General features: G+C 66.7%; 50 protein-coding genes (2 of these 50 cut by a window edge). 22 read left to right on the forward strand and 28 right to left on the reverse strand.

Translation table 11 applies throughout. The features are described 5' to 3' along the window. On the forward strand, positions 1 to 225 hold the 3' end of the coding sequence (sucC, locus tag IEJ03_RS03400) for an ADP-forming succinate--CoA ligase subunit beta (RefSeq protein ID WP_192036313.1). Its footprint begins 942 nt before the window's first position; only the last 225 of its 1,167 coding nucleotides appear in the window; its start codon lies beyond the left edge, outside the window; it ends in the stop codon at positions 223 to 225. Continuing rightward, positions 225 to 1,097: a succinate--CoA ligase subunit alpha gene (sucD, locus tag IEJ03_RS03405; RefSeq protein ID WP_192036314.1), complete on the forward strand. Its 873-nt coding sequence runs from the start codon at positions 225 to 227 to the stop codon at positions 1,095 to 1,097. Before sucC ends, sucD begins: the two co-directional genes overlap by 1 nt. A gap of 87 nt (positions 1,098 to 1,184) precedes the next feature. Here sucD and siaD read toward each other — a convergent pair whose 3' ends face one another. From siaD to IEJ03_RS03430, 5 genes are all read right to left on the reverse strand, one after another. Then, positions 1,185 to 1,982: a biofilm regulation diguanylate cyclase SiaD gene (siaD, locus tag IEJ03_RS03410; RefSeq protein WP_192036315.1), complete on the reverse strand. Its 798-nt coding sequence runs from the start codon at positions 1,980 to 1,982 to the stop codon at positions 1,185 to 1,187. After that, on the reverse strand, positions 1,979 to 2,368 hold the full coding sequence (siaC, locus tag IEJ03_RS03415) for a biofilm regulation phosphoprotein SiaC (RefSeq protein ID WP_192036316.1): 390 nt from the start codon (positions 2,366 to 2,368) through the stop codon (positions 1,979 to 1,981). Before siaC ends, siaD begins: the two co-directional genes overlap by 4 nt. Positions 2,369 to 2,381: 13 nt before the next feature. Then, positions 2,382 to 2,915 carry a biofilm regulation protein kinase SiaB gene (gene siaB / locus IEJ03_RS03420; RefSeq protein WP_192036317.1) on the reverse strand — a complete coding sequence of 178 codons (534 nt, stop codon included), beginning with the start codon at positions 2,913 to 2,915 and terminating at the stop codon, positions 2,382 to 2,384. A gap of 12 nt (positions 2,916 to 2,927) precedes the next feature. Then, complete coding sequence (siaA, locus tag IEJ03_RS03425; RefSeq protein WP_192036318.1) at positions 2,928 to 4,973, reverse strand: biofilm regulation protein phosphatase SiaA; 2,046 nt, start codon at positions 4,971 to 4,973, stop codon at positions 2,928 to 2,930. A gap of 391 nt (positions 4,974 to 5,364) precedes the next feature. Continuing rightward, complete coding sequence (locus tag IEJ03_RS03430) at positions 5,365 to 7,305, reverse strand: exoribonuclease II (RefSeq protein ID WP_192036319.1); 1,941 nt, start codon at positions 7,303 to 7,305, stop codon at positions 5,365 to 5,367. Positions 7,306 to 7,498: 193 nt separating this feature from the next. Here IEJ03_RS03430 and IEJ03_RS03435 point away from each other — a divergent pair, with 193 nt between their 5' ends. The 7 genes from IEJ03_RS03435 (at position 7,499) to IEJ03_RS03465 (ending at position 15,647) form a co-directional block, all read left to right on the forward strand. After that, a complete protein-coding gene (locus IEJ03_RS03435) occupies positions 7,499 to 8,296 on the forward strand; it encodes an HAD family hydrolase (RefSeq protein ID WP_192036320.1) in 798 nt (265 codons plus the stop codon). Between the two features lie 262 nt (positions 8,297 to 8,558). Further along, a complete protein-coding gene (locus tag IEJ03_RS03440; RefSeq protein WP_192036321.1) occupies positions 8,559 to 9,293 on the forward strand; it encodes a response regulator in 735 nt (244 codons plus the stop codon). 242 nt (positions 9,294 to 9,535) lie between these two features. Next, the gene (locus IEJ03_RS03445) at positions 9,536 to 10,939 is read left to right on the forward strand and encodes an ATP-binding protein (protein WP_192037161.1); all 1,404 of its coding nucleotides are present in this window, start codon (positions 9,536 to 9,538) and stop codon (positions 10,937 to 10,939) included. 238 nt (positions 10,940 to 11,177) lie between these two features. After that, on the forward strand, positions 11,178 to 12,449 hold the full coding sequence (locus IEJ03_RS03450; protein WP_192036322.1) for an ABC transporter substrate-binding protein: 1,272 nt from the start codon (positions 11,178 to 11,180) through the stop codon (positions 12,447 to 12,449). Between the two features lie 88 nt (positions 12,450 to 12,537). Beyond that, a complete protein-coding gene (locus tag IEJ03_RS03455; protein ID WP_192036323.1) occupies positions 12,538 to 13,467 on the forward strand; it encodes a sugar ABC transporter permease in 930 nt (309 codons plus the stop codon). After that, the gene (locus tag IEJ03_RS03460) at positions 13,460 to 14,338 is read left to right on the forward strand and encodes a carbohydrate ABC transporter permease (protein ID WP_192036324.1); all 879 of its coding nucleotides are present in this window, start codon (positions 13,460 to 13,462) and stop codon (positions 14,336 to 14,338) included. Before IEJ03_RS03455 ends, IEJ03_RS03460 begins: the two co-directional genes overlap by 8 nt. A gap of 187 nt (positions 14,339 to 14,525) precedes the next feature. Then, entirely contained in the window at positions 14,526 to 15,647 is a 1,122-nt protein-coding gene (locus IEJ03_RS03465) for an ABC transporter ATP-binding protein (RefSeq protein WP_192036325.1), read from the forward strand. A 117-nt stretch (positions 15,648 to 15,764) separates the two neighbouring features. Here IEJ03_RS03465 and IEJ03_RS03470 read toward each other — a convergent pair whose 3' ends face one another. From IEJ03_RS03470 to IEJ03_RS03495, 6 genes are all read right to left on the reverse strand, one after another. Further along, positions 15,765 to 16,205 (reverse strand): universal stress protein, encoded by a 441-nt coding sequence (locus tag IEJ03_RS03470; protein WP_192036326.1) that lies wholly within the window; start codon positions 16,203 to 16,205, stop codon positions 15,765 to 15,767. Positions 16,206 to 16,293: 88 nt separating this feature from the next. Continuing rightward, positions 16,294 to 17,364: a TIGR01620 family protein gene (locus IEJ03_RS03475; RefSeq protein WP_192036327.1), complete on the reverse strand. Its 1,071-nt coding sequence runs from the start codon at positions 17,362 to 17,364 to the stop codon at positions 16,294 to 16,296. Then, positions 17,361 to 18,752, reverse strand: a complete 1,392-nt coding sequence (locus IEJ03_RS03480; RefSeq protein WP_192036328.1) for a YcjX family protein — start codon at positions 18,750 to 18,752, stop codon at positions 17,361 to 17,363. Before IEJ03_RS03480 ends, IEJ03_RS03475 begins: the two co-directional genes overlap by 4 nt. A gap of 27 nt (positions 18,753 to 18,779) precedes the next feature. After that, positions 18,780 to 19,958 carry an MFS transporter gene (locus IEJ03_RS03485; protein WP_192036329.1) on the reverse strand — a complete coding sequence of 393 codons (1,179 nt, stop codon included), beginning with the start codon at positions 19,956 to 19,958 and terminating at the stop codon, positions 18,780 to 18,782. Positions 19,959 to 20,091: 133 nt separating this feature from the next. Beyond that, the gene (locus IEJ03_RS03490) at positions 20,092 to 21,687 is read right to left on the reverse strand and encodes a solute:sodium symporter family transporter (RefSeq protein WP_192036330.1); all 1,596 of its coding nucleotides are present in this window, start codon (positions 21,685 to 21,687) and stop codon (positions 20,092 to 20,094) included. A 157-nt stretch (positions 21,688 to 21,844) separates the two neighbouring features. Beyond that, complete coding sequence (locus tag IEJ03_RS03495; protein WP_192036331.1) at positions 21,845 to 22,063, reverse strand: hypothetical protein; 219 nt, start codon at positions 22,061 to 22,063, stop codon at positions 21,845 to 21,847. 141 nt (positions 22,064 to 22,204) lie between these two features. On the opposite strand from IEJ03_RS03495, the gene IEJ03_RS03500 reads away from it, so the two are divergent. Both IEJ03_RS03500 and IEJ03_RS03505 read left to right on the forward strand, forming a co-directional pair. Then, positions 22,205 to 22,756: a DUF924 family protein gene (locus tag IEJ03_RS03500; protein WP_192036332.1), complete on the forward strand. Its 552-nt coding sequence runs from the start codon at positions 22,205 to 22,207 to the stop codon at positions 22,754 to 22,756. 92 nt (positions 22,757 to 22,848) lie between these two features. After that, positions 22,849 to 23,091: a GlsB/YeaQ/YmgE family stress response membrane protein gene (locus IEJ03_RS03505; RefSeq protein ID WP_112055470.1), complete on the forward strand. Its 243-nt coding sequence runs from the start codon at positions 22,849 to 22,851 to the stop codon at positions 23,089 to 23,091. Positions 23,092 to 23,214: 123 nt separating this feature from the next. Here the strand turns inward: IEJ03_RS03505 and gabT are convergent, their stop codons facing one another. Next, positions 23,215 to 24,513 (reverse strand): 4-aminobutyrate--2-oxoglutarate transaminase, encoded by a 1,299-nt coding sequence (gabT, locus tag IEJ03_RS03510; RefSeq protein ID WP_192036333.1) that lies wholly within the window; start codon positions 24,511 to 24,513, stop codon positions 23,215 to 23,217. Between the two features lie 29 nt (positions 24,514 to 24,542). Next, positions 24,543 to 25,982 carry an NAD-dependent succinate-semialdehyde dehydrogenase gene (locus IEJ03_RS03515; RefSeq protein ID WP_192036334.1) on the reverse strand — a complete coding sequence of 480 codons (1,440 nt, stop codon included), beginning with the start codon at positions 25,980 to 25,982 and terminating at the stop codon, positions 24,543 to 24,545. Between the two features lie 279 nt (positions 25,983 to 26,261). Between IEJ03_RS03515 and IEJ03_RS03520 the strand changes: the two genes are divergently transcribed. From IEJ03_RS03520 to IEJ03_RS03530, 3 genes are all read left to right on the forward strand, one after another. Next, positions 26,262 to 28,739 carry a DUF1266 domain-containing protein gene (locus tag IEJ03_RS03520; RefSeq protein WP_192036335.1) on the forward strand — a complete coding sequence of 826 codons (2,478 nt, stop codon included), beginning with the start codon at positions 26,262 to 26,264 and terminating at the stop codon, positions 28,737 to 28,739. A gap of 184 nt (positions 28,740 to 28,923) precedes the next feature. After that, positions 28,924 to 29,535, forward strand: coding sequence for an NlpC/P60 family protein (locus IEJ03_RS03525; protein ID WP_192036336.1), 612 nt, complete (start codon positions 28,924 to 28,926; stop codon positions 29,533 to 29,535). A gap of 48 nt (positions 29,536 to 29,583) precedes the next feature. Continuing rightward, on the forward strand, positions 29,584 to 30,765 hold the full coding sequence (locus tag IEJ03_RS03530; protein ID WP_192036337.1) for an MFS transporter: 1,182 nt from the start codon (positions 29,584 to 29,586) through the stop codon (positions 30,763 to 30,765). A gap of 4 nt (positions 30,766 to 30,769) precedes the next feature. Here the strand turns inward: IEJ03_RS03530 and msrA are convergent, their stop codons facing one another. Next, complete coding sequence (gene msrA / locus IEJ03_RS03535; protein ID WP_192036338.1) at positions 30,770 to 31,429, reverse strand: peptide-methionine (S)-S-oxide reductase MsrA; 660 nt, start codon at positions 31,427 to 31,429, stop codon at positions 30,770 to 30,772. A 271-nt stretch (positions 31,430 to 31,700) separates the two neighbouring features. On the opposite strand from msrA, the gene IEJ03_RS03540 reads away from it, so the two are divergent. From IEJ03_RS03540 to IEJ03_RS03550, 3 genes are read left to right on the forward strand one after another with little or no spacing between them, the layout of a single operon-like run. After that, positions 31,701 to 33,935 (forward strand): bifunctional TVP38/TMEM64 family protein/FAD-dependent oxidoreductase, encoded by a 2,235-nt coding sequence (locus IEJ03_RS03540; RefSeq protein ID WP_192036339.1) that lies wholly within the window; start codon positions 31,701 to 31,703, stop codon positions 33,933 to 33,935. Next, complete coding sequence (locus tag IEJ03_RS03545; RefSeq protein ID WP_192036340.1) at positions 33,928 to 34,554, forward strand: CDP-alcohol phosphatidyltransferase family protein; 627 nt, start codon at positions 33,928 to 33,930, stop codon at positions 34,552 to 34,554. The genes IEJ03_RS03540 and IEJ03_RS03545 overlap by 8 nt, the downstream gene beginning before the upstream one ends. Beyond that, positions 34,551 to 35,240 (forward strand): DUF3047 domain-containing protein, encoded by a 690-nt coding sequence (locus tag IEJ03_RS03550; protein WP_242458039.1) that lies wholly within the window; start codon positions 34,551 to 34,553, stop codon positions 35,238 to 35,240. The genes IEJ03_RS03545 and IEJ03_RS03550 overlap by 4 nt, the downstream gene beginning before the upstream one ends. A gap of 131 nt (positions 35,241 to 35,371) precedes the next feature. Here the strand turns inward: IEJ03_RS03550 and slyD are convergent, their stop codons facing one another. Then, the gene (gene slyD / locus IEJ03_RS03555; RefSeq protein WP_192036341.1) at positions 35,372 to 35,854 is read right to left on the reverse strand and encodes a peptidylprolyl isomerase; all 483 of its coding nucleotides are present in this window, start codon (positions 35,852 to 35,854) and stop codon (positions 35,372 to 35,374) included. Positions 35,855 to 36,071: 217 nt separating this feature from the next. Here slyD and IEJ03_RS03560 point away from each other — a divergent pair, with 217 nt between their 5' ends. Beyond that, the gene (locus tag IEJ03_RS03560; protein WP_192036342.1) at positions 36,072 to 36,356 is read left to right on the forward strand and encodes a hypothetical protein; all 285 of its coding nucleotides are present in this window, start codon (positions 36,072 to 36,074) and stop codon (positions 36,354 to 36,356) included. 189 nt (positions 36,357 to 36,545) lie between these two features. On the opposite strand, the gene IEJ03_RS03565 is transcribed toward IEJ03_RS03560, so the two are convergent. The 10 genes from IEJ03_RS03565 to IEJ03_RS03610 form a co-directional block, all read right to left on the reverse strand. Then, the gene (locus IEJ03_RS03565; RefSeq protein WP_192036343.1) at positions 36,546 to 37,028 is read right to left on the reverse strand and encodes a glycine zipper 2TM domain-containing protein; all 483 of its coding nucleotides are present in this window, start codon (positions 37,026 to 37,028) and stop codon (positions 36,546 to 36,548) included. Positions 37,029 to 37,304: 276 nt separating this feature from the next. Next, positions 37,305 to 37,523, reverse strand: a complete 219-nt coding sequence (locus IEJ03_RS03570; protein WP_192036344.1) for a hypothetical protein — start codon at positions 37,521 to 37,523, stop codon at positions 37,305 to 37,307. Positions 37,524 to 37,933: 410 nt separating this feature from the next. Next, positions 37,934 to 39,532: an isocitrate lyase gene (locus tag IEJ03_RS03575; protein ID WP_192036345.1), complete on the reverse strand. Its 1,599-nt coding sequence runs from the start codon at positions 39,530 to 39,532 to the stop codon at positions 37,934 to 37,936. Positions 39,533 to 39,871: 339 nt separating this feature from the next. Beyond that, complete coding sequence (locus tag IEJ03_RS03580; RefSeq protein ID WP_192036346.1) at positions 39,872 to 40,312, reverse strand: GNAT family N-acetyltransferase; 441 nt, start codon at positions 40,310 to 40,312, stop codon at positions 39,872 to 39,874. Next, positions 40,309 to 41,526, reverse strand: a complete 1,218-nt coding sequence (locus IEJ03_RS03585; protein ID WP_192036347.1) for a cupin domain-containing protein — start codon at positions 41,524 to 41,526, stop codon at positions 40,309 to 40,311. Before IEJ03_RS03585 ends, IEJ03_RS03580 begins: the two co-directional genes overlap by 4 nt. 98 nt (positions 41,527 to 41,624) lie before the next feature. After that, positions 41,625 to 42,992, reverse strand: coding sequence for an adenylosuccinate lyase (purB, locus tag IEJ03_RS03590; protein ID WP_192036348.1), 1,368 nt, complete (start codon positions 42,990 to 42,992; stop codon positions 41,625 to 41,627). Positions 42,993 to 43,074: 82 nt separating this feature from the next. Further along, positions 43,075 to 43,710: a high frequency lysogenization protein HflD gene (gene hflD / locus IEJ03_RS03595; protein WP_192036349.1), complete on the reverse strand. Its 636-nt coding sequence runs from the start codon at positions 43,708 to 43,710 to the stop codon at positions 43,075 to 43,077. Continuing rightward, the gene (gene mnmA / locus IEJ03_RS03600; RefSeq protein ID WP_192036350.1) at positions 43,707 to 44,861 is read right to left on the reverse strand and encodes a tRNA 2-thiouridine(34) synthase MnmA; all 1,155 of its coding nucleotides are present in this window, start codon (positions 44,859 to 44,861) and stop codon (positions 43,707 to 43,709) included. The genes hflD and mnmA overlap by 4 nt, the downstream gene beginning before the upstream one ends. 150 nt (positions 44,862 to 45,011) lie before the next feature. Further along, a complete protein-coding gene (locus tag IEJ03_RS03605) occupies positions 45,012 to 45,461 on the reverse strand; it encodes an NUDIX domain-containing protein (protein ID WP_192036351.1) in 450 nt (149 codons plus the stop codon). Further along, complete coding sequence (locus tag IEJ03_RS03610; protein ID WP_192036352.1) at positions 45,458 to 46,138, reverse strand: pseudouridine synthase; 681 nt, start codon at positions 46,136 to 46,138, stop codon at positions 45,458 to 45,460. Before IEJ03_RS03610 ends, IEJ03_RS03605 begins: the two co-directional genes overlap by 4 nt. Before the next feature lie 280 nt (positions 46,139 to 46,418). Here IEJ03_RS03610 and IEJ03_RS03615 point away from each other — a divergent pair, with 280 nt between their 5' ends. The 3 genes from IEJ03_RS03615 to clpA all read left to right on the forward strand — a co-directional run bounded on the left by IEJ03_RS03615 (position 46,419) and on the right by clpA (position 51,650). Then, complete coding sequence (locus IEJ03_RS03615; RefSeq protein ID WP_192036353.1) at positions 46,419 to 48,653, forward strand: NADP-dependent isocitrate dehydrogenase; 2,235 nt, start codon at positions 46,419 to 46,421, stop codon at positions 48,651 to 48,653. Positions 48,654 to 48,890: 237 nt separating this feature from the next. Continuing rightward, positions 48,891 to 49,211, forward strand: a complete 321-nt coding sequence (clpS, locus tag IEJ03_RS03620; protein ID WP_242458040.1) for an ATP-dependent Clp protease adapter ClpS — start codon at positions 48,891 to 48,893, stop codon at positions 49,209 to 49,211. Between the two features lie 156 nt (positions 49,212 to 49,367). Beyond that, on the forward strand, positions 49,368 to 51,650 hold the full coding sequence (gene clpA, locus IEJ03_RS03625; protein ID WP_192036355.1) for an ATP-dependent Clp protease ATP-binding subunit ClpA: 2,283 nt from the start codon (positions 49,368 to 49,370) through the stop codon (positions 51,648 to 51,650). Between the two features lie 166 nt (positions 51,651 to 51,816). On the opposite strand, the gene infA is transcribed toward clpA, so the two are convergent. The 3 genes from infA to aat all read right to left on the reverse strand — a co-directional run bounded on the left by infA (position 51,817) and on the right by aat (position 53,694). Then, entirely contained in the window at positions 51,817 to 52,035 is a 219-nt protein-coding gene (gene infA / locus IEJ03_RS03630; RefSeq protein WP_007111068.1) for a translation initiation factor IF-1, read from the reverse strand. A gap of 190 nt (positions 52,036 to 52,225) precedes the next feature. Beyond that, positions 52,226 to 52,966, reverse strand: coding sequence for an arginyltransferase (locus IEJ03_RS03635; RefSeq protein WP_192036356.1), 741 nt, complete (start codon positions 52,964 to 52,966; stop codon positions 52,226 to 52,228). A gap of 2 nt (positions 52,967 to 52,968) precedes the next feature. Further along, a complete protein-coding gene (gene aat, locus IEJ03_RS03640) occupies positions 52,969 to 53,694 on the reverse strand; it encodes a leucyl/phenylalanyl-tRNA--protein transferase (RefSeq protein ID WP_192036357.1) in 726 nt (241 codons plus the stop codon). A 218-nt stretch (positions 53,695 to 53,912) separates the two neighbouring features. On the opposite strand from aat, the gene IEJ03_RS15875 reads away from it, so the two are divergent. After that, on the forward strand, positions 53,913 to 55,995 hold the 5' portion of the coding sequence (locus tag IEJ03_RS15875) for a DNA translocase FtsK 4TM domain-containing protein (protein ID WP_242458041.1). It continues 1,256 nt past the right edge of the window; 2,083 of the gene's 3,339 nt are visible here — the first part of the coding sequence; it begins with the start codon at positions 53,913 to 53,915; its stop codon lies beyond the right edge, outside the window.

Raw genomic sequence — 55,995 nt, forward strand, 5'->3', positions numbered from 1 at the left:
CTGGTCAACATCTTCGGCGGCATCGTGCGTTGCGACATGATCGCCGAGGGCATCATCGGTGCCGTCGAGCAGGTCGGCGTGAACGTGCCGGTCGTGGTACGTCTGGAAGGCAACAACGCCGAGCTGGGTGCCGAGAAACTGGCGTCCAGCGGTCTGAACATCATCGCTGCTACCAGCCTGACTGACGCGGCACAGCAGGTCGTCAAGGCAGCGGAGGGCAAGTAATGAGTATCCTGATCGATAAGAACACCAAGGTCATCTGCCAGGGCTTCACCGGTGGCCAGGGGACATTCCACTCCGAACAGGCCATCGCCTACGGCACCCAGATGGTCGGCGGCGTGACCCCGGGCAAGGGCGGCCAGGAGCACCTGGGCCTGCCGGTGTTCAACACCGTCAAGGAAGCCGTCGCCGCGACCGGCGCCGAAGCGTCCGTGATCTACGTGCCGGCACCGTTCTGCAAGGATTCCATCCTTGAAGCCGCCAACGGTGGCATCAAGCTGATCGTCTGCATCACCGAAGGCATCCCGACACTCGACATGCTCGATGCCAAGGTCAAGTGCGACGAGCTGGGCGTGCGCCTGATCGGCCCGAACTGCCCGGGCGTCATCACCCCGGGCGAGTGCAAGATCGGCATCATGCCGGGCCACATCCACCAGCCGGGCAAGGTCGGTATCGTGTCGCGCTCCGGCACCCTGACCTACGAAGCCGTCAAGCAGACCACCGACCACGGCTTCGGCCAGTCCAGCTGCGTCGGCATCGGCGGTGACCCGATCCCGGGCTCCAACTTCATCGATATCCTCGAGATGTTCGAGAAGGACCCGCAGACCGAAGCGATCGTCATGATCGGCGAGATCGGCGGCACCGCCGAGGAAGAAGCCGCGGCCTACATCAAGGCCAACGTTTCCAAGCCGGTGGTCGCCTACATCGCGGGCGTCACTGCGCCTCCCGGCAAGCGGATGGGCCACGCCGGCGCCATCATCTCCGGCGGCAAGGGCACGGCCGACGAGAAGTTCGGCGCCCTGGAAGCGGCGGGCGTCAAGACCGTGCGCTCCCTGGCCGACATCGGCGATGCCCTGAAGCAGGTCACCGGCTGGTAAGCCAGCGACCCGCCTCATGGCACAAGGGCACCCCTCGGGGTGCCCTTTTTTGTGTCCGGACCGGTTGTGATGGCTGGAGTGGGCCTGCTAGCCGCTGGCCAGGCAGCAGCGATCGCGTCCGCGCCGCTTGGCCTCCAGCAGGGCCTGGTCGGCGCGGTGGATGGTCTCGCGGTACTCTTCCTGAGAACGATGTTCGGCAATGCCGATACTGACGGTGACGGCCATCGTTCGTCCCGTGGCGTCCTGGGTCAGGTCGAGCTCGCGCAGTTGGTGGCTCAGGCGTTCGACCAGGGTCTCGCCCCGATCCAGATCGGTATCCGGCAGCACCACCAGGAACTCCTCGCCTCCCCAGCGCCCGCAAAGGTCGCTGGTTCGCACCGCGGCCTGGAGTGCACGGGCGAGGGCCACCAGCACCCGATCTCCGGCGGTGTGGCCATAGCGGTCGTTGATGCGCTTGAAGTGATCGATATCGACCACGGCCACGCAGAAGGGCCGCGCGTCTTGCGCGCTTGCCTCGGTGATCCGGCCAAGCTGATGGTGCAGGCGCCGGCGGTTGGCCAGGCCGGTCAGGGGGTCATGACTCGAGGCGTCTTCCAGGGCCTGGTTACGCTCGTGCAGCAGGTCCTGGAAGCGGTCGGCGATGCGCGACAGCTTGCGCTGACGCCGCTGCTGCCGCTCCAGTTGGAAGCGCGTGGAATGGAGATCCTTCCGGGCACTCTCCTGAAAGCCGTCGGCGATGCTGATCAGCCGCTCCAAGCGGTCGCACTGGAGCAGGTGGTGGCGATAGAGCCGCTGCAGTGCCGAATGCAGCGGGTGCTCCCGGTGGATCTCTTCGCCGAGCAGGGCCGCGATCTCGTCCAGCAGTGCCTGGTCGCGTTGGCTCACGCCGGCTCTCCCAGCGGCCGGATGGCGAAGGGGAAGCTGCAGTCTTCCTTGAACTCCTCGGCCAGCTCGGCGATGCGGTCATTGCGGGGGTCGTACTGCCAGGTGACGGTCGTCTCGCGGCCCTTCTGGTGGGCGTCTTCGAGCAGGTCGAAGACATCCATCATCGCCTTGACCGAGCTGGTATTGAGATAGACGAGTTCCAGCGAGAGGTTGAGGGGAGCGGACGAGCGCTCAAGGAAGGCCTCGACCCAGTCGATGACCTGGCTGAATAGCTCAAAGGAGTTCTCCGGGTAGGAGTCGCCCTGCATGTAGAGGCGCCCGCGTTGCCAGTCGCTGTGGATCGCGGGAGTGGAGACGCTGCCGGGAAGGTTCAGATCATGGCTCATGGCGAGGGACCGTTCAGATGGTGGCTGTCAGGCTAAATAAACTGCGACCGGAGGGCAACGGCTGGAGCCGGGCCTCCAGTGGGCGGGACGACTTGCGTGCCATGTCGATCAGGCCAAGGCCCGCGCCGCTGGGTGCGGCCTCGTCCCGGGGGCGGCGCAACTGCGTCTTGTAGGCGCGCTTGAGTTCGGCGGCATCCAGCCCGGCCAGGTGCTCCACGGCCTCGACCAGGCGCCTGCCGTCGGCGTTCTCCACCAGGTTGCCGGCCGAGACCAGATAATGCTCCTGGTCGTCGCGGGCCACGGCGATGGTGGCGGTGGCCTCCGCCTCGTCGTAGCCATGGAGACGGGCGTAATGACGTATGTTCTGGGTCATCTCGATATAGACGGCGAAGACGTCCATGGCCGCCGGCGGCGCGGCGGCCTGGCTGTTCAGGTAGTTTCGCAGGGCATGCCCGATCTCCTCGATCAGGCTGCGCGAGATCGGGCCGTTGAAGCACAGCATGATGCGCTGTTGTAGATAATTGTCGCGCAGGCTCAGCAGATCCATGATGTCTCCGGGTCAGGTACTCGATGCAGGGCGGGACCGAGGCTGCCCTGTTCGGGAAGCCGTATCGAAACTAAAGCACAGCAGGGTGATGTCATCACGCTGGACATGCTCACCGCGATAGGCATCCAGCTCGGCTTCGAAGGCGAGAATCTGTGCATCAAGCGGGGCCTTGGCGTGACGTTGCAACATGGCCTCGAAGCGACGATTGCCGAAGCCGAAGCCATGCTCGCCTCCGGCCTGGTCGAGGAAGCCGTCAGAGCAGAGTGTATAGGTCCAGCCCCGATGCAGCGGCATGCGCTGGTTCTCGTAGGTCATGGCCCGTTTTTGGCCCAGGGCACGCTTGCCACCGGCGTGGACTCGCAAGCGCTCGCCATCGCTTTCATAGAGTGACATCTTGGCCCCGGCGAAGGTCAGTTGTTCGGCGCCATGCTCGACCCATACCAGGCCCACGTCCATGTTGGTGGCGATGGAAGAGGGCAAGGTTTCCCGATGCAGGGTGGCACGGTTCTGACGGTCGGTCTCGTTGAGAATGGCCGCCGGGTCATCCGCACCGACCTTAAGAATGGCATTGTCGATGATCGCCCGGGCCAGCATGGTCATCAGCGACCCCGGCACCCCATGACCGGCGCAGTCGATGACGCCCATCAGGTAGCCGTGATCGGTGGCGCGAAAGACATAGAAGTCGCCGCCCACCTGGTCACGAGGACGCCACAGCACCGCATGATGAGCGGCCAGCTGGGTCTCCATCTGTCGACGGGGCAGAATGGCGCGCTGGATGATGCTGGCATACTCCAGGGAGGCGTCGATCTGGCGTCGGGCGGCGGCCATCTCGGCGTTGGTGGCCTCGAGGTCGCGGGTGCGATGGTGAACTTTGTCTTCTAGCTCCTGAGTGTGGCGCTCCACCCGACGGGCCATGTGGGCGAAGGCGCGTGACAGCTCGCCTATTTCGTCGCCGCGCTCGGTGGGGAGATGATTGTTGTAGTCACCGTCGGCGATCGCCTGCGCCGAATGCTGGAGTCGGCGCAGGGGCGCCAGGATCAGGCGGTCGATGCCATAGGCGAAGCCGGCCATCAGGATGGCGAGGATCAGCGCCAGGGCGCCCAGCAGCGGCCAGAGCCAGCTGCCCTCGAAGAGGTGAGCGCTCTTCAGGTCCAGGGACGATACCATCAGCCACTTCAGCTCGGGGAGGTAGCCCACCGTGACCAGGCGCGGCTCGCCCTCCAGCAGGAGATCCAGGGAGCGTACCTCACCGGGGCGTTGGCGAGCCTCGCCCATCGCCGCCTCCAGCTGGGTGCGCTGCTCGGCCGTACCGAGCAGGGCCTGCAGGCGTGGAGTGCTGTCGTCGAGCTCGGTCTGGGCGCCGGAGCCCAGCGCCAGCCGGTCATAGTCGGGATGCGCCTGGATGGCGCCACGGGGATCGACGATCATCGGGGTCAGGCCGGGAGCGCTCTGACGCAGGAAGTCATCGAGGAAGCGGCTCAGGTCGAGTCCGCCGCCGGCCAGGCCGAGGGGGCGGCCATCCTCCAGGATCTTGACGTTGAACCAGACCTTAGCCAGATCCAGTTTGGTATCGACATTGACGTTGATGTTGTAGCCGATACCGCTGTCCATGGTCGCGAAGTACCAGGCGCTGTCCGGGTCCTCCGGGTCGAGCCGGTAGCGGGGCGAGCGGCTCTCGTGGGAGGCCTCATCGTTAAAGTAGTAGTGGCCTGTGGCATGATGGACGATGAAGTACGCTTGGCCGCTGAACTGGCGGCGAAACCCTTCCGCCTCACGGAAGAAGCGGTCGCGGCTGTCGGCGTCTTCGGGGGTGGCCAGCCACTCCCGGGTGACTACCGAGTCGGCGAAACGCTGCGACAGGGCGAGCTCTCGGGAGACCGGTGTCAGGATGCGCTGCATGTGCAGCAGGGTGTATTGCTCGGCGTAGCGGGTGCCGAAATGGTGGCGGACGTCGTCGATGGCTTGCCAGCCGATCAGCAAGGTCGGGATCAATGCGAGCAGAAAGGCAAATAACAGGCTCAGAGTGGACTGGCCGCGCAGCCCCCAGCGATGGGCCATGAACAGGTTCCCTTGCATCGGTTCCGGGGACTCGTTGAGAGGCCTGCTCGGCACCTTTTATTAGTATGCTCACGTAAGGTTGCCACAACCGATAGCAAACTACGACTGCCGGATAGGCCGACGGGGCCCCAGCGCGAGGGGGTGTGGCCGGCTGAGGTCGCCAGGTGGCGATGCCTGGCCTGCAGACAGGTGTGCACGCCACCACTGTCCGGGGCATGAAACATGGTGATGCCGGCGAGGTGCAGCGCCATCTCCTGTTGCCGGGGGCTCCGGCTCAAGAGTGGCGAGGCAATGCGATCGCTCGACGACTCGGGGGATAAGACGGAGGCGCAGACGAAAACGGCGACCCGGATGGGGTCGCCGTTTCGTTGCAGCGTGATGTAGCCTAAGGTCAGGCGGCTGGGCGGGCCACCAGCGAGCGAGTCTCCTCGCGAGCCTCGGTGAGGGCCACGCGAGTCATGTCGCCGAGCTTGAAGCGTTCTTCGCCCTCGATCTGGATGCGGCCTTCCTTGTCGTCGATCACCACCTTGTCACGCTCGCTGTGCATCAGCGGCGCCGGGATGAAGGCGGTCGCGCCGTTCTCGGTGAGGCGCACCCGCATGCCGCCGCGGTTGACGGCGATGATCTCGGCCTCGAACTCCTGCTGCTCCTTGGCCGCCTCGGTCAGGTAGCGTACATAGAGCCAGTCCTTGACGTCGCGCTCGGCCATGCGATTGAGGCGGCGACGCTCGGTGAGCTGCTCGGTCAGCGCCTGGCTGGCCTCGGCCGGGGCGCTCTCGCCCTTCAGCACCCGCTTGATCAGGCGATGGTTGACCATATCGCCGTACTTGCGGATCGGCGAGGTCCAGGTGGCGTAGGCGGCAAGGCCCAGGCCGAAGTGCGGGCCGGGCAGGGCAGACATGCTGGTGAAGCCCTGGAAGCGGCGCAGGCGCACGTCGAGCCAGGCATCGTCGCGGGCCTCGAGCTCGCGCTTGAGCTCGCGATAGCGCGGCAGCTCGAGCAGGGCCTCGCGTTCGACCTGGATATCCTGGGCGGCGAGGAACTCGTGGGCCGCATCGGCCTTCTCCGGCTCGAAGGCACGGTGCACGTTGAAGATGCCGTGACCCACCTTGTCCGCCAGCAGGTCGGCGCAGCAGGCGTTGGCCGCGATCATCGATTCCTCGATCATGCGGTTGGCGATGCGCCGTTCCTCGGTGCGGATGTTCAGCACGTTGCCGGCATCGTCCAGGTCGAAGACGTAGTCCGGGCGATCCTTGAACACCAGCGCGTTGGCGGCACGCCAGGCGCTGCGCGCCTCGGTCAGGTCGCGCAGGGCGGTGAGCTGCGGCGCGATGGCCTCATCCGGCGTCCAGTCGCCCTGACCCTCGATCCAGTCGGAGACCCGATCGTAGACCAGGCGTGACTTCGAGGTCATGGTCGCGGCGAAGAAGCGGTAGTCGCCCAGGTTGCCCTCGGCGTCGATGTCCAGCGCACAGGCCAGCACCGGGCGCTCCCGGCCTTCCCACAGCGAGCACAGGTCGTCGGCCAGCACTTCCGGCAGCATGGTGACGTTCTGGCCCGGCAGGTAGACGGTGAAGGCGCGGGTGCGCGCTTCCTGGTCGGCGGCATGGCGCTCGTCGACGTAGGCGGTGGGATCGGCGATCGCCACCGTCAGGCGCCAGCCGCCGTTGTCCAGGGTCTCGACGCGCAGGGCGTCGTCCATGTCGCGGGTCTTCTCGCCGTCGATGGTGAAGAAGGGCTCGGCGGTCAGGTCCTCGCGCTCGAGGCCCTCGTCGGCCATCGGCCAGTCGTCGCCGGCTTCCGGGGAGGCCTGCTCGAGGGCATGGCGGGCGAGCGTCACGCGCCAAGGCACCGCCGGGTTGTCGCTCTTGGCCACCAGCTCGTCGATCTGGGTGAAGAAGCCGCGGTCGCCCTCCTTCAGGGGGTGGCGCACCAGGCGGGCCACGACCCAGTCGCCATCGGCGATGCTGTCCTCGTCGAGGCTGCGCTTGATGCGCGCCTTGAGCACGTTCTTGACCGACGGGTGGTCGGGCACTACGGCCAGGCGGCCGTCACGCTTCTGGACCCGCGCCACGAAACGCTGCAGGCCGATCTCCAGCAGGGTATCCGGCTCGACCGAGGTCTTTTCGCCTTCCTCCTTGAGGACGGCCTGTACGCGGTCGCCGTGCAGCACCTGCTTCATGGCGGGGGGCGGCACGAAGTAGGAGTCGCCGTCGTCGGTTTCGAGGAAGCCAAAGCCCTTGTCGGTGGCCTTGATCACGCCCTCGACCCGGGGCGTGGTATCGCGGATCTGCTGCTTGAGCTGGGCAAGCATCGAGTTATTCTGAAGCATCGGACACTTTTGCATGGCGGGAAGAGTGGGGGCCACTATACGGATTTGGCCGCGCGGCGCCAATCGTGGCGCGGGGTTGTGGCGCGCTGTTCACGGCCAATCAAGGCCTTAGGCGCGACCTTGCGCCACGCTGGGCGCAGACAGCCATCGACTCCCTTGGGTATGCTGTCGACAGAGCCGCCAAGGAGTCCCCATGTCGCCACAGCTGATCGTCACCGACCTCGACCGTACCCTGCTCAACGCCAAGCATGATCTGGACGCGCACACCGTCGACACCTTCCAGGCCCTGGCCGAGCAGGGCCATCATCTGGCCATCGCCTCCGGACGCCACTACCGGGACATCCTGCCCCTGCGCGAGCGGCTCGGCGTGCAGGCACATATCATCAGCACCAACGGCGCCTACCTGCATGGCCCGGACGATGCCGTGCTGGCGACCCAGCATGTGCCACAGGCCCTGGCCCGGGAGCTGATCGCGCTCGAGCGCCCGGAGGGCATGCGCCTGAATCTCTATCGCGACGACGATTGGCTGATCGACGCCCCGGCGCCGGAGCTGCTCGCGCTGCATGCCCATACCGGCTTTGGCTACCGCGTGGCCGAGCCCGACGAGCTCGATGGCCTAGGCGTCGGCAAGGTGCTCTATATCGGCGAGCCCGCCGAGCTGGCCACCATCGAGGCGCAGGTGCGCGAGCGCCATGGCACGGCGCTGCACCTGACGTACTCCTTGCCCGGTTCGCTTGAGATCATGGCCGGTGGGGTCAACAAGGGCACCGCCCTGGCGCGACTGCTCGAGCGGCTGGGGCTGCCCGCCGAGGCCTGCCTGGCCTTCGGTGACAACCTCAATGACACCGAGATGCTGGACCTGGCCGGCCAGGCCTTCGTGATGGCCAACGCCCATCCCGAGCTGCCCGGGCGGGTGCCGCGAGCCACTCGCATCGGTCATCACGATGACGCCGCCGTCGCCAGGACGCTTCGCGAACGCCTGCTCGACTAGCAGCCCGGCGCGTCGGTCGCTCTGATGAACGATGGCTCTGATGATCGATGTCCCTGGCGATAGATGATCCCGATGATCGACCGGCTTGGGGGACGCGCTGGCCCTACCACCTTGGTCGCAATCATCTTGCCGGGCCATCATGGCATCCACCATGATCGCAGCAGACTGCCTTGAACTTCATCACGACCGGTCCGGGGGCGATACGCCCCCAGTCGGCGCCATGGATTCGGACTGCCATGCCTCTGCTGCGATACCTGCCGCAATGACCCATCCTCCCGCCACCCTGATCGTGGTCGACGACGACCCGGAAATCCGCGAGCTCTTGGCCGACTATCTCGGCCGCCACGGCTATCGCACCCTGGTGGCCGAAGATGCCGAGGCGCTGGAGGCACTGCTGGCCGGCGAGAGACCGGATCTGTTGATCGTCGATCTCATGCTGCCGGGCGACGATGGTTTTACGATCTGTCGCCGGGTGCGCCGCGACAGTGAGGTGCCGATCATCATGCTCACGGCAAGCGCCGACGAGACCGATCGCATCCTGGGTCTCGAGCTCGGCGCCGACGACTACATTGGCAAGCCCTTCAACCCCCGCGAGCTGCTGGCACGTATCAAGGCGGTGCTGCGCCGCACCCGCCGCCTGTCCGAGCAGGGCCCCGAATCGCACCCCGATCAGGCGCGGCTGGTGGCCTTCGGCGACTGGCGGCTCGATCGGGTGACCCGCGAGCTGATCGATGGCGACGGCGAGCGCAGCGCCCTGTCCGGCGCCGACTTCCAGCTGCTGCAGGTGTTCCTCGAACACCCCGAGCAGGTGCTGTCCCGGGAGGCGCTCTATGATCTGAGCCGCGGGCGGCCGGCACCGCCGCTGGACCGCTCCATCGACGTGCACGTCTGCCGGCTGCGCCAGCGGCTGGGCGAGGATGCCCAGCACTCCCAGCTGATCCGCACCGTGCGCGGCGCCGGCTATGTGCTGGCGACCCGGGTGGACGCGCTGACGTGAGCGAGGGGGCGGGCGCTAATCACGGCGAGGACTCGGGCGCTGACAGGAGCGCTTCATCTGGTGCTGATACCAGCGCGGCACCGGGCGCTGATAGGAGAAGCGAGGCATCGGGCGCTAACAAGAGCGCGGCACCGGGCGCTGATAAAAACCTCGACACGAACCCAGACACGCCCTGGCGGCGCCTGAGGCAGACCCTGGCCCGGGGGCTGCCGGGCAGCCTGCGCGGGCGCTTCGTGCTGATCATGCTGGTCGGGGTGCTCGGCGCGCAGCTTTCAAGCTACGCGCTCTGGACCCATCAGGCCCGGGACAGCCGCCTCGAACAGGTCGACGAGCTTTCCCGCAACGTCGCCTACAGTGTTGCCTCCACGGTGCGCTTCTTCCGTTCCTTGCCGGTCGATTATCGTCATATCGTGCTCGATCAGCTGCGCGACATGGGCGGCACACGCTTCTTCGTCAGCATCAACGACCACCGTATTCCCGTAAAGGACATCGGCCAGGGGCCCGCCCAGGCGGTGGTGATCGACAACTTCCACGAGATCCTCGCCTCCGAGCTCGGCGTCGACGACGCCCGGGTGGAATTCTCCTCGCCGGACACCCTGCGCCTGCTCAACAACGAGGTGCTGCTGCACGATCTGCCGCCCCGCTGGGGCGGGCATAGCCTGCTGCTCGATCCCATCGATCCGCCGATCCTCGTCGTGCAGCTACCGCTGGGGGCCCAGGGCTGGCTGTACGTGGCGACCCTGCTGCCGGTGCCGGAGCTGTTCGAGGAGGGCTGGCTGTCCGGCGAGCGGCTTTTCGCGGCGCTGATCGTGCTGCTGACGGTGATCGGGCTTTCGCTGCTCGGCATTCGTAGCGCCACCCGGCCGCTGGCTCGGCTGGCGAGGGCCGCTCGCCAGCTCGGCGATGACCTGGATAGCCCACCGCTTCGCGAGACGGGTCCCCGCGAGGTGGCGGGTACGGCGGTGGCCTTCAACCGCATGCAGCAGCGCATCCAGCACCAGGTCGAGGAGCGCGAGCGGCTCTTCACGGCGATTTCCCACGATTTAAAGACCCCCCTGACGCGCATGCGACTGCGCGCCGAGATGCTCGAGGACGAGCATCAGCGCGAGCGCTTCTGTGCCGCCCTCGACGAGCTGGATCTGCTGGTCAAGGGAGCCCTGGCGTCGGTCAGGGGGCTCGACCTGCACGAGGCCATCGAGCCGGTCGATGTCCGTGCGCTGCTCGATGGCCTCGCCGAGGAGATGGCCCTGCAGGGCGGCGAGGTGACGGTCAGCGGACGGGCCAGGCCGCTTGCCGCCAAGCCCCTGGCGTTCAAGCGCTGCCTGGCCAACCTCTTGGAGAATGCCGTCTTCTATGGAAAGCGCGCCGAGGTGCATCTCGAGGACAGTGCAGCGAGGCTCAGGATCACCCTGCGTGATCATGGCCCCGGCATTCCCGAGGGACAGCGCGAGCGCGTCTTCGCACCCTTCGTGCGCCTCGAGCCTTCGCGGAGCCGACACACCGGAGGTAGTGGCCTGGGGCTCGGCATCGCCCGGCACATCCTGCGTGCCCATGGCGGGGAGATGAGGCTTGCCAATCATCCCGGCGGTGGCCTGGTGGTGACGCTTGAAGTGTCACGCCACCCTGATCATGACGAATTGGCATGACGCCGAATAGGGCTGATGTGACGTCAAGCTGGGGGCAAGGAGGCGATCTTGGTGGTATATACCTTGGTACTATAAACAATAGTTTAATCAATGGTTTATATATTTCAGCCGTGTAAGAAACCCGCAACACTATCCAGCACTAGGTAACCCCCGGGCGGGTCGTAGATGGGGTAGCGTGTCATCAGCCGCGAGTGAATCGGCTCACGACAATCAATAACAATGGATGGAGACACGCCCCATGCGCTCACTGCTGCGTTTCCCGCTCAGAAAGTCCCTGCTCGGCCTCGCCGTTGGCGGCGCCCTGGCCTCGGCCCCGGTGCAGGCTGGTGAAGTCGAGGTGCTGCACTGGTGGACCTCCGGCGGCGAGGCCCGCGCCGCCAATGTATTGAAGGACCTGATGGAGGCCGAAGGCCACGCCTGGAAGGACTTCGCCGTGGCCGGTGGGGGCGGCGAGACCGCCATGACGGTGCTCAAGTCCCGCGCCATGTCCGGCAATCCGCCCTCGGCAGCCCAGATCAAGGGCCCGGAGATCCAGGAGTGGGGCGAACTTGGCCTGCTCGGCAACCTCGACGACGTGGCCAAGGCCGAGGACTGGGAGGGCCTGCTGCCCGAGGTGGTCGCCGACATCATGCGTCACGATGGTCAATACGTGGCGGTGCCGGTCAACGTGCACCGGGTCAACTGGCTGTGGGCCAATCCCGAGGTGCTCAGTGAGGCCGGTGTCGAGGTGCCGACCAGCCTCGATGAGATGTTTGCGATCGCCGACGAGCTGCGCGCCGCGGGCGTCATTCCGCTGGCGCACGGCGGTCAGCCCTGGCAGGACGCCACGGTGTTCGAGACCGTGGTGCTGGCCGAGGCCGGTACCGACTTCTATCGCCGCGCGCTGGTCGAGCTCGATCCCGAGGCGCTCAACAGCGAGACCATGGTCGATGCCCTGACCACCTTCAAGCGCATGCGCACGCTGATGGACGACGGCATGTCGGGGCGCGACTGGAACATCGCCACCTCGATGGTGATCGGCGGCCAGGCCGCCATGCAGCTGATGGGCGACTGGGCCAAGGGCGAGTTCACCGCCGCCGGCCTGACGCCGGGCGAGGACTACGTCTGTGTGCCGGCCCCGGGCACCGAATCGGCCTTCACCTTCAACATCGACAGCCTGGCGATGTTCAAGGCAAGCGACGACGAGGCGCAGGTGGCGCAGGATGACCTGGCCAGGCTGGTGTTGGAGCCGACCTTCCAGGAGGCCTTCAATCTGGCCAAGGGCTCGATTCCGGCGCGCGCCGATCTCGACATGAGCGACTTCGACAGCTGCGCCCAGCGCTCCATGGCCGACTTCCAGGCGACCTCGGAGAGCGGTGGCCTGGTACCCAGCATGGCGCACGGCATGGCGGTGCGCGCCTCGGTGCAGGGCGCCATCTTCGATGTGGTCACCAACTTCTTCAACGACCCGAACATGAGTCCCGAGGCGGCCGCCGAGCGGCTGGCGAACGCCGGCAGCTCGCTGCTCTAGGCCTGTCGCCGCACGTCCCGGGCCAGGCGCCCGGGGCGTGCTCCTCCCGTCTTTCGGTTGACGAGGCCATCGCCTCGAGGACGTACTCATGTCGACTTCTCTTTCCCCGGAGCGCGCCGCGCGCGTGCCCGTAAAGCGCTCTGCGCTGGCCTTCCTGACCGACTGGATTCCGCGCCTGGTGCTGGCGCCCTCGGTCGCCGTGTCGCTGTTCTTCGTCTACGGCTTCATGATCTGGACCTTCGTGCTGTCGCTGACCAACTCGCGCATGCTGCCAAGCTATGACTTCGTCGGCTTCGCGCAGTACGCGCAATTGATGGCCAACGATCGCTGGTGGGTCGCCGCCACCAACCTGGTGGTGTTCGGCGGCCTCTTCGTCGGTATCTGCCTGGTGTTGGGCGCACTGCTGGCGATCCTGCTCGACCAGCGCATTCGTCAGGAAGGCAGCCTGCGCACGGTCTACCTCTACCCCATGGCGCTATCATTCATCGTCACCGGCGTGGTCTGGAAGTGGCTGCTCAACCCGAGCCTCGGCCTGCAGGCCATGGTGCGTGGCTGGGGCTTCGAGGACTTCACCTTCGACTGGCTGGTGGACCCGGACATGGCGGTCTACACCCTGGTGATCGCCGCCGTCTGGCAGGCCTCGGGCTTCGTCATGGCGCTGTTCCTGGCCGGGCTGCGCGGCATCGACGACAGCATCATCAAGGCCGCCCAGCTCGACGGCGCCAGCCTGCCGCGCATCTATGCCCGGGTGGTGATGCCCTGCCTGCGCCCGGTGGTGTTCAGTGCGGTGATGATCCTCTCGCACATCGCCATCAAGAGTTTCGACCTGGTGGTGGCGCTGACCGGCGGCGGCCCCGGCTATGCCTCGGACCTGCCCGCCACCTTCATGTACACCCATGCCTTCACCCGTGCCCAGATCGGGCTCGGCTCGGCCAGCGCCATGCTGATGCTGGGCGGGGTGCTGGCGATCCTGATTCCCTACCTGTATTCCGAACTGCGGAGCCGCCGTCATGGATAACGTGATTCGCAGGCGCACCCCGGGCGCGCGGCTGGCCCGGGCGGCGCTCTACGCCGTGCTGATCGTCGCGGCGCTGTTCTACCTGCTGCCGCTTTTGATCATGCTGCTGACCTCGATCAAGCCGCTCGACGAGATCGGCGCCGGCACCCTGCTGGCCCTGCCCGAGAACCCGACCCTTGAGCCCTGGATCAATGCCTGGGGCGAGGCCTGCACCGGCATGCGTTGCGAGGGGGTGGGGGGCTACTTCTGGAACTCCTTCGCCATCGTCATCCCGGCGGTGGCCATCTCCACCGTGGTCGGCGCGCTGAACGGCTATGCGCTCACCAAGTGGCGCTTTCGCGGCTCGGAGCTCCTCTTCGCGCTGATGCTGTTCGGCTGCTTCATTCCCTTCCAGGTGGTGCTGCTGCCGATGGCACAGACGCTGGGTTGGCTGGGGCTGTCGAGCTCCCGGGCGGGCCTGGTGCTGGTGCATGTGGTGTTCGGCATCGCCTTCACCACGCTGTTCTTCCGCAACTTCTACGTGGCGGTGCCCAGCGAGCTGGTGTCGGCGGCCAAGCTCGACGGCGCCGGCTTCTTCCGGATCTTCTGGCGGATCCTCTTGCCGGTCTCGGCGCCGATCATCGTGGTCTCGGTGATCTGGCAGTTCACCCAGATCTGGAACGACTTCCTGTTCGGCGTGGCCTTCTCGGCCCACGACACCCAGCCGGTCACGGTGGCACTGAACAACCTGGTCAACACCTCCACCGGGGTGAAGGAATACAACGTCGACATGGCCGCGGCGATGATTGCCGCGCTGCCGACCCTGGTGGTCTATGTGCTGGCCGGCAAGTATTTCGTACGCGGGCTTACCGCGGGCTCGGTCAAGGGCTGATGGCCTACGAAAACTGGCTGCGCTCGGCCATACGGCGTTAGGCATTGGCTCGTGCGCGAGCACGGTCAAACGGCTCATTTACGACATGTAAACTCCGCGCATTTCGCCAATGCCTTGCCTTGTCTGGCCTTCGCTCGCTGCCTTTTCGTCTGACCATTAACTGTCGAACAATAATGAGGTAACCATCATGTCAGCTTTGGAAATTCGTGAGGTCCGCAAGGACTTCGGCAGTACCCGGGTGCTCAAGGACGTCAGCCTGGCCATCGACTCCGGCGAGTTCCTGATCCTGGTCGGGCCCTCGGGCTGCGGCAAGTCGACCCTGATGAACGCCATCGCCGGCCTCGAGCCGGTCACCGATGGCCAGATCCTGATCGGCGGCGACGACATCACCTGGCGCACCCCGGCGGAGCGCGACATCGCCATGGTCTTCCAGTCCTATGCGCTTTACCCGAGCATGACGGTGCGCCAGAACATCGCCTTCGGCCTGGAGATGCGCAAGGTGCCCAAGGCCGAGCGCGAGGAGGCCGTGGAGCGGGTCGCGGACCTTCTGCAGATCACCCACCTGCTCGAGCGCAAGCCGGCTCAGCTGTCCGGCGGTCAGCGCCAGCGGGTGGCGATGGGCCGGGCGCTGGCCCGGGAGCCGCAGATCTACCTGTTCGACGAGCCGCTCTCCAACCTCGATGCCAAGCTGCGGGTCGAGATGCGTACCGAGATCAAGAAGCTGCATCAGCGCCTGGGCACCACCATCGTCTACGTCACCCACGATCAGATCGAGGCCATGACGCTGGCCGACAGCATCGCGGTGATGCGCGACGGTCACATCCTGCAGCTCGGCTCGCCGGACGAGGTCTACAACGATCCCGTCGACATGTTCGTTGCGGGCTTCATGGGCTCGCCGTCGATGAACTTCATCGCCGCGACCCTCGAGGGTCAGGTCGGCGACTACCGGCTGCGCATCGCTACCCCCGAGGAGGACGACCTGGTGCTGCCCTGGCCGGCCGACCGGATCACCGACGCGCTGGCCGACCGGATCAATCAGCCGGTGGTGCTGGGGCTGCGCCCGGAGCACTTCAGCGAGCAGGACGCACGCCTCGAGGGCCAGCAGGAGGGCACGCTGCTCGAGGCGCGGGTGACGGTCGCCGAGCCCACCGGCGCGGATATTCTGTTGCGCCTGCCGCTGGGCCAGGGCGAGGTGACGGCGCGAGTCGGACCCAAGTGCCCGGTGGCGGCCGGCGAGCGTCTGGCACTGCGGGTCGACATGAGTCGCGCGGTGCTCTTCGACCCGGAGAGTGAAGGCCGGCTGGCCTGAGCACACGGCTCCACCTGATCCCCGAGCGACTTCAGACGACACGGCCCCCGCCTCATGGCGGGGGCCGTTGCGCATTAGGCGGGATGAATCGCCGGTCTCGTCAGAACGTCGTCAGGACTAGTGGACGGTGATGACGGTGCACTCGGCGGCGTGGCTGACCTTGTGGGAGACGCCGCCGATCACCAGGCTCGAGAAGTCACCGAGCCCCCGGCTGCCCATCACAATGGCCCCGACGCCGAGCCGCTTGGCCTGCTCGAGGATGGTGCGACTGGGCTCGCCCTGGGCCAGGGTGGTGTCGACGCGCCTGGCTCCCAGCGCCGTGGCCTCCCGGGCGGCGCGATCGATCAGCTCGCGACCGTTCTTCTCGAGCACGTCCTTAGGCGCTTCCAGCGGCACCGCGCCGATTCCCCAGATCAGCGTGGTCTCGTGGGCCAGTACCTCGGGGATATGCAGGATATGCAGGGTAGCATCGCTGTCCTTGATCAGCCGACAGGCCACTTCGAGGGCCTTGCGGGCGTGTTCGGAGCCGTCGACGGGCACCATGATCGACTTGAACATGGCATCACCTCCTTGATGGATATCCCTTCATCCTAGCCAAGGCGTGATTCGTCGACTTGATCCCGGTCAAGGCCCTCGGTCTTGGCCTTCAGGCGCCGTCGCTGGGCTTCCCCGCCTTTCCTGTCTTTCCCGCCTTCTCGGCGACGGTATCGAGCCGCGAGAGGCGCTGCCAGAGCTCGCGGCGCAGCTCGACGAGCCGCGGCGCCTCGCCGGCCTCGAAGGGCAGCGGCCGGGCCAGTCCCAGCGCCTTGAGCCCGAGGCGCGCGCTCATCAGGCCGACGCCGAGCCCCTGGGCGGCGCGGGTCGAGAGCCGCCCGGCGAGATCCATCGACAGCCATTCCATGCCGATGTCGCCGGCAAGCTCGCTGGTGCCGGCGAAGGCGACATTGTAGAGCACCTGACGAAACAGCTTTAGACGACTGGCGTAGCCGAGCTCCAGCCCGTAGAGCCGGGCGAGGCGATCGATCATGGCAAGGTTGCGCCAGGCCACCAGCGCCATGTCGAGAAGCCCCAAGGGGCTCGCCGCGACCAGCACGGCGGTGTCGCCTGACATCCGTGCGATCAGTCGTCGCGCCTCGCGGTCTCGCGGCGCGAGCAGGTGATGGGCGAGCAGCACGCGCTGCTCGGCGCCGCCGTGATAATCGTCCCGGGCGGCGAGATAGCCCTGCCAGTGGGGGTGGTCGGCCTCGAGGCCAAGCCGCGCTTTGAGCGTCTCGGCGAGCCGGGCCGCTTGCCGGGGATCGGCCTCGCTGAGCTCCTCGAGACGCTCGCGCAGGGCGCCATGACGTCGCAACCGGGCAAGGCGCAGGAGCTCCCTGCCAAGCGCCCGGCCCGCGAGGCCGAGCCCCGCGAGCAGCAGGAGGCTCCAGGCGCCGGCCAGCCAGTCGCCGGCGAGGGCCGCGGTGAGGGTGGAGTGTGCGGCCTCCACGGCGCCCAGCACCAAACCGGCGCCGATCAGGCTCATCAGCCCCCAGCGGCGTCGCCGAGGCCTGGCCAGGCTCGCGGCCAGGTCGGCCTCGGCCCCTGTCGCCTCTTCTTCCAGGGGGCGGCTTGCCTGTGTGTCGGGGAAGGCCATGGCAGGACGCGGATCGGTGGACCCAGGGGAAGACCCGGCGGCCGGCGTGGGGTCGAAGTGTTGGGCGGGGCGGGGATCGCTCATTGCAGCTTGTCTCCGAGCAGCCAGTCGAGGATGGCATCGAGGCGGATATGCGGCAGCGCCGCCTGGCCCCGCGGTGCGGGGCGAAAGGCACGGAAGTCGAAGCCCTGGCGGGCCCAGAAGTCGGCATCGGGCAGCCGGGGCGGTACCTCGCCGGGAAAGACCAGCACCGGCTCGTTGTTAAGGGTGGTGCCACGCAGCGCGGGCGTGGTGCGGCCCTGGTGCTCGACGCGGTGAGCGCTGGTGGTGCGGATCGACGCCAGCGAGAAGGCCTTGACCGGCACGTCGGCGAAGCGCAGATCCTTGAGCGGTTCGGCTAACAGGGCTTCGAGCAGGCTCACCAGATGGGGATGCTGCTCGGGGGTGACGTGATCGGCCTTGGTGGCGGCGATGGCCAGTCGGTCGATGCGCGGCGTGAACAGCCGCGACAAGAGGCTGCGGCGGCCATAGGCGAAGCTCTGCATCAGGGTGCCGAGTGCCCGGGACAGGTCGGCGAAGCGATCCGGCCCGGCATTCAGGGCGCCGAGCACGTCGACCAGCACGATCTGGCGATCGAAGCGCCGGAAGTGCTCCTGATAGAAGGGCCTGACGACGTGGCGCTGGTAGTGGGCGAAACGCCGGGCCAGGGTCTGATAGACGCTGTCCGCCGGCAGGGCCTTGAGCCGGTCGCGGTCGTCCTCGCCAAGCCCGGGCAGCGGGAAGAACTGCAGCACCGGGGCGCCGTCGAGCTCTCCCGGGAGCAGGAAGCGTCCGGGCTGCAGGTCGGCAAAGCCCGCTTCCCGGGCGGCGCGCAGGCCGGATGCATAGGTCTCGGCGATCTCGGCGAGGCGCGCCTCGTCGGCGGTGGCCGCCGGGTCGAGAGTGGCGAGCTTCGCCCGCCAGTCGGCGAACAGGGCGGCATATTCCCCATTGTCGGGCTGGGGGCGGGAGGCGCTCCAGCTCAGGTAGTCGTGATCCATGAGCGGCAGGTCGAGCAGCCATTCGCCGGGGTAGTCGATCAGATCCAGGGTCAGGGTCGCGGCGTCCCGGGCCAGGAGCCCGCGGCGCTTGGGGCGATAGCGGATCGCCAGGCGCAGCTCGCTGATGCCGCGGGTCGGCTCGGGCCAGCGCGGCGGCTCGGCGTCCAGCGCCGCCATGGCCGGGTCATAGGGGAAGCGCGGCACCCCAAGGTCCTGCTGGGCGACCCGCTGGGCTCCGAGCAGGCGGCCCTCCCGGGCGGCGGGCAGCAGGTCGAGGCGCGCCTCGAGCCCCGCGTGGCGCAGCTGATGGACCAGCGAGGTCAGAAAGGCCGTCTTGCCGGCGCGGGATAGGCCGGTGACCGCCAGGCGCAGCTGGCGGTCGCGGCCGCGCTCGAGGAGATCATGAAGTTCGCGAGCCAGGGGCTGGCGCATGGGGCAGGCTTCCGTTCACCAGAGAGTTCAGCTTTCAATGTGCGGGTGTGGCGCGCGGCTGGCAAGTCGCTGCCAGGTAAGCGCCGCGACCGGCACCAGCGACAGTGGGATCAGCACGGCATTCAGGCCGGACCAGCCAAGGCTCGCGACCAGGGGGCCGGCGGCGAGGGCGGTGAGGGCCACGGTGGAGAAGACCAGGAACTCGTTGGCGGCTTGGGTGCGAGCCTTTTCGGCCGGTCGATAGCTTTCGGTGAGCAGCCCCGTGGCGGGCAGGAAGGTGAAGTTCCAGCCAAGGCCGAGCAGCACAAGGCCAGTGTAGAAGCCGCCCACGCTCGATGAGATCTGAGCCACCAGGCCGCTGGCCGCCAGCAGCAGGCACCCGAGCACGATCATCCGGTGTGCGCCGAAGCGCTGGCTAAGATGGCCGGTGATGAAGGAGGGCAGGAACATCGCCAGCACGTGCCATTGAATGGTGCTGGCGACATGGCCGAAACCATGGCCGGCGCCGGCCATGGCCAGCGGGGTGGCGGTCATGGCGAGGTTCATGACGCCGTAGCCCACCAGCCCCGCCAGCGCGGCGGTGAGGAAGGACGGTTGGCGCAGCACCTCGCCGAGCGGGCGCCCCGGGCCGGCCGTGTGGGTGGCCTCGGGCGGGGGTAGGCGGATCAGGCTAAGCACCAGCAGGGCCACGATATAGAGGACACCGAGCCCAATGAAACTGGCCAGGAAGGGGGGCTCACCGATCTCGCGGCTGGTGCGGGCCAGCCAGGGGCCGGCGAAGGCCGCCAGCACCCCGCCACCCATCACCAGGCCGATGGCGCGATCACGCAGCGCCGAGGGCGCGGCCTCGACGGCGGCGAAGCGGTAGAGCTGGCCGAAGCCGATGCCGATGCCGATCAGCCAGGTGGCGAGCATGAACAGCCCGAACGCCTCGCCGCGCAGCGCCTGGCAGGCGACCGCGACACCGCAAAGCCCGACCAGGTTGCCGAGCAGGAAGCCCCGGCGGCGGCCGAGACGGGCCATGATCAGCGAGGCGGGCACGGTGGCGCACATCAGCCCCAGCCATTGGGTGGCCACCGGGGCGGTGGACCAGGTAGGGCTCGGCGCCAGACTCGCCCCGATCAGGGGCGAGACGGCGATCAAGAGGATATTGCCGCTGATCAGCAAGGCCTGGCACAGCGAGAGCAGGGTGACACTGAGGGGCATGATCACACTCCTTGGCAAGGCGCCTCAGTGTGCCCCGCAGGCCTCGACGCGGCAACGACCGAAGGGGCGTGGCCAGAAACGACGATGCCCTGCGCGAGGGCAGGGCATCGAGAGACGAGCGGGCTGTTCGTGGTCAGCCGGCGAAGGCGGCGTAGATGGCGATCACCAGGATCACCAGCACGATGCCGGCGGGCACGGCGCCCTTCCAGGGCGTCAGGTCGACGGCGCCGCTGTCTTCCTGGACCCAGTCGGTGGAACGCGGGCGCAGCTTGCCGATGATCAGCATCACGACCACCAGCAGCACGAAGACCGCGGCCACGAAGTGGAACTCATGCATGATGGTCGGCAGCTTGTTGAACGGCGGCACGAAGTAGCCGGCGAAGATCAGCAGGCAGCCACCCACCAGCGCCACCTTGGCGGCCAGCGGCGGCACGCGCTTGGTCATCAGGCCGACGATCACCACGGCGAGGATGGGGATGAAGTAGATGGCATTCATCTTCTGCAGGTAGCCGAACAGGCTCTCCTGACCGGCCAGCAGCGGGGCGATGGTCATCGACAGGATGGCCATGATCCAGCCGAACACCTTGCCCGAGTTGACCACCTGCTCCTCGGTGGCGTCCTTCTTGAACACCCCCTTGTAGATGCCCAGGCTGAAGATGGTGGTGGTGCTGTTCAGCGCCGAGTTGAAGGACGACAGGATGGCGCCGACCATCACCGCGGCGAAGAAGCCGGTGAGGTAGGGTGGCAGCACGTCGAACACCAGGTGACCGTAGGCCTCGTCGGCGGCCACGCCCTGATCGGCGTAGAGGTGGTAGGCGATGATGCCCGGCAGCACCAGGTACAGCGGTCCCAGGAGCTTGAAGAAGCCGGTCAGCAGCACGCCCTTCTGGCCCTCGGCGAGGCTCTTGGCGGCAAAGGTGCGCTGGATGATCTGCTGGTTGGTGGTCCAGTAGAAGAGGTGCAGCAGCAGCACGCCGGTGAAGACGGTGGAGAAGGGCACCTGCTGCTCGGGACCGCCGATCGAGTCGAGCTTGTCCGGGTTGCTCTGCTTGAGGATCTCCCAGCCGGCGAACACGCCGCCGTCATCGCTGACCGCCTGCAGGCCGAAGTAGACGATCACGAAGCCGCCGATGAGAAGGCCGATGCCGTTGAGGGTATCGGACACGGCGACGGTGCGCAGGCCGCCGAACAGGGCATAGATCGAGCCGATCAGGCCGACCCCCCATACCGTCAGCCACAGCAGGGTGGTATCGGAGCCGATGCCGGTCAGGCCGGGCAGGTCGAGCATGCCCTGCAGGCCCATGGCCCCGGAGTAGAGGATGATCGGCAGCAGGATCACCGCGTAGGCAATCAGGAAGATCACGTTGGTGATCAGCTGGGTGCCGGCATCGAAGCGGATCGACAAGAGCTGGGGCAGGGTGGCGATGCCGCTCTTGAGAAAGCGCGGCAGGAAGAACAGCGCCAGGGCCACCAGGGCGATGACGGCGATCACCTCCCAGGCCATGACCGATAGGCCATCGCTAAAGGCCGCCCCGTTGAGGCCCACCATCTGCTCGGTGGACAGGTTGGTCATCAGCAGCGAGCCGGCGATCAGCGGGAAGGTCAGGGAGCGGCCGGCCAGGAAGTAGCCTTGGGAGCTTTGATGGTCATCGCGTCGGGTGATCCGCCAGGTGATGAAGGCGACCAGGCCGGTAAAGAACACGAACGACGCCAGGGTCAGGGCATGCACGGGAATGATCCTTGAACAGCGGACAGCAGCGACGCTAGCGACGCCAAGGCTGCCTGAGAATGGAAAAACGATTAAGAAGGGGCGATGCTAGGGAGCCTTAGACCAAAGGACTATCCGCCTTTCGTCTAAGGCCGAGAATGGGCCTCAGTTCGGCAGCTTAATTAGGCACGAGCGGTGTGGCCGGCGGTGGGGGAATCAGGCCGGTCAGCTGGCCCAGCATCGGGCTGGCCGCGATCAGGAAACCCAGCCCGGCCAGCACCTGACCGAGACGCTTGCGCCGGGGATGCCGGGCCATCGTCAGGCCCACCAGGCAGATGACGAGGCCGAGGGTATGCAGCATCAGCGTCAGGGCGGGCAGGAGATCATGCAGTGGCATCGAGCTTCCTCTCGGGAGATGCTTGGGGATGGGCGCAGAGTCGTCTAGGCTGGGATGAGGATTCCCATCATATCAAGGCGTTCCGGCGGTCGACATGGCTGCCGTCGGCGGTGGTCCTGATGCGCAGCCAAGGAGAAGAGCATGACGGTCGACGTCGGGCCCGAGGCGGTCCTCGACTTCTGGTTCGAGGAGTTGACGCCCAGGCAGTGGTTCGCCAAGGATGCGGCGTTGGACGCGCGTATTGCGGAGCGCTTCGTGACCCTGTGGTCCGCGGCCCGCGAGGCCGAGCTGTGGGGCTGGCGGATGACACCCGAGGGGCGTCTGGCCGAGATCCTGGTGCTGGATCAGTTCTCGCGCAACATGCATCGCGACCACCCTTTGGCCTTTGCCCAGGATGCATTGGCGCTGGTGCTGGCTCAGGAGGCGGTGGCCCAGAAAGCCGACCGGGCGCTCGCGACTCGCCAGTTGCCTTTCCTCTATATGCCGTACATGCACAGCGAGTCGCTGCGCGTTCAGGACGAGGCGGTGGTGCTGTTCGACCGGCCCGGGCTTGAGGACAACCTGCGCTTCGCCCACCGGCATCGCGATATCATCCGTCGCTTCGGCCGCTACCCGCACCGCAATGCCATCCTGGGCCGTGAGTCGACCTCGGAGGAGGACGCCTTTCTGGCACAGCCCGGCTCGCGTTTCTGAACGGGACCTGACAAGGTGACCGGGGCATCGGTCGAGCGCCGATGTCACGATGGGAGAGCAGTGATTTCATTCACGGCAAAGGAGAGCGCCTCATGGGCATCATCGCGTGGTTGATTATCGGCGGGCTGGCCGGCTGGATTGCCGGCAACATCATGCGCGGCGGCGGGTTCGGCGTGCTGGGCAATATCGGCGTCGGCGTGGTCGGCGCGCTGGTAGGCGGCTTCATGTTCAGCCTGCTGGGGCTGTCCGCCGGTGGCTTCATCGGCTCGCTGGTCACGGCGACGGTGGGCGCCGTGGTGCTGCTATGGATCATTTCCAAGGTCAAGAGCGGCTGACGCCCTTTCCCTCTGGCACAGACAGCATCAAGCACACACAGCATCGAAAACGACACCGCCCGGCCATTTGGCCGGGCGGTGTCGTTTCAGGGGCGGGCTTGCCGCATCGTCAGCTCATGACGATCAGGCGGTCGCGGCGCTCTTGCTGCCGACCAACTCCTTGAGGGACTCCTCGATGATGGCCAGGCCTTCCTCGAGGATCTCGTCCTCGATGGTGACCGGCATCAGGAAACGGATGGTGTTGCCGAACAGGCCGCAGGACAAGAGGATCAGCCCCTTCTCGCGAGCCTTCTTGCACAGGGCGCCGGCCAGGTCGGCATCCGGGGTGTGGTTGGCCTTGTCGGAGACCAGGTCGATGGCGGCCATGGCGCCCATGTTGCGGCCGTTGTCGACGCAGTCGAAGTCCTGTTGCCACTTGGCGAAACGCTTGGCCAGCTTGTCACCCAGCGCCTGGCTCTTGCCGAGGATGTCCTCTTCCTCGAAGGCTTCCAGTACCGCCAGGGTCGCCGCGCAGGAGACCGGGCTGCCGGTGTAGGTGCCGCCCAGGGAGTTGGGGCCGGAGGCATCCATGTGCTTGTCGGTGCCGACGATGGCGGAGATCGGCATGCCGTCGGCCATGCTCTTGGCCATGGTGATGATGTCCGGCTCGACGCCGCTGTGCTCGATGGCAAACAGCTTGCCGGTACGACCGAAGCCGGACTGCACTTCGTCGATGATCATCAGCATGCCGTGCTCGTCGCAAATCTCGCGGATCGCCTTGAGGAAGCTCGCCGGTGCCGGGTAGAAGCCACCCTCACCGAGCACCGGCTCCAGTACGATGGCGGCGGTGTCCTTCGGATTGGCATCGGTCTTGAGCGTCATCTTCAGGCCGCGCAGGGCCTCTTCCTCGCTGACGCCGTGATACGGCACCGGATAGGGAGCCCGGAAGACGTTGCCCGGCATGCTGCCGAAGTCGGTGGAGTAGGGGGCGACCTTGCCGTTCATGGCCATGGTCATGAAGGTACGGCCATGATAGCCGCCGTCGAAGCAGATGACGTTGTTCTTGCCGGTGGCCGCGCGGGCGATCTTGACCGCGTTCTCCAGCGCCTCGGCACCGGAGTTGGCCAGCATCACCTTGCCATGGCCGCGCACCGGCGTGACCTGGCTGAGCTTCTCGGCGACCTTCACATAGCCTTCATAGGGCATGACGGTCTGGCAGGTGTGCATGACCTTATCGAGCTGGTCCTTGACCGCCTGGACCACCTTGGGGTGACGATGACCGATGTTCAGCACGCCGATACCGCCGGCGAAGTCGATGATGCGGTTGCCGTCGGCATCCCAGATCAGGGCATTCTCGGCACGGTCGGCGAACTGGGTGGCCGGGCTGGCGGCCCCATTGGCCACGTAGCGCTGCTTGAGTTCGTTGAGTTGGGCGTTATTCATGAATCTCTCCTGTCAGAGTCACCTGGCGCTCAGAGGCCGCCAATACAGACGTACTTCAGTTCAGTGTAGTCGTCCAGTCCGTGACGCGATCCTTCACGGCCCAGCCCGGATTCCTTGATGCCGCCGAAGGGCGCCAGCTCGGTCGAGAGAATCCCTTCGTTGACCCCCACCATGCCATACTCGAGGGCCTCCATCACATGCCAGATGCGGGCATAGTCACGGGCATAGAAGTAGGCCGCCAGGCCGAACTCGGTGGCATTGGCCATGGCGATGGCCTCGGCGTCATCGGTGAAGCGGAACACCGGGGCCAGCGGGCCGAAGGTCTCTTCCCGGGCGACCCGCATTTCGGGCGTCACGTCGGCGATCACCGTGGGCTGATAGAAGGTGCCGCCCAGCTGGTGGGGCTCGCCCCCACAGATCAGGCGGCCACCCTTTTCCAGGGCGTCGCGCACATGGCTCTGCACCTTGTCCACGGCCGCCGCGTTGATCAGCGGCCCCTGCACGACACCCGCTTCGAGGCCATTGCCGACGCGAAGTTCGCTGACCCGCGCCGCGAGCTTCTCGACGAAGGCGTCATAGACGCCGTCCTGCACCAGCAGGCGATTGGTGCAGACGCAGGTCTGGCCGGAGTTGCGGAACTTGGAGGCGATGGCGCCTTCCACCGCGGCATCCAGGTCGGCGTCGTCGAAGACGATGAAGGGCGCGTTGCCGCCTAGCTCCATCGAGGCCTTCTTGACCGTGCCGGCGCACTGGGCGAGCAATTTCTTGCCCACCGGGGTGGATCCGGTGAAGGAGACCTTGCGGACTCGCGGGTCGGTGGTCAGCACCTCGCCAATCTCCGCCGGTTGGCTTGCGGTAACCACGTTGAGCACCCCGGCGGGCAGGCCGGCGTCCTCGGCCAGTTTAGCCAGCGCCAGGGCGGTCAGCGGGGTCGCCTCGGCGGGCTTGATGACCACCGTGCAGCCGGCGGCCAGGGCGGGGCCGACCTTGCGGGTGATCATGGCCAGCGGGAAGTTCCAGGGCGTGATGGCCGCCACCACGCCAATGGGTTCACGCACCACCAGCAGGCGCTTGTCGGCGCTGTGGGTGGGCAGGGTCTCGCCGGCCATGCGCTTGGCTTCCTCGGCGTAGTACTCGAGGAAGTTGGCGCCATAGGCCACTTCGCCCATCGACTCGGCCAGCGGCTTGCCCTGCTCCTGGGTCATCAGGCGCGCCAACGGTTCCTGGTGGGCCATGATGGTGTCGAACCAGCGACGCAGCAGCGCCGAGCGCTCCTTGGCCGAGCGCTTGCGCCAGGCCGGCAGGGCGGCATCGGCGGCGGCCACGGCGTCCCGGGCCGCGGCGCCATCGAGATCGGCCACCTCGGCGAGGGTCTCGCCGGTGGCGGGGTTGGTCACGGCAAAGCGCGTCGGCGCCTCGCACCATTGGCCGTTGATATAGGCCTGGGACTTCAGCAGTTCGGACGACATCGTCGGGAGACCTCCAGGGGGTGGTGTTGTTATCATATTCAACGAGTGTGCATTATTTAAAACAATCCGCCAAGCCTCGGTCGAGGGCGACGTTAGTCGTTCCGTGTCACCGGCGCTCGGGGGTGGCCACTCGGCGCAGGGCGTGGTGATGGCCACGGGCCGGTCGCTTGCGTTTACCGACCTGTCAGGCATCGGCGAATCGTCCCGTTTCCGCTAAACTGGAGCGCCAAAAATTCCTATGGTTGTCATGACGACAAGCTGTGCGTGGTGAGGTGAGTCTTGGTCGATCCCCTGAGTGCCTGGTGGGCGCAACAACTGGTGCTGTGCGACTGGGCCTTTTCGCCCGATCCGACGGCCGTGGAGCCGGCGCTGGCGGTCCAGCGTCTGGCCGACATGGAGGTGGCGGATCGCTGCGAGCTGGGCTGGCGGCTGATCGAGGCCTTTTCCCCGGGCTCCGTGAATCCGGTCGGTCATCTGGAAAGCCTGGAGCTGCTCGCCCTGGCGGTGGCTGCCGGCTGGCTGCCGGCCGAGCAGGCGCGTGCCTGGGTGGCGCGCATCGCCGCCGATATCTGTGCCCATTGCAACAGTCTCGAGGACTGGTTGACCGTGCTGCGCCAGGCGCGCAGTGCCTTGGGGTGGGAGCGGGGCGAGGACGGCTTCCTCGCCGCCTGCGAGGCTCTGGCGGCGCTGGAGCGTGAGGGCGCCGGCATCACCTGGGACCTGCTCGCCGAGACGGTGCGCCGACTGCCCCAGGCCCCGCTGTGGCCGTCGGCCCCCGAGGCTCAGGCCTGGCGGCTGCGCGCCGCTTTCGCGCCCGCGCTGGTGAGCGGTGCCGAGGAGGCGCTGGATGCGCCCCAGTCACGCGCCTTCCTCGCCGAGGAGTGGCAGGTGCACGATCGCGACGGGCTGGTGCGCCAGCTGCTGTGGCTGGCGGGACAGGGCGATCGCTATGCCTGGGATCTGGATGCGGTCCGCGTGCTCGAGGCCGCAGGCGATGCGCGTGAGGCCTGGCTCGCCGGGCAGAAGGGCGAGACGCTGGCTACCGCCAAGGTGCTGCTCGGCTTCGTCGAGCGGGGAGAAACCCTGGAGTGGGCCGCCTGGGACTGGCTGCGGCTGGTGGACCTGGCCTATGCCGGCCTGGCGTTGGGCTGGCTCGAGGCCGACGAGGCCGAGGCCTTCGCGCACCATGCACTGGACCTGATCACTCGCCGCTACAGCGACTGGGTCGCCGTGGCGACGGCCTACCAGCGCGGGCGCAGCCTCTTCGAGGGGCGCGATCGCATGGGCGAGCTCCATCGGGACTGGGCCCTGCTGCTGCAGTCGCCGGCGAGCCCCTGGCGGTTGCCGCTCAACGCCCTGCAAGATGAGGCCAGTCGCGAGGCATCGCGCCGGGCGATGCGTGGCTGGCGCGCCGACCCGCGCCACTGGGTGCTGGCCCTGGCCTCGGTGCGCGAACCCGAGCTGCTGCTGCGCCAGGGGCCCGTGCCGACCCTGTCGGAAGCCGTGCGCCAAGAGGCCCGCCACTATCTGCAGGAGGTGCTCGGCCTCTATCCCGATGACGGCGTGGACGGGCTCGCCCGCTATTGGCTGCCGGCCCAGGCCCATCATCTCAATCAGCTGGCCGCCGACGCGGATCATGGCGCCCTGCCGAGTCTGGTGACCCCCTTCGGGCAGCCCGGCGCCGAGGGGCTCGCCCAGCGTGACGCCCTGCGCGGTTGCAGCCGTTTCTCTGCCACCGTGCACATGGCTGAGAAGTATGCGTTCTATCTGCAGATGGCCGGGGATAGCGAGGACTTCGTTGCCGAGGGGTTGGCACGCCTGGCCGAATCGCTGCGCGGCGTGCTGTGCCACTTCTATCCGGACGCGCGGCGCCTGCTCAATGCCTGGGCCTGCTGGGAGGCCGCGCTGCCCGAGCCGCCCCTCGAGCAGAGCACGCCGGTCTCGCTGGCGCACGAGATTCGCTGGCACCGGGACGACCCGGGCAGTCCCTTCCATTGGCTCGACTGGCAGATCAGCGCCGGCTGGCAGGAGCCCGGCCCGCGACTCAGCCTGCCTCGCTTCACCGCCCTGGCCCTGGTCGGGCCCCTCAATGGTGGCGCCTGGAGCGAACCGCTGCCGGAGAGTGATCGCGAGGTGGCTGCCATCCGGGAGTGGATCGATGGCCATTACGGCCTCCAGGAAGCCGAGGGCCTGCGGGAGTTTCTCGATTTCCTGCTGTCCGCCGGCGATCGGCAGGAATATCAGATCAACTACGCGCCCTATACCCTCAATGCTGCGCGCCTCGCCTCGGAGATCGCGACGCTGGAGAGCGACGACTGCAGCGAGGAGGAGCGCAACCACCTGCTGCGCCTGAAACGGGTGCGGGACAACGATGCCAGCTGCAATGCCTTCGACATGGCGGCCTGGGATATCGCCCAGGCCGTGGACCTGGCCATCGCCGGGCGCCAGCTTCAATGGCTGAGCGAGGCTCAGTTCACCGCGGCCCTCGACCGGGCCGCGGCGCTGGCCGCCAGCCACTACTCGAGCTGGCAAGCCTACGCCCGGGGGCTCTATGCGGGCTTCTCGTTCTTCATGGGCGAGACCGAGGAGCGGGGGGCCTTTTTGAAGAGCTTCCGCGAGGCGATGGTGAGCTGGCTGACCGGGGCGCCGCCGCTGGCCGGCCCCTGGGCGAGCTTGGATTTCCCCGGTGCACGCCCGCGCCATTGGGCGCCGATGCATATCGATACCCTGCCGGGGGATGCGCGCACCCTGCACTAGTATGGCGTCGCCATGAGTGAGTGCTTGCTCGTCATGAGAGTGGTACATAAAGGCTCGTCATGCCCATCATCAGTCGCTATCATGCATGACTTATATGGTCTCCAGCTGCAGTAGGTTGGGGACCTTGGCCGGTTATCTTGGAATCGCTCGGGCGCGATCCGGACCACAGGGAGGAGGTCAGACGATGTCACGGATTGCCGTTACCCTGTTACTCCTGGGGCTACAGGCCGGCCTCGTGGGCTGCGCGACCTCGCCGTCACCCGACGCGCCCGAGGTGCCGCCGGACTATTTCGCCATGCAGCTGCCGAGCCTTGCGAGCGGCCCCATGTCCCCGGTGGATAACCCGCTGCGCGATCACCAGGGCCTGCGCCAGCCGAGTCGGGAGGTGATCCGGGGGGTGCTGCTGGCCGAGCACGAGCGCTGGCTGGGCACGCCCTATCGGCTCGGCGGCGAAAGCCGCCGGGGCATCGACTGCTCGGCGCTGATCCAGGCTATCTTCCGCGAGCGCTTCGACACCGAGCTGCCCCGCACCACCTCCCAGCAGGTGCGGGAGGGGCGGCGAGTCGAGCGCGGCGCGCTCAAGCCCGGCGACCTGGTGTTCTTCCGCCCGCCCGGTACCTACCGCCACGCCGGCATCTATGTCGGGGACGGCTTTTTCCTGCATGCCTCCTCGTCCCGAGGGGTCGCCCTGTCACGCCTCGATAACGGCTACTGGCGGCGCCACTACTGGCAGGCGCGTCGTCCGTTGGCGCCGACGCAGCTCGCCCAGCGGGCGCTCCTGGCCACCAGCGGCTGACCCCCAATCCCTGCCCCTCACTCGCGAACGCCCCATGATGGACGCCCCATGATACAGGCCCATAGCCGCGACTGGTGGCGAGCCACCCTGGCGCTTTGCCTGGGCTCCTTCATCGTCTTCATCAACCTATACGCCCCTCAGCCGCTGCTGCCAGAGCTGCGCGCCACCTTCGGTGTCTCGACGCTGATGGCAAGCCTGGTGATGTCCTGCGCGACCCTGGCGCTGGCGGCCTCGCTGCTGGTGTATGGCACCCTCTCGGACGCCGTGGGGCGTGGCGCCATCATGCGCGTCAGCCTGCTGTTGACGGCGCTGTGCTCGCTGGCGATTGCCCTGGTGCCGAGCTTCTGGGGGTTGCTCGCCCTGCGCCTGCTCCAGGGGCTGGTGCTCGCCGGCCTGCCGGCGGTGGCGGTGGCCTGGATGAGCGACGAGTTCGAGCCTCGCGCGCTGATGCTGGCGGTGGGGCTCTACATCAGCGCCAACAGTCTGGGCGGCATCGGTGGACGGGTGATGGGCGGCTGGGCCGGCGAGGCCGGCGGCTGGTCCCTGAGCTTCCTGGTGGTGGGCGCTCTCAGCCTGGTGGGGGTGGCGGTGTTCTGGCGGCTGCTGCCGCCGGCAAGGCACTTCACGCCGTCGCGCTTTCGCCTTAGAGAGGCGCTTTCCAGCATTCGGGGGCATCTGACGACGCCGGTGCTGCTGGTGGCCTGCCTGATCGGTGGCCTGAACTTCATGGTCTTCATCAACCAGTACAGCTATGTCACCTTCCGGCTCAGCGAGGCACCCTACGGGCTCGGCGCCCAGTGGCTCGGCATGCTGTTCCTGACCTATCTGGGCGGTACCTTGGGCTCGGCCTGGTCGGGGCGGCTGGCCCAGCGTATTGCCTCGCCGCTGTGCATGATGGCGGGCATCGGTATCTTCATGCTGGGCAGTCTGGTCACCCTGGCCGAGGGGCTCGGCACGATCGTGGCCGGTCTGACTCTCAATGCCTTCGGCTTCTTCCTCTGCCATGCCACGGCCTCGGGCTGGGTCGGCCGCCATGCCCTGCGCGCCAGGGGCACCGCCACGGCGCTCTACCTGGTGTTCTACTACCTGGGCGCGAGTCTTGGAGGTTTCTACCTGGAACCGTTCTGGCGATTCGGCGGCTGGGCGGGGGTGACTCTCGCCGCCGAACTGGTGCTGATGGCGACCCTCGGGCTCAGTGTCTGGCTGTGGCGACGGGCTGAGCCACGATGATGCCTCAACCCTTGCCCAGGGCGCCCTGTGTGCCGGCCTCGTCGCCCCAGACCTCCTCTAGGCGCTCGACCCGTCCGCAGGCGGACTTGTAGAAGTTGTAGCGCAGGCTGTTGGTCTTGTAATAGTTCTGGTGGTAGTCCTCGGCGGGGTAGAAGGCCTCGAAGGGCTCGATCCGGGTGGCGATGTCCTGATCGAAGCGCTCCAGCATCTCGTCGAGGCTGGCCTTCGCCAGGGTCTCCTGTTGGTCGTCCACCGGGAAGATTGCGCTGCGATAGGAGCTGCCGGCATCGCAGAACTGGCGATCGGCGGCGAAGGGATCGATGTTGCGCCAGAAGACGTCGAGCAGTTCCTCATAGCTGACCTCGTCGGGATCGTAGGCCACCTGCACCACCTCGGCATGCGCGGTGCGCCCGGCGGATACTTGCGGGTAGGTTGCGGTAGTAGCATCGCCTCCGCTGTAGCCCGAGACCGTCTCGAGCACACCCGGCACCTTGTCGAAGGCCTCCTCCATGCACCAGAAGCAGCCGCCGGCGAAAACGGCTTCTTCGGGCTCGGCGGCAAGGGTCGGGGTCGAGACGCCGATAAACGCAAGCGACAGGGCCGCGAGCCAGTGGGAGGAAGCCGAGTAAGCGGCGCATCTGGCCAGGGGCGTAAGCTGTGTCATGATCATTCCCGTCGAGGTGTCCGATCCCCATTGGATGGGAACTTTGGCCTAGGGTTCCCTGCCCATGTCCTGTCCGCCGTCCGGTGGAAGGCCCGCCTGCGGTTGGATGAAGGCTTTATTAGCAGAAAACCGTTGCTGCCCTGTAAGGAAGCCGGCGGGCCGACGACACAAGGGGCATGCAGCGTGTCGGTTCCCGATCGCCGACCCAGGCTGCAGACTCATGCTGTTTCTCATCCATGTCGCTAACCCTGTCAGTCAAGGAGTAGACCCGTTGAACCGACAACGTCTCGTGATTCTTGCCCTCATCGCCCTCGCGGTGGCCGCCTTCTTCGCAAGCGGCGCCCATGAATTCCTGACCCTCGAGTCCCTCAAGGCGGAGCAGGCGCGCTTCCAGACCTGGCTGGCCGAGGATCCGCTGACGGTGATCGGCGGCTTCTTCGTCATCTATGTGGCGATGGCGGCCTTCTCGCTGCCGGGGGCGACGCTGCTGACCCTGCTCGGCGGCGCTTTGTTCGGTCTCGGGCTCGGACTGGTGATCATCTCCTTCGCCAGCACCCTCGGTGCGACCCTGGCCTTCCTGATCGCCCGCACCCTGGCGCGATCGCCCCTGGAGCGTCGCTTCTCGCGCCAGCTCGAGAGCATCAACCGCGGTATCGACCGGGAAGGCGCCTTCTATCTCTTCACCCTGCGCCTGATTCCGCTCTTCCCGTTCTTCGTCATCAACCTGGTGATGGGCCTCACGCGCATGCGTGCCCGCACCTTCTACTGGGTCAGCCAGCTGGGCATGCTGCCGGGCACCGCGGTCTACGTGAACGCCGGCCGTGAGCTGGGCAGTCTCGAATCGCTGGGCGGCATCCTGTCGCCGGGGCTGTTGGCGTCTTTCGCCTTGATCGGCGTCTTTCCTTGGCTGGCCCGTTTCGGCGTGGAGTTTGCCAAGCGTCGCCGCATCGCCCGGGAGCACGACAAGCCCCAGCACTTCGACTATGACATCGTGGTGATTGGCGGCGGGTCGGCTGGCCTGGTGGCGAGCTATATCGGGGCGGCGGTCAAGGCCAAGGTGGCGCTGGTCGAGCGCGACAAGATGGGCGGTGATTGCCTGAATACCGGCTGCGTGCCCTCCAAGGCGCTGGTCCGCTCGGCACGGCTGGCCCAGGAGATGCGCGACGCCAAGCGTTTCGGGCTCTCGGTGTCGGAACCGGAGATCGATTTCCCGGCGGTGATGGGGCATGTTCATCGCGCTATCGAGGAGGTCGAACCTCACGACAGCCCCGAGCGCTACCGCGGTCTGGGGGTCGAGGTGATCCAGGGGGATGCCTGGCTGCAGACGCCCTGGGAGGTGCGGGTCGGCGAGCGGGTGCTGACCACGCGGCACGTGATCGTGGCCACCGGCGCCCGGCCGCGAGTGCCCGAGCTGCCAGGGATGGAGGAAGGCGATGTGCTGACCTCCGACAACCTCTGGCAACTCGAGACACTGCCCAAGCGGCTGGTGGTGCTCGGCGGGGGGCCGATCGGCTGCGAGCTGGGCCAGAGCTTCGCGAGGCTCGGTAGCCGAGTGACCCTGGTGGAGATGGGGCCGCAACTGCTGCCGCGGGAGGATCGCGACATCGCCCGCGCGGTCGAGCAGCGGCTCGACGGCGAAGGCGTACGCCTGGCGCTGGGCGCGCGGGCGGTGGCGGTCGAGCCGGGCCCGAGCCATGGTGATTCGGGCCGGGTGCTGGTCATCGAGCGCGATGGCGAGAACGGGGTGGAGACCGAGCGGCTGGTCTTCGATCGACTGTTGGTGGCGGTGGGCCGGGTGGCCAACGTCAGCGGCTTCGGCCTTGAGGCGCTCGGCGTGCTGCCCAGGGCCAACGGTACCCTTGACGTCGACGGTACCCTGCGCAGCCTGCACCCCAATATCTGGGCCTGTGGCGACGTGGCCGGCCCCTTCCAGCTGACCCATGCCAGCGCCCACCAGGCCTGGCATGCCACGGTCAATGCCCTGTTCGGCGAGTTCAAGCGCTTCACCGTCGACTATCGCAATCTGCCGGCGGTGACCTTCTGTGACCCGGAGGTGGCTCGGGTAGGGCTCAACGAGCGGGAAGCCGAGGCGCAGGGCATCGAGGTCGAGGTGACCCGCTATCCCTTCGCCGAGCTCGACCGGGCAATCGCCGACCAGCACACCGAGGGCTTCATCAAAGTGCTGACGGTGCCGGGCAAGGATCGCATCCTCGGTGCCAGTATCGTCGGGCACGGCGCCGGTGAGCTGCTCGCCGAGTACACCCTGGCGATGACCCACGGCATCGGCCTCAACAAGCTGCTGGGCACGATTCATCCCTATCCGACCTTCTCGGAGGCCGCCAAGGCCAGTGCCGGCATCTGGAAGAATGCCCACAAGCCCGAGCGGCTGCTGGGCTGGCTTCAGCGCTACTTCGCCTGGCGCCGTCGCAGTGCTCACTCGTCGGCCAGCGCGAAAACGTCGACCACCGCGACCGCTTCTACCAAAGGGAGCGACACCCATGCTTGATCGCTGGACCAACGCCTGGATCAAGCCGCCGCTGGCGCGCCTCGCCAAGGGATTGGCCGAGCGTGACGTGACGCCCAACCAGGTGACGGTGGCCAGCTTCCTGGTGGGCATGCTGGCCCTGCCGCTGCTGGCGCAGCAGGCCTATGGCCTGGCGCTGGCGGTGATCCTCGTCAACCGGCTGGGAGACGGCCTGGATGGTGCCCTGGCCCGGTATACCGGGCAGGCCAGCGACGCCGGCGGCTTCTTGGATATCGGCCTCGATTTCCTGTTCTATGCCGCCGTGGTGCTGGGCTTCGCCCTGGCGGATCCGGCCGCCAATGCGCTGGCGGCGGCCTTCCTGCTGTTCGCCTTCGTGGGCACCGGCAGCTCGTTTCTGGCCTTCGCCATCATGGCCACCAAGCATGAGCTTGCCCGACCCCGGTTCGAGAACAAGGCGTTCTACTACCTGCACGGCCTCACCGAGGGCACCGAGACCATCCTGGCCTTCGTGATCTTCTGTCTGTGGCCCGCGCAGTTTGCCCTGCTGGCGACGGTCTTCGCCGCCGCCTGCCTGCTCACCACCGGCACTCGTCTTTGGGGCGGATTTCATACCGTCAGGCTTCAGGAGGAGAAGGCATGAACGACGTGACACCGATGCGCGCCGGGGGCCTTGGCCTGCTGCTGGCGAGCCTCGCCCTGACGCTGGTGTCGTCGCCGTTGGCGGCGGCCGAGACCGCCTTCAGCCCGGAGGAGATGGCGGCTTGGCCGACCCGCTCCTTCGAGGGCGAGACCGACTACCGGCTGGTGGAGCTGGACGGGGAGCGGGTGCTAAAGGCCCGTGCCCGCGGCCAGGCCTCCGCCAAGTACCTGGAGCAGGAGGTCGATCTGTCCCGCACGCCCTATCTGCACTGGTGCTGGCGCGTCTCGTCGACCTATGAGGGACTGGATGAGACGACCAAGGCCGGCGACGACTATCCGGCGCGGGTCTATGTCGCGCGCAAGACCGGCTGGTTGCCGTTCCAGGTCCAGTCGGTGAACTACGTCTGGTCATCGAGCCAGGCGGCGGATAGCGCCTGGCCGAATGCCTTCACCGACCGTGCCCAGCTGCTGGCGCTGCAGGGCGAGGATGCCCCGGTGGGGCAGTGGGTAGCCGAGGTGCGCGATGTGCGCGAGGACTTCGCCCGCCTGTTCGGCGAGCGCCCCGAGCGCCTGAACGGCGTCGCGCTGATGAGCGATGGCGACAATGCGGGAGGCGATGCGACGGCCTGGTTTGCGCGGCTTAAGTTTTCCGATTCGCCCACGCCCCCGAGGTGCCCGGGGCAGTAGACGCGCCGCCGAGGTGTGCGGTGGCGAGCCGTTCAGTCTGACCCGCAGACAAGATGAGATGAACCAAAAAAGGGGCAGCCCGTAGGCTGCCCCTTCTTCGACTCGGCGTCAGCCGAGTGGTGCGAGTGAGCTTAGTGCTCCACGCCACCTTCGCCGTGCACGTGGCCGTGCTCGACTTCTTCTTCGCTCGCTTCACGCACTTCGGCGATCTCGACGTCGAAGTTCAGGTTCTGACCGGCCAGCGGGTGGTTGCCGTCGACAGTGACGGTATCGCCTTCGACCTGAGTCACGGTGACCATCAGCGGGCCGCCCTGGGTCTGCGCCTGGAACTGCATGCCCGGCTGCACGTCTTCGACGCCCTGGAAGGCATCACGCGGCACTTCCTGTACCAGGCCTTCCTGGAGCTCGCCGTAACCCTCTTCCGGCGCCACGGCCACCTGCAGCTTGTCGCCGCTCGCCTTACCTTCCAGCTCTTTTTCCAGGCCCGGAATGATGTTGCCGGAACCGTGCAGGTAGGTAAGCGGATCGCGACCTTCGGAGCTGTCCAGCACCTCACCAGAATCGTTCTTCAGGGTATAGTGGAACGCGACTACGGAGTTCTGCGCAATTTGCATTGATGGACCTTTCGGTGAGTGCATGTCGCGACAATGGTAACGCGATGGCCCAAGGGCTGTCAGGGGCGGCTGGGATTTTTTCAGCTTGTCCCGGGCGATCATGACGTTGATTCAAGCCTGTGCGCGGCAGTTGCGTGTCACCCGAGGCGGGGATACCCTGAATTCGATCCTCGACCTACCTTTCATCCGAATACGAATGCCGCTGGAGCGAATGTCCATGACCGTGACGCTGATCTGGCTGATCGCCTTTGCCGTGATCCTGTTGTTGACCGTTAAGAGCTGGACCGGGGCCTTGGGAACCTTCTTCGAGCGCAAGATGCCGTCGCTGCTGGTCAGCGGTGGCGACGACCGCTGGGTCTGGTGCCCGGCGATCGCCGTGCTGGGAGCCACCACCGTGGTGCGCCCGGTCGACATGGTGTTTACCGTGCTGTTGCTGGCGGTGCTCGTGTGGCTGGGCAAGAGCCTGCTCTGCTGGGCCATGGATCGGGTCAAGCTGCACTGATCCCGAGCGTGGCTGTCTGCCGGGTGGAGTCGCGCGATGTGACATCACCGTGAGGGCGTAGCGCGACCCTGCCATCCTTCGCCCAGGCGGCAGCCAAGCGCAGACGACAAGACGTAAACGACAAGGCCCGCGAGCATGCTCGCGGGCCTTGTGCATCTTGGGCCAGAGATCAGGCGTCGAGCCGTGGGCTCAGTAGGGCGCCACGCTGAGGCTGGCGCCGCTGCCGATCAGGCGCACCCGCTGGCCGACCTGGAAGGCGCGATCGGCCTTCTGCACCACGATCACGCTCTGGCCGGTGTCGCGGCGAATCTCCATCTCCCAGGCGGCGGTACGGTTGGCGGAATCCTCGATCTTCTTGCCGGCCACGCTGCCGCCGATCGCACCGGCCGCGGTGGCCAGGGTGCGACCCGAGCCGCCACCGATCTGATTGCCCAAGAGGCCGCCGATCACGGCGCCGCCGATGCCGCCGAGCGCACCGCTGTTCTGATCTTCGGCCTGGATCTGCACCTGGCGCAGGGCGGTGATGGTGCCGTAGCTGACCGTCTGGGCGGTCTGTGCCTGGCTGCCCCGGTAGACATCCCCGGAATAGGGGCTGGTGTTGGCACAGCCGGCCAGGGTCAACAGGCCGGCGGTTAGCACCGGAAGCAGGGCGTGTGATGTGAGGCTGCGCATGGAAGATCCTCCTTCGCTGGCGCGAGATGAAAAGGGCGGGCGCATCGTGATTAGGAAACGGTGTTCTCTAACTAGTCTAACGCCATTGTCGATGCCGGACCAGTAAAGCTTTGACCGACAAGTTCCGCCGGAGTGCCGGCGGCATGGCCCCATGGCTGGATCGCCAAAGGGGGCGCCCTTGCTGCTGTTATCGCACGCTCGCCCGCGACATGAAAAGGCCCACCCCGCGGGGCGGGATGGGCCTGGTGCGACATGGCGTGTCGCCCGGAGGGCGAGTCATTCCTCTTCGAGAGTGGGCGCATCGCCGGTGAGGACCTCGTCCCAGGCGTCGTCCAGCGAGTAGCCCGCGCGGCAGTCCACGGTGTCGATCACTTCGACGGCGTGTTGCAGGGATTCCCGCTGCCCCTTCAGGGCCAGTACCAGCTTGGCGAGTTCCTGCTTGCTGAAGGTGCTGGCGAGAAGCTCGGCCTGGTGGCTCAGTTCGTTGCAGTTCATGTGTAACACCTCGTGCAGTGGCCATCGGCGATGGCGTTTGGGGACGTTTGCTACTCATGCCGGGCCGGGTAAGCGCCCGTTGCTGCAGTTGCGACGTGGTCACCAGCGTGTAACGACCGCCGCCCAAGGCGCCTGGGTCATCGATGCGAGCGCCTTACTTGTAGCTCGGTGCAGGGCTCGGGGGCGGGATAACGACCCTCTGACCTGCTCCGTGTCTTGACTATGGTGCAGTACAGCAGAAGCGACCATGCCTCCTTGGCCGCAGCTCGCGTTGTAACCCGACTACAAGAGGCGGTGAACCTCGGCGATCCTGTCGGTATCCTTCATCGGGCCCTGGATTCGTCGACCCTGCGCGCACGAAAAAGGGGAGGCCAAGGCCTCCCCGGAGGCGGTCAAGTGCCGCTCGCCGCTCAGGCGAACTGGTTCATGGTGTTGTCCTTGCCGCCGGCCTTCAGGGCGCCCTCGCCGGAGAAGTATTCCTTGTGATCGTCACCGAGGTTGGAGCCGGCCATGTCCTGGTGCTTGACGCAGGCCAGGCCCTTGCGGATCTCCTGGCGCTGCACGCCCGCCACGTAGGCCAGCATGCCCTCCTCGCCGAAGTAGCCCCGGGCCAGGTCATCGGTGGACAGGGCCGCGGTGTGATAGGTCGGCAGGGTGATCAGGTGGTGGAAGATGCCGGCCTCGCGAGCAGCGTCGCGCTGGAAGTCGCGGGTCCAGTCGTCGGCGACCTTGGCCAGTTCGCTCTCATCGTAGGCCGCCTTCATCAGTTCGGCGCGGTCGTAGGCGCTGACATCGCGTCCCTCCTGCTCCCAGGCGTCGAAGACCTGCTGGCGGAAGTTGAGCGTCCAGTTGAAGGAGGGCGAGTTGTTGTAGACCAGCTTGGCATCCGGGCACACCTCGCGGATGCGGTTGACCATGCCGGCGATCTGTCCGACATGGGGCTTCTCGGTCTCGATCCACAGAAGATCCGCCCCGTGCTGCAGCGAGGTGATGCAATCCAGCACCACCCGATCCTCGCCGCTGCCTGGCTTGAACTGGTAGAGGCCGTTGGCCAGGCGCACCGGCTTTCTCAGTTCGCCGTCGAGCTTGATCAGGGTGTCGCCCTCGGCGACGTCGTCCGCCGATTCGACCGGGGTCGTCTCGAGGAAGCGGTTGTACTGGCTGGCCAGGTCGCCGGGCTCCCGGGAGACCGGGATCTTCTGGGTCAGGCCGGCGCCCAGGGAATCGGTGCGGGCGACGATCACGCCGTCGTCGACGCCGAGTTCCAGGAAGGCGTAGCGCACGGCATTGATCTTTGAGAGGAAGTCCTCGTGGGGCACGGTGACCTTGCCGGCCTGATGGCCGCACTGTTTGGCATCCGAGACCTGGTTCTCGATCTGGATGCAGCAGGCGCCGGCCTCGATCATCTTTTTGGCCAGCAGGTAGGTGGCCTCCTCGTTGCCGAAACCGGCATCGATATCGGCGATGATCGGCACCACATGAGTCTCGAAGTGATCGATCTTGTCCTGCACGCCTCGCGCCTTGACCTCATCGTTCTCGGCGCGGGCCTCGTCCAGCGCCTTGAACAGGTGGCCCAGCTCCCGGGCATCGGCCTGGCGCAGGAAGGTGTAGAGCTCCTCGATCAGCGCCGGCACGCTGGTCTTCTCGTGCATCGACTGATCCGGCAGCGGGCCGAACTCGGAGCGCAGCGCCGCCACCATCCAGCCCGACAGGTAGAGGTAGCGCTTGGCAGTGGTGCCGTGGTGGCGCTTCACCGCCAGCATCTTCTGCTGCCCGATGAAACCGTGCCAGCAGCCCAGCGACTGGGTGTACTGGCTGGTATCGGCGTCGTAGGCGGCCATGTCGCGGCGCATGATGCCGGCGGTGTAGCGGGCGATCTCCAGCCCGGTACGAAAGCGGTTCTGGGTCTTCATGCGCGCCGCATACTCGGGGTTGATGGTGTCCCACTTGCCGCCTTGGGCCTCGCGCAGGGCGGTCAGGGTCTGGAGTGCATCTTGGTATGCTGACATGGGGCCATCCTCATCGGTCGGTGATGCCTGGTGGCAGCAAGACTCGTCAGTCGAGGGATGCTGCACTGCAGGATACTTCAAGCGTTGGTCAGGCAGTCGGTCTTGTCTGTGCTGCCTTGGTCGAAGGGACTGGGCATCAAACCTGTTGCAATCGGCGGGCATGTGCCGGGATGTAAAACGATTGTTTTAATGCCGTCCTGATAAGGACTATGGCCCATAATGACGCGGCTCAGCCATTGTTACTTAGCGGTAAAGGGCGTTGTAGTAAGACTACAAGCCCGGGCTTTTTCGGCCACGGGCTGTAGTCTTCTGTCGGGGAAGGCGGGAAGGGCTTTTGAATCAGTCGCCTAGTTCCAGGCGCATATTGCGGTGCGGTATACCGGCGTCGAGAAAGTCGTCATCGAAGGCGACGAACCCCAGGCGCTCGTAGAAGGCAAGCGCCTGAAGCTGGGCGGCGAGCTCCACCCGAGCGTGGCCACGTTGCCGAGCGGCCTCGATGGTGGCCTGCATCAGTGCCACGCCGATGCCGAGGCCACGGGCCTCGGCCAGCACCGCGACGCGTCCGATATGGCCGTCGGGCAGGAGGCGCGCGGTGCCCAGCGCGGTTGTGCCGCGCCAGGCCAGGACATGCAGGCAGTCGGGATCGCGGCCGTCCCATTCCTCGTGCTGAGGCACGGCCTGTTCCACGATGAACACCACCCGGCGGATCTCGCCGGCGATGTCACCCAGCTCGTCCCAGCTGCCCTGCTGGAGGACCAGGTCGTCGGCGGGTGTGCTCATGCCTCGTCCTCAACATCGTCCTCGTCGAGCTCGTCATCGCCGGGCCAGCTCAGGCTGCCGCGATCGAGCAGGCCGGCGATGAGCGCCGCGGCGCCGGGATGCGCGAGCAGCGCGGCGTCGATGGTCGCGTTCGAGGCCAGTGCGCGCGCCAGGCCCGGCGAACAGGGCAGGCCGTCGCCGTCGACGAACAGGGTCGCATGCGTCTCGTCCAGCGCGCGCCAGGCGAAGCGCGAGCCCAGGGTACGCTCCAGCTGGCCGCCGGCCTCGAGGTCGGCGATGAGCGCCTCCGCCGGGGTCGGTTCTTCCAGTGGCACCAACTGATCGACGTACTTGGGCTGAGTCATCACCCGGCCGAACCACTGGGCCAGCTGGGCGGGATCGTCGAGGGTCTCGAGGATCAGTGCCCGCATGCGTTCAAGCGCCTCGTCGTTCAGTTCGCCGGCATCGGCGGGCGGGGCCATGCCTGCATCGCTGTAGCGCTTGGAGGCCGGCAGGGTCTCGCCCACATAGTCGGCGAAGGAGGTCACGGCCTCGTCGGCGGACAATGCCCGAAAGCCCACCGAGACCGTCATGCAGTCCTCGGACTGGCTGACGCCGTGGTGAGCGTGGCCCGGCGGCAGGTAGAGCATGTCGCCGGGCTCCAGTACCCAGTCCTTACCCGGGGTCACCTCGAAGTGCTCGAGAATGCGCAGATCGATGCCCTCGATGATCGGTGCATCCTCGGGCACGGCACCGCCCAGCTGCCAGCGGCGCTGGCCACTGGCCTGGAGCAGGAAGACGTCGTACTGATCGACGTGGGGGCCGACGCTGCCCCCCGGCGGGGCGTAGCTGATCATGATGTCGTCGAGCCGCCAGCGGGGCAGGAAGCTGAAGGCCTCCAGCAGCTCGGCGACCTCGGGCACGTAGTGATCCACGGCCTGGACCAGCAGGCTCCAGTCCCGCTCGGGCAGCCGCGCGAAGGTGGCCTCGTCGAAGGGACCGTGGCTGACCTGCCAGGGCTGAGGGTTGCCCTGGCCGTCGCGGCCGTGTTCCTCGACCAGGCGCGCCTCGATGCGCTCCTCGCAGGCAAGGCCGGCGAGCTCGTCCGGCGATAGCGGGCTCTCGATCTCCGGGAAGGCGCCGCGGATCAGCAGCGGCTTGCGCTGCCAGTACTGGCCGAGGAAGTCGGCGGCGCTGAGGCCGCCCAGCATGGGCAGGGGCGTGTCGGCAGGCATGGTGTGGTGTCCTCAGATAAATACAAACAGGCGCTGGCGCGAGCCAGCGCCTGTTCAGTGACGCAATGGGTGGGTGACCGGGCGAGAGTCTTACCGGCTTAAAGCGCCTTGGCCTGGGCCGCGGCGTTGCCGATATAGGTGGCCGGGCTCATGGCCTTGAGCTCGGTCTTGACCTCGGCCGGCAGCTCCAGCGTCTCGATGAAGGTGGCGAAGCCGACCTGGTCGATGCGCTTGCCGCGGGTCAGCTCCTTGAGCTTCTCGTAGGGCTTCTCGATGCCGTAGCGACGCATCACGGTCTGGATCGGCTCGGCCAGCACTTCCCAGCTGTTGTCCAGGTCGGCGTCGAGGCGTTCCGGGTTGGCCTCGAGCTTGCTGATGCCCTTGAGGGTCGCCTGGTAGGCGATCAGGCCCTGCGCCAGACCGGTGCCGAGGTTACGCAGCACGGTGGAATCGGTCAGGTCGCGCTGCCAGCGGGAGATCGGCAGCTTCTGCGCCAGATGGGTCAGCACGGCATTGGCGATGCCCAAGTTGCCCTCGGAGTTCTCGAAGTCGATCGGGTTGACCTTGTGGGGCATGGTCGATGAGCCGATCTCGCCGGCCACGGTGCGCTGCTTGAAGTACCCCAGCGAGATATAGCCCCAGACGTCGCGATCGAAGTCGATCAGGATGGTGTTGAAGCGACACACCGCGTCGAACAGCTCGGCGATGTAGTCGTGGGGCTCGATCTGGGTGGTGTAGGGGTTGAAGGTCAGCCCCAGCTCGGAGACGAAGGTCTCGGCGTTGGCTGCCCAGTCGATGCTCGGGTAGGTCGCCAGGTGGGCGTTGTAGTTGCCTACCGCACCGTTGATCTTGCCGAGCAGCTCGACGGCTTCGATCTGCGTGAGCTGGCGGCGCAGGCGCGCGGCGACGTTGGCCATCTCCTTGCCCAAGGTAGTGGGGCTCGCCGTCTGGCCATGGGTGCGCGACAGCATCGGCTGGTCGGCGTGCTGGTGGGCCAGGGCGACGATGGCCTCGGTGACCTCATGCATGACCGGCAGCAGCACATCCTTCAGGCCGCCGCGCAGCATCAGCGCGTGGGACAGGTTGTTGATGTCCTCGCTGGTGCAGGCGAAGTGGATGAACTCGGTGACGGCGTTGAGCTCGGCATTGCCCTCGACCTTCTCCTTCAGGAAGTACTCGACCGCCTTGACGTCATGGTTGGTGGTGCGCTCGATGTCCTTGATGCGCTGGGCATCCTCGACGCTGAAGTCTGAAACGATGGCGTTAAGCCAGGCATTGGCATCGGCCGAGAGGGCCGGCACTTCCTTGATGCCGTCATGGGCGGCCAGGCGCTGCAGCCAGCGCACCTCGACGGTGACACGGGCGCGGATCAGGCCGAACTCGCTGAAGTGCTCGCGCAGGGCTTCGGTCTTGGAGCCGTAGCGGCCGTCGACGGGAGAGAGGGCAGTGAGAGCAGAGAGTTGCATGACAGTCATCCAGTGCGGTGAGGAAAAAGGGGGGCTTGGAACCGGGGGCCAGGAATCAGGAACCCTGCATCAGGAACCAGGGCTAGCCGAACTCGTCGAGGGCGCGCCGCATGGCGCCGCGCTGGAAGATCAGCTTCCAGCGCCGGCCGCCCTGCTGATGCCACAGCAGGGCGAAGCGCACGCCGGCCAGCAGGGCGGCCCGCACTCGCTCCGGCATCATGCGCTGCTGCAGAAGGCTCGGTTCGCCCTGGACCACGATGCGGTAACGGAAGGTCGAGATGGTGTCCTGGTAGATCTCGCCAAGGCTCGCCACCACGTTCTCGTGGGTGTCGCCGAAGTGTCCCGCCTGGCTCTGAACACGGGTCAGGCGGGTGCCGAGGGTGTCCATCATCTGCGGGTTCTTGCGCAGCTTCTGGGACAGCAGCAGCAGGGAGAAACCGTAGCGCAACACCACCGGATTGGCCTGGCGCTTGCCGACCACGGCGCTCAGGGTATCGAGACCCTGGCGCAGGTGATTGGGATGGCCGCCGTAGATGGCCTCGAAGCTTTCCGGGTCGGTGTCGACGGTGGCGCGGATCAGCGTCTGCCAGGCCCGTTCGTCGACCTGGCCGGTGCGGGCCAGTTCGTCGACCACCACGGCGGCCTGGAAGACGCCGGCCAAGGCCAGCACCTGGCGGCTGATCGGGGAGTCTGGAGCGCGATGAATCGGGGTGGTCATGAGCGACGCTCCTTGTCCTGCCAGGTCTCGCGAATCACCCCGCCGCCGAGACAGATCTCGCCGTCGTAGAGCACCAGAGACTGGCCGGGAGTCACGGCGCGCTGGGGCTCGTCGAAGATGACCTCGACGCCGCCGTCCTCGCGGGTGCGCATGCTGCAGGCGACATCCTCCTGGCGATAGCGGGTCTTGGCCGTGAAGCGCCCCTCGGCGAGGGGCGCCTCGCCGGCCACCCAGTCCATCGGCTCGGTGGCCAGGATATTGCTGTAGAGCAGGTCATGGTGCTTGCCCTGCACGGCGATCAGCACGTTGCGTGCGAGATCCTTGTGCGCCACGTACCAGGGGGCGTCCGGGTGATTGGGCAGGCCGCCGATGCCGAGCCCCTGGCGCTGACCCAGGGTGTAGTACATCAGGCCGATGTGCTCGCCGATCACCTCGCCCTCGGGGGTCTCGATGACGCCGGGCTGGGCGGGCAGGTACTGGCGCAGGAAGTCGGAGAAGCGCCGCTCGCCGATGAAGCAGATGCCGGTGGAATCCTTCTTGCGGGCGGTCACCAGGTCGTGGCGCTCGGCGATGGCGCGCACCTCGGGCTTCTCCAGCTCGCCCACCGGGAACAGGGTGCGGGCGATGGCGGCTTCCGGCACGGCATGCAGGAAGTAGCTCTGGTCCTTGTTGGTGTCGAGGCCCTTGAGCAGGCGCGGTCGGCCGCCCCGCACGCCCCCGCGGACATAGTGGCCGGTGGCGATCTTCTCGGCGCCGAGCATTTCGGCGTACTCGAGGAACACCTTGAACTTGATTTCGCGGTTACACAGGATGTCGGGGTTCGGCGTGCGCCCGGCCTGGTACTCGGCAAGGAAATGCTCGAAGACGTTATCCCAGTACTCGGCGGCGAAGTTGGCGGTGTGCAGCTTGATGCCGAGCTTGTCGCAGACCGCCTGCGCATCCGCCAGATCTTCCTTGGCGGTGCAGTATTCGGTGCCGTCGTCCTCGTCCCAGTTCTTCATGAACAGGCCTTCGACCTGGTAGCCCTGCTCCATGAGCAGGAGGGCGGACACGGAGGAATCGACACCGCCGGACATGCCGACGATGACCTTGCCCGCCGCCGGGGCGTGCGCGGCGGATGATCCGGCAGCAACTGACGCAGCAACTGACATAGGCGCTCTCGACGTCATGAGGGGAATGGGGTGGCGTTAAATGGGCGGGGATTATACACGATAGTGGCAGGCCGCTTCGACCTCCCTTGCGCCAGCCCAGGAGCCGCGTGGGGGTGGCGCCAGCGGTGCCCCTTTCGGCCTGCCCCTGGATCAGCGTTCCTGGATCACGTCCAGCGGAAAGCTGCGGCCACGCGTCACATCACGGATGCGCCGCATCACCAGCGGGCTTTTCAGGCGCCCGGCCTGTTCCAGGATTTCCAGCTCCTCGAGAGTCAGCCAGTGGGTCGCCAGGATGTCTGGGTCCAGATCATTGCCGAGGTGCGCCAGCGCCATGCCGGCAAAGCCGTGACTGTGAAAGGTCAGGCCATCCGGCGCCTGATAGACATAGAGGCCCAGGTAGTCGGTGATGCCCACGTGCCAGGCAGTCTCCTCACGGACCTCGCGCTCGGCGGCGGCGCGTATCCCTTCGCCGGGCTCCAGGTGGCCGGCGGGCTGATTGAAGAGCGTCTGGGGGCCGCCGCGGGCCTCCTCGACCATCAGGAAGCGGCCGGCGCGCTCGACCACGGTGGCCACCGTGACCCGCGGCGCCCAGCGACTCATCGTGACCTCCGCGGAGGCTTGCCGTGTCGGGCCTGGCGGTTCGGGCCCCTGGCGCCTTTCTCCTTTTCTCCCTTGCTTGCCCCCTTGCTTCTTTCGCCAGCGCGCCGCGGCTTGGCGGGCGCATGCAGCGTTTCCTGGCGCCATTCGCCGGGGGCCAGGTCGTCCAGGCGCCAGGGGCCGATCGCCGCGCGAATCAGGCGCAGGGTGGGGTGGCCGACCTCGGCGGTCATGCGTCGCACCTGGCGATTGCGGCCCTCGCTGATGGTCAGCTCCAGCCAGCGGGTAGGTATTTGGCGCCGCTCTCGCACCGGCGGCTGGCGCGGGCCGACCGGCGGAGATTCGAGGCGGCGCACCTTGGCCGGCCGGGTCGGGCCGTCGTTGAGCACCACGCCCTGGCGCAAGGCCGCGAGGGCCGCTTCATCGGGTTCACCTTCTACCTGCACCCAGTAGGTCTTGGGCTGCTTGTGCTTGGGGTGGGCGATGCGATGGATCAGCTCACCATCGTCGGTGAGCAGCAGCAGGCCTTCGGAGTCGTAGTCGAGGCGTCCGGCCGGGTAGATGCCCGGCACGTCGATCACGTCGGCCAGGGTCGCCCGGCGTTCGCCGCCATCTGCCTCGCCGTCGGTGAACTGGGAGAGCATGCGGTAGGGCTTGTGGAGGAGGTAGAGAGTGCTCATGCGGCAAGCTTACCGGCAAGCGGGGCGGGATGGCAGGGCCTTACCCTTATTGTTTATGCGCCGAGCCGGGTGCGCTGATATAATGCGGCCGCTCACCGGGAGTGCCCTCGATTCTGTCGGGGCCTGCTGACAGTACCTGCTGGGCGCCGATGTTCCCTGCCATACCCGGCACCATGGCCTTGCCGGGCGGGCCGCAGTGAGCCCCCGAGGCGGACATCGTGAGCGCGCGCTACCGATCCAGTTTCTTGCCACCGCAGTGACCAGAGAGATCAACGCCAACATGTCAACAACGCCGAAGATTATCTACACGCTCACCGACGAAGCACCGGCCCTGGCTACCTATTCCCTGCTGCCGATCATCGATGCGTATACCGACTCCGCCGGTATCAGCGTGGAGACCCGGGACATCTCCCTGGCCGGCCGCATCATCTGCCTGTTTCCCGAATACCTGAGCGACGAGCAGCAGCTCGGCGATCACCTGGCCGAACTCGGTGAGCTGGCCAAGACCCCCGAAGCCAACATCATCAAGCTGCCCAACATCAGTGCCTCGGTGCCGCAGCTCAAGGCGGCCATTCGCGAGCTGCAGAGCCAGGGCTACAAGCTGCCCGACTATCCCGAAGAGGCCTCAAGCGACGTGGAGCGCGACATCAAGGCGCGCTACGACCGGGTCAAGGGCAGCGCCGTGAACCCGGTGCTGCGCGAAGGCAACAGCGACCGTCGCGCGCCCAAGTCGGTCAAGAACTATGCCCGCAAGTACCCGCACCGCATGGGCGAGTGGAGCGCCGACTCCCAGTCTCACGTGGCCTGCATGAGCGAGGGCGATTTCTACGGCAGCGAGCAGTCCGCCACCATGGCCGCCGATGGCGTGGTCAAGATCGAGCTGGTCGGCAAGGACGGCACCACTACGGTGCTCAAGGAGAAGACGCCGGTGTTGGCCGGCGAGGTGATCGACGGCTCCATGATGAGCCGCAAGGCCCTGTCCGCCTTCGTCGCCGAGCAGATCGCCGATGCCAAGGAGCGGGGCGTGCTGTTTTCCCTGCACCTCAAGGCGACCATGATGAAGGTCTCCGACCCGATCATGTTCGGCATGGTGGTCAACGAGTTCTATCGCGACGTGCTGGACAAGCACGCCGAGGCCCTGGACGAGGTCGGCTTCGATGCCACCAACGGCATCGGCGATCTCTACGCCACCATCGCCAAGCTGCCGGCCGCGAAGCAGGAAGAGATCAAGGCGGACATCGAGGCCCTCTACGCCGAGCGTCCGTCCCTGGCCATGGTCGATTCCCACAAGGGCATCACCAACCTGCACGTGCCCAGCGACGTGATCATCGACGCCTCCATGCCGGCGATGATTCGTGACTCCGGCAAGATGTGGGGCGCCGACGATGCCCTGCACGACGCCAAGGCGGTGATTCCGGATCGCTGCTACGCCACCATCTATCAGGCCACCATCGACGACTGCAAGGCCAATGGCGCCTTCGATCCGACCACCATGGGCAGCGTGCCCAACGTCGGCCTGATGGCCAAGAAGGCCGAGGAGTACGGCTCCCACGACAAGACCTTCCAGATTCCCGCCGACGGCACCGTGCGTGTCACCAGCGATGCAGGCGAGGTGGTCTTCGAGCACGCCGTGGAGAAGGGCGACATCTGGCGCATGTGCCAGACCAAGGACGCCCCGATCAAGGACTGGGTCAAGCTGGCCGTGAGCCGGGCGCGCGACAGCGAGACGCCGGCGGTGTTCTGGCTCGACGCCAACCGCGGCCACGATGCCGAGCTGATCAAGAAGGTCGAGACCTACCTTCAGGAGCATGACACCAGCGGCCTGGACATCCGCATCATGGCCCCGGTGGATGCCATGAAATTCAGCCTGGAGCGGATCCGTCGCGGCGAGGACACCATCTCCGTCACCGGTAACGTGCTGCGCGACTACCTCACCGACCTGTTCCCGATCATGGAGCTGGGCACCAGCGCCAAGATGCTCTCCATCGTGCCGCTGATGAACGGCGGTGGCCTGTTCGAGACCGGTGCCGGCGGTTCCGCGCCCAAGCACGTGCAGCAGCTCATCCAGGAGAACCACCTGCGCTGGGACTCCCTGGGCGAGTTCCTGGCCCTGGCCGCGTCCCTCGAGCACCTCGGCAAGACCTTCGACAACGCCCGGGCCCGGGTGCTGGCCAAGGCGCTGGACGAGGCCAACGGCAAGTTCCTCGACAGCAACAAGTCGCCGTCGCGCAAGGTCGGTGAGCTGGACAACCGGGGCAGCCACTTCTACCTGGCCATGTACTGGGCCGATGCTCTGGCCACCCAGGACGAGGATGCCGAGCTCAAGGCGCTGTTCGGCAAGCTGGCCGAAGAGTTCCACGCCAAGGAAGCCGTGATCGTCGAGGAGCTCAATGGGGTTCAGGGGCAGTCCGTGGATATCCAGGGCTACTACCACCCCAATGGCGAGCTGACCGAGCGGGCCATGCGCCCGAGCGAGACTCTCAACGCCGCCCTGGCCCTGGTGGCCAAGGGCTAAGCGCCCTCGGTCGCTTTCGGCACCCAGGTGCCATGGCCCCTGCCCGGCTGACGGGCAGGGGCCTTTTGCGTCTGGTGCTTGCATGCGTGCCCGACAGGCCGCATCTTGATAAATGAACCCGCTTGCCGGTCGGGCGTCCAAGCAGAGTTGAGACGCCGGATGCCGGTTGGCTTGTAGAAATGGGTAGTACTTCATATGTTCAAGCTAGAAGAGCCTGGGAAGGGTGCCATCGCCGGCATGGATCGACCCGAAGAGGAGGGAGATGGTGACCTGGCGGTGCAGAGCGCCGAGCCGGATCTGGCGCCGCCGCCCATGTACAAGGTGGTCCTGCACAACGACGACTTCACGCCGATGGAGTTCGTGGTCGAGGTCCTGCAGACCTTCTTCGGCATGGATAGCGAGAAGGCGGTGCAGGTGATGCTGGCGGTTCATACCCAGGGCAAGGCCACCTGTGGCATCTTTACCCGTGACATCGCGGAAACCAAATGTCACCAAGTCAATCAATATGCAAAGGAGTGCCAGCACCCGCTGCTGTGCGACATCGACAAGGCCGACTGACGACTGGCAAGCTGATTGTCAGGCAAGCGGACCACAGCCATTGCAGGATCGGCGTGACCGGCTCGACTCACGAGCCTGTGAATCCCGAGAATGTACCCGATGGTGAAATTGCCGGCGACTGCCGGCCGACGCCCGAGGTGGCGAAAGGGGACTGCCATGCTGAGCAAAGAACTCGAACTCACGCTGAATACGGCCTTTACCGTGGCGCGCTCCAAGCGTCACGAATTCATGACCGTCGAACACTTGCTGCTGGCGCTGTTGGACAATGCCTCCGCGGCCGATGTGCTGCGCGCCTGCGGTGCCAACCTGGACAAGCTGCGCTCGGATCTGCAGGACTTCATCAATTCCACGACACCGCTGATTCCCGAGGATCAGAGCGATCGGGAAACCCAGCCGACCCTGGGGTTCCAGCGCGTACTGCAGCGGGCGGTCTTCCATGTCCAGTCCTCCGGCAAGAGCGAGGTCACCGGCGCCAACGTGCTGGTGGCGATCTTCTCCGAGCAGGAAAGCCAGGCGGTCTACTTCCTCAAGCAGCAGAACGTGGCGCGAGTGGACGCCGTCAACTATATCGCCCACGGGATCTCCAAGGTCTCCGGGCACGGTCCGTCGCCCTCCTCCTCGCCGTCTCATGATGCCGAGGACGCCGAAGAGGGTGTCAGTGACGGCAATGCCCATCCGCTGACCGGCTATGCCACCAATCTCAACGAGCAGGCACGCCTTGGCAAGATCGACCCGCTGATCGGCCGCGATCATGAGCTCGAGCGCGTGGTGCAGATCCTCGCGCGCCGGCGCAAGAACAACCCGCTGCTGGTGGGCGAGGCCGGTGTGGGCAAGACCGCCATCGCTGAGGGGCTCGCCAAGCGGATCGTCGAGGAAGACGTGCCCGAGGTGATCGCCGATGCGGTGGTCTACTCGCTGGACATGGGCGCCCTGCTGGCCGGTACCAAGTACCGCGGCGACTTCGAGAAACGCCTGAAGAGCCTGCTGGCCGAACTCAAGAAGCAGCCCAACTCCATCCTCTTCATCGACGAGATCCATACCGTGATCGGCGCCGGCGCCGCCTCCGGCGGGGTGATGGACGCGTCCAACCTGCTCAAGCCGTTGCTCTCCTCGGGGGAGTTGCGCTGCATCGGCTCGACCACCTTCCAGGAGTTCCGCGGCATCTTCGAGAAGGACCGGGCGCTGGCACGGCGTTTCCAGAAGGTCGATGTCCTGGCTCCCTCGGTCGAGGACACCATTCGCATCCTCAAGGGGCTGCGCGGCCGCTTCGAGGAGCATCACAAGCTCAAGTACACCGATGGAGCGCTGGAGAGCGCCTCGCGGCTGGCCGACCGGTACATCAATGATCGTCACCTGCCGGACAAGGCCATCGACGTGATCGATGAGGCCGGCGCCCACCAGCGGCTGCTGCCGCCGGAGGTGCGTGTCGATACCATCGACGTCGATCAGGTCGAGGCGGTGGTGGCCTCTATCGCCCGGATCCCGCCGAAGAGCGTCTCGAACTCCGATCGCAAGCTGCTCGAGAACCTCGAGCGGGACCTGAAGATGCTGGTGTTCGGTCAGGACGAGGCGATCACCGGGCTGTCGGCGGCCATCAAGCTGTCTCGCGCCGGTCTCAAGTCGCCCGACAAGCCGGTGGGCAGCTTCCTGTTCAGCGGTCCCACCGGGGTCGGCAAGACCGAGGTGGCCCGCCAGCTGGCTGCTCTGATGGGCGTCGAGCTGGTGCGCTTCGACATGTCCGAGTACATGGAGCGTCACACCGTATCGCGCTTGATCGGTGCGCCGCCGGGCTATGTCGGCTACGATCAGGGCGGCCTTTTGACCGAGGCGATCACCAAGCAGCCACACTGCGTGCTGCTGCTCGACGAGATCGAGAAGGCGCACCCGGATGTCTTCAACCTACTGCTGCAGGTCATGGATCACGGCCGCCTGACCGACAACAACGGCCGCGAGGCGGACTTCCGTCACGTGGTGCTGATCATGACCTCGAACGCCGGGGCCGAGCAGATCTCGCGCCGTTCCATCGGCTTCAATCCCCAGGATCATTCGACCGATGGCATGGAGGTCATCCGCAAGACCTTCTCGCCGGAGTTCCGCAACCGCCTGGATGGCATCATCCCGTTCAGCGCGTTGCCCGCCGCGGTGGTGCGCAACGTGGTCGACAAGTTCCTGGTCGAGCTGCAGGCGCAGCTGGACGAGAAGCGCGTCCAGCTGGATGTGGCCGATGACGCCCGCGCCTGGCTGGCCGAGCGGGGCTATGACCCGGAGATGGGGGCCCGTCCGATGGCGCGCCTGATTCAGGAGAAGCTGAAGAAGCCACTGGCGGAGATGATCCTGTTCGGCAACCTGGCCGAGCACGGCGGGGTGGTGCATGTGACCGTGGAGGAGGACAGCGACGAGTTGCATCTCGCCACCGAGGAGGAACTGGCAGAACCCTGAGTCCTGAAGAGAGTCCGGGAAAGGCGGGTGGTGCCGGGTATATAACCGGCTACCACCGACCGGCGCCCTGTCTGATGACGGGGCGTCTTTTTTTGGCCGGTCGGTTGGCGAAAGCAGCGCGGGGCATGGCCTCGCGGGTCAGGCAGGGAGCCTGGCGAGGAAGCGCTTAACGGGAACGGTAGACGATGCGGCCCTTGGACAGGTCGTAGGGGGTCAGCTCGACCTTGACCTTGTCGCCGGTGAGGATACGGATGTAGTTCTTGCGCATCTTGCCCGAGATGTGGGCGGTAACGACGTGACCGTTTTCCAGTTCGACGCGGAACATGGTGTTGGGCAGCGTATCGACGATGACGCCTTCCATTTCGATATGGTCTTCACGAGCCATATAGGCATTTCCTCATGATGGTTTTAGCAAAGCGATGTGTCGACGGTGACCGTGCCGGTGGCATCGCGGCCGGAACGGCCGGAATTGGGACGGCAATGGCTGGCACCGATCATCAATATAGCGCGGTATTGTGCCGTATGCCGGACGTCAAGGCAAAACATGCCGTGCTCAGAAGATCAGAGGTGGGGCGTCATGGGGTCGGGATCGTCCTCCGCCAGACCCGACCATCGAGATATTCCAGCGGCTGGAAGTGGCGCTTGTAGTCCATCTTGCGGCATTCGCGAATCCAGTAGCCCAGATAGACATGGGGCAGGTCCTCGGTGGCGGCCCGCTCGATCAGGCTCAGAATCGCGAAGGTGCCCAGCGAACGGCGGGCGAGGGCCGGCGAGGGATCGAAAAAGGTATAGATGGCGGAGAGGCCATGACCCAGTCGGTCGATGGCGGTGACGGCCACCAGTCGGCCGCCGAGGCGGAACTCCAGCAGACGGGCGTAGGCATGATCCAGCGTCAGGAAGGTGCGGTACTGCTCATGGCTCGGGGGGAACATGTCGCCGTCGGCATGGCGTTCCCGAACGTAGCGAGCATAGAGCGCATAGTGCTCGGGGTCGTAACGGGCATCGCGCTCGGTAAGGGTTAGGTCGGCATTGCGATGCATGAGCCGGCGCTGGCTTCGGCCGGGGGCGAAGTCCTCAACCGGAATGCGCACCGAGACGCAGGCGCGACAGCCCTCACAATGGGGCCGGTAGAGATGACGACCGCTGCGGCGGAAACCCAGCAGGGCCAGGGTGTCGTAGATCCCTTGCCCGGGGGCTTCCTGAGGATCCAGGAAGAGTGTGGTCGCCTCCTGGCCCGCCAGGTAGCTGCAGGCATGGGGGACCGTGAGGAAGAATCGCAGATCCCGAACCGGTTGTTGCGGAGCGCGACTGCTCACGTTCAACGGCCCCCTTCGTCAATGGTGCCACCGACGGAAACCTCCGGGGGCATCTGCGGTGCAATGCCCTCTTCCCCTCGGATGTATTGATCAAGATAGTCGATGAACTCCTGGCGAGCGATCTCCCGCGCGCCCATGCTGGCCAGGTGCGGGGTATGCATCTGGCAGTCGATCAGGCCACCGCCAAGCGCCTGGAGGTGGCGTGCCAGTTGCACCAGGGCGGTCTTGGAGGCATCCGGCTCCCGGCTGAACATCGATTCGCCGAAGAACATCCGCCCCATGCCGACGCCGTACAGGCCGCCGACCAGCCGGTCGTTGCGCCAGACCTCTATCGAGTGGGCATAGCCCAGGGCATGCAGCTCACCATAGGCCTCGCGCATCGCATCGCCGATCCAGGTGCCCTCATCGGCGGCGCGGGGCGCGGCGCAGGCCGCGATGACCGCCGGGAAGTCGTGGTTCCAGGTCACGGTGAAGCCTGCGTTGCGCAGCCGTTTGGACAGACTGCGGCGAATGCGGATCTCGTCGGGAAACAGCACCATGCGCGGGCTGGGGCTCCACCACAGGATCGGCTGATCGTCGCTGAACCAGGGAAAGATGCCGCGCCGGTACGCCTCGATCAGCCAGTCGGAGGTGAGGGCGCCGCCCGCCGCGAGCAGGCCGTCCGGTTCATCGAGCGCCTGGGCGAGCGAAGGGAAGTGTACGGGAGCGGTGGGCAACCAGGGCAGCATGGCGAAGGCGTGTTCGTCGGTCGAAGGGAAAGATTCATGTCAGTGTGACGGGGTTCGTGACCCGCCTCAAGCCTTGCATGGCCTCGCCTGACCGAGGTGTCGGCCTGGTGGGCGGGAAGAGTGGTCTGGCCCCTGTGCCCTGACCCCAAGGCTCGGTATCATGCCTGTCGATGTAGGACACACGAAGACGCCATAGATGGCGCAAGGGGAAAGGCGACTTGAGTGTCAAGAACAAGGCTAGCGGCCGCCGCGTGGCGGCCGCCGACGCCAAGGAGAGGGCGCGCCGTTTCGGAGTGCGTCTGCAAGGCGCCGCCCGCGAGGGCGTGGTGATTCTGCTGCTGGCAGCCTGCGTCTTCCTGCTGCTGGCGATGTTCAGCTATCAGGCCTCGGATCCCGGCTGGTCCCATAGTGGCCCGGATACCACGGTGACCAACTGGATGGGGCCGGTGGGCGCCTGGCTGGCCGACGTGCTGTATTCGCTGTTCGGCGCCAGTGCCCTCTGGTGGCCGGGCATGCTCGGCTTCGCCGGCTGGCGGATGAGCCGCATGCGCCAGGTGCGGCTGGAATGGGACACCCTGGGGCTCGCCGTGCGTACCGGCGGGCTCTTCCTGCTGCTGCTAGGCACCACGACCCTTGGCGCCCTGCACTTCTTCAACCCGGAAAGCGGTTTGCCCTATGCTGCCGGCGGCATCATCGGCGAGGAAATGGTGCGCAGCCTGACGCCGCTGGTGGGCAGTCACGGCACCACCCTGATGGCGCTGGTGGCGCTGCTGTGCGGTTTTCCGCCCTTCTCCGGACTTTCCTGGCTCAGCGTCATGGACGAGGCCGGCCACCTGGCGCAACGCAGTGTCGGCTGGTGTCGTGATCGAGCTCAGCGGGCGCGGGCAGAGGCCGAGGCGCCGGCCTCTGAACCCGAACCGGTAGAGCCCGTCGAGGCGCAGGAGGAGGAAGCGCCGGTACCCGGCTGGTGGCAGCGGCTATGGCCCTGGAGTCGCCACCACCGCGAGGCGGCCCGGTTGGCCAGCGATGCGGAACTGCGCGAGCCGCAGTGGCATCCAGATGACGGCACCGACATTCCCTGGGAGGTAGCCGAGCGCACGCCGTCGGCCAAGGAGCCCGGTGCCGCCTACAGCGAGCGCCTGGCCACAGCGGCCAGGCCTGCCTCGCCACAGCAGGCGACCCCGATGCGGGAGCCGGCGCCCGAACCGATGGAAAAGGTCGCCACCGTCCCGCCCGCCGAACCGGCGAAGGCGCGGCCCACCTCTCATGCCGACCCACAGTCCGCGCCATCGCCCTCGTCACGGGCAGCGGAGGCCGTCGAGACGCCTCAGGCTCCCGAGGGCGCCACGCCGTCCGAGCGACCGACGGCGGAGCCATTGCGGGCGGAGACGATTCCCGAACCGGTACTGCCGGAAGACGAGGAACCGCCCTGGGCTGGTATGTCGCTGCGCGCCGAGCGCGACATGCCCGGCTCGGCTCCGGCCCCGGCGAAGCCTGCCTCTGAGCCGGAATCGTCGCCTGATAGGCCTCCGGAGGCGTCTCAGGCGGAGGAGGCCGTGGCACGCTCGAGTGAGTCGGAGGAGCGCCCCGCACCGGCCATGGCGTCCTCGGCCTCCTCGCCGCAGTCCGTGGCCCGTCATGCCCGTCGCGAGCCGATGATCAGCTGGCAGGACGCGGACTGGGACGACGAACCTGACCCGACCGAGACGCCGGAGGCGGCGCCATCCCCGGCCACGGCCCCTGTGCCGCCGGCAGAGCCGCAAGTGGCACCTCAGCCCGCGTCTCGAGGCGAGCCTCAAGCCGAATCGTCCCCTGAGCACCCGAGCGCGCCGGCGCCTTCGGCTCGAGAGGAGGCCCGAGAAGAGGTGACACCCGAGAAGTCCACCGGCGAGGAGGCGGCCGAGGCGCGACCGGCGCCGCCCACCGAGCCCCGCATGGCCAGCGCCGAGCAGGCCCGTGCGGCGGCCGATGATCCGGACGAACCCGCGCTTTGGACCGTCGAGCACCTGCAGAGCCAGCGCTCGTCGGCCGAGGACCTGCCGGATATCGACGGGGAGCTGCCGTCGCTCAGGCTCTTGACGCCGGCCGAGGCCCATCAGCCCAACTACACCGAGGAGCAGTTGGCCGAGATGGCCGAGCTGCTCGAGGTCCGGCTGCGTGAATATGGCGTCAAGGCCGAGGTGGTCCACACCTGGCCGGGGCCGGTGATCACCCGCTTCGAGATCAAGCCCGCCGCCGGGGTGAAGGTCTCAAAGATCAGCAACCTGGCCAAGGACCTGGCGCGCTCGCTGATGGTCAAGA

The sequence above is a fragment of the Halomonas sp. YLGW01 genome (genome assembly GCF_014840935.1).
Classification (GTDB): domain Bacteria; phylum Pseudomonadota; class Gammaproteobacteria; order Pseudomonadales; family Halomonadaceae; genus Onishia.

What these genes read in the sequence shown, in the direction of transcription:
- sucD (WP_192036314.1), top strand. Translation starts at nt 225, where the DNA reads ATGAGTATCCTGATCGATAAGAACACCAAGGTCATCTGCCAGGGCTTC.
- siaC (WP_192036316.1), bottom strand. Translation starts at nt 2,368, where the DNA reads ATGAGCCATGATCTGAACCTTCCCGGCAGCGTCTCCACTCCCGCGATC.
- siaB (WP_192036317.1), bottom strand. Translation starts at nt 2,915, where the DNA reads ATGGATCTGCTGAGCCTGCGCGACAATTATCTACAACAGCGCATCATG.
- siaA (WP_192036318.1), bottom strand. Translation starts at nt 4,973, where the DNA reads ATGGCCCATCGCTGGGGGCTGCGCGGCCAGTCCACTCTGAGCCTGTTA.
- IEJ03_RS03430 (WP_192036319.1), bottom strand. Translation starts at nt 7,305, where the DNA reads ATGCTTCAGAATAACTCGATGCTTGCCCAGCTCAAGCAGCAGATCCGC.
- IEJ03_RS03435 (WP_192036320.1), top strand. Translation starts at nt 7,499, where the DNA reads ATGTCGCCACAGCTGATCGTCACCGACCTCGACCGTACCCTGCTCAAC.
- IEJ03_RS03440 (WP_192036321.1), top strand. Translation starts at nt 8,559, where the DNA reads ATGACCCATCCTCCCGCCACCCTGATCGTGGTCGACGACGACCCGGAA.
- IEJ03_RS03445 (WP_192037161.1), top strand. Translation starts at nt 9,536, where the DNA reads ATGCTGGTCGGGGTGCTCGGCGCGCAGCTTTCAAGCTACGCGCTCTGG.
- IEJ03_RS03450 (WP_192036322.1), top strand. Translation starts at nt 11,178, where the DNA reads ATGCGCTCACTGCTGCGTTTCCCGCTCAGAAAGTCCCTGCTCGGCCTC.
- IEJ03_RS03455 (WP_192036323.1), top strand. Translation starts at nt 12,538, where the DNA reads ATGTCGACTTCTCTTTCCCCGGAGCGCGCCGCGCGCGTGCCCGTAAAG.
- IEJ03_RS03460 (WP_192036324.1), top strand. Translation starts at nt 13,460, where the DNA reads ATGGATAACGTGATTCGCAGGCGCACCCCGGGCGCGCGGCTGGCCCGG.
- IEJ03_RS03465 (WP_192036325.1), top strand. Translation starts at nt 14,526, where the DNA reads ATGTCAGCTTTGGAAATTCGTGAGGTCCGCAAGGACTTCGGCAGTACC.
- IEJ03_RS03470 (WP_192036326.1), bottom strand. Translation starts at nt 16,205, where the DNA reads ATGTTCAAGTCGATCATGGTGCCCGTCGACGGCTCCGAACACGCCCGC.
- IEJ03_RS03475 (WP_192036327.1), bottom strand. Translation starts at nt 17,364, where the DNA reads ATGAGCGATCCCCGCCCCGCCCAACACTTCGACCCCACGCCGGCCGCC.
- IEJ03_RS03480 (WP_192036328.1), bottom strand. Translation starts at nt 18,752, where the DNA reads ATGCGCCAGCCCCTGGCTCGCGAACTTCATGATCTCCTCGAGCGCGGC.
- IEJ03_RS03485 (WP_192036329.1), bottom strand. Translation starts at nt 19,958, where the DNA reads ATGCCCCTCAGTGTCACCCTGCTCTCGCTGTGCCAGGCCTTGCTGATC.
- IEJ03_RS03495 (WP_192036331.1), bottom strand. Translation starts at nt 22,063, where the DNA reads ATGCCACTGCATGATCTCCTGCCCGCCCTGACGCTGATGCTGCATACC.
- IEJ03_RS03500 (WP_192036332.1), top strand. Translation starts at nt 22,205, where the DNA reads ATGACGGTCGACGTCGGGCCCGAGGCGGTCCTCGACTTCTGGTTCGAG.
- IEJ03_RS03505 (WP_112055470.1), top strand. Translation starts at nt 22,849, where the DNA reads ATGGGCATCATCGCGTGGTTGATTATCGGCGGGCTGGCCGGCTGGATT.
- gabT (WP_192036333.1), bottom strand. Translation starts at nt 24,513, where the DNA reads ATGAATAACGCCCAACTCAACGAACTCAAGCAGCGCTACGTGGCCAAT.
- IEJ03_RS03515 (WP_192036334.1), bottom strand. Translation starts at nt 25,982, where the DNA reads ATGTCGTCCGAACTGCTGAAGTCCCAGGCCTATATCAACGGCCAATGG.
- IEJ03_RS03525 (WP_192036336.1), top strand. Translation starts at nt 28,924, where the DNA reads ATGTCACGGATTGCCGTTACCCTGTTACTCCTGGGGCTACAGGCCGGC.
- IEJ03_RS03530 (WP_192036337.1), top strand. Translation starts at nt 29,584, where the DNA reads ATGATACAGGCCCATAGCCGCGACTGGTGGCGAGCCACCCTGGCGCTT.
- msrA (WP_192036338.1), bottom strand. Translation starts at nt 31,429, where the DNA reads ATGACACAGCTTACGCCCCTGGCCAGATGCGCCGCTTACTCGGCTTCC.
- IEJ03_RS03545 (WP_192036340.1), top strand. Translation starts at nt 33,928, where the DNA reads ATGCTTGATCGCTGGACCAACGCCTGGATCAAGCCGCCGCTGGCGCGC.
- IEJ03_RS03550 (WP_242458039.1), top strand. Translation starts at nt 34,551, where the DNA reads ATGAACGACGTGACACCGATGCGCGCCGGGGGCCTTGGCCTGCTGCTG.
- slyD (WP_192036341.1), bottom strand. Translation starts at nt 35,854, where the DNA reads ATGCAAATTGCGCAGAACTCCGTAGTCGCGTTCCACTATACCCTGAAG.
- IEJ03_RS03560 (WP_192036342.1), top strand. Translation starts at nt 36,072, where the DNA reads ATGACCGTGACGCTGATCTGGCTGATCGCCTTTGCCGTGATCCTGTTG.
- IEJ03_RS03565 (WP_192036343.1), bottom strand. Translation starts at nt 37,028, where the DNA reads ATGCGCAGCCTCACATCACACGCCCTGCTTCCGGTGCTAACCGCCGGC.
- IEJ03_RS03570 (WP_192036344.1), bottom strand. Translation starts at nt 37,523, where the DNA reads ATGAACTGCAACGAACTGAGCCACCAGGCCGAGCTTCTCGCCAGCACC.
- IEJ03_RS03575 (WP_192036345.1), bottom strand. Translation starts at nt 39,532, where the DNA reads ATGTCAGCATACCAAGATGCACTCCAGACCCTGACCGCCCTGCGCGAG.
- IEJ03_RS03580 (WP_192036346.1), bottom strand. Translation starts at nt 40,312, where the DNA reads ATGAGCACACCCGCCGACGACCTGGTCCTCCAGCAGGGCAGCTGGGAC.
- IEJ03_RS03585 (WP_192036347.1), bottom strand. Translation starts at nt 41,526, where the DNA reads ATGCCTGCCGACACGCCCCTGCCCATGCTGGGCGGCCTCAGCGCCGCC.
- purB (WP_192036348.1), bottom strand. Translation starts at nt 42,992, where the DNA reads ATGCAACTCTCTGCTCTCACTGCCCTCTCTCCCGTCGACGGCCGCTAC.
- hflD (WP_192036349.1), bottom strand. Translation starts at nt 43,710, where the DNA reads ATGACCACCCCGATTCATCGCGCTCCAGACTCCCCGATCAGCCGCCAG.
- mnmA (WP_192036350.1), bottom strand. Translation starts at nt 44,861, where the DNA reads ATGTCAGTTGCTGCGTCAGTTGCTGCCGGATCATCCGCCGCGCACGCC.
- IEJ03_RS03605 (WP_192036351.1), bottom strand. Translation starts at nt 45,461, where the DNA reads ATGAGTCGCTGGGCGCCGCGGGTCACGGTGGCCACCGTGGTCGAGCGC.
- IEJ03_RS03610 (WP_192036352.1), bottom strand. Translation starts at nt 46,138, where the DNA reads ATGAGCACTCTCTACCTCCTCCACAAGCCCTACCGCATGCTCTCCCAG.
- IEJ03_RS03615 (WP_192036353.1), top strand. Translation starts at nt 46,419, where the DNA reads ATGTCAACAACGCCGAAGATTATCTACACGCTCACCGACGAAGCACCG.
- clpS (WP_242458040.1), top strand. Translation starts at nt 48,891, where the DNA reads ATGGATCGACCCGAAGAGGAGGGAGATGGTGACCTGGCGGTGCAGAGC.
- clpA (WP_192036355.1), top strand. Translation starts at nt 49,368, where the DNA reads ATGCTGAGCAAAGAACTCGAACTCACGCTGAATACGGCCTTTACCGTG.
- infA (WP_007111068.1), bottom strand. Translation starts at nt 52,035, where the DNA reads ATGGCTCGTGAAGACCATATCGAAATGGAAGGCGTCATCGTCGATACG.
- aat (WP_192036357.1), bottom strand. Translation starts at nt 53,694, where the DNA reads ATGCTGCCCTGGTTGCCCACCGCTCCCGTACACTTCCCTTCGCTCGCC.